We start from the raw sequence: 42,400 nt of genomic DNA, 5'->3' as shown, positions 1-42,400 counted from the left end.
CTGGAAAAGCTGGCCGATTTTTTCCGGCGGAATACCGATGCCCGTGTCTCGCACGGAGAAATGCAGCAGTGTCTTGTCCCCCTGCGGCGTCTGGCGTGAAACCTGGCGCACCAGGATCAGGATCTCACCCTTCTCGGTGAACTTGATGGCGTTGCCCACAAGGTTGACGAGGATTTGTTTGATGCGCTGGAAGTCGCCCAGCACCTTGCGCGGCAGAGCGGCGTCAATGTGGACATTGAGCTCGATGTTCTTTTCCGCAGCCTTGTGGGAGAAGACGTCCGTCGTTTCGCCAAGCAGCTTCTCGATGTCCACCGGGAATTTTTCCATGTCCATCTTCGCGGACTCCAGCTTGGAGAAGTCGAGGATGTCATTGATCACGTGAAGGAGCGATTCACCGCTGGAGCGGATCATGCGGATCAGCTCCTCCTGCTCGGGATCCAGCCCCATCTCAATGAGAAGGCTTGTGGTGCCAATGATCCCATTCATCGGCGTGCGAATCTCATGGCTCATGTTCGCTAGGAAGCTGCCCTTCGCGGCGGTTGCGGTTTCCGCCTGACGCTTGGCCGCTTCATATTCGACGAGCAGCGTGTGCTTGCGCTGGTCATCCTCCTGCACATGGGAGATCATCGTGTTGAACTCCTCCTGCACGAGGTCTAGGTCATCATTGCCATTGGCGGGGACGCGGACATTGAGATTCCCCGCACGCATCGCACGGAAGGCGTCCACGAGCGCATGGGTCTTCTTCGTGATGCGCCTGCCGATGATGTAGAAGCTAAACACCGCCAGGGCCAGACCGGCGCAAGCGCCGAGAATGGGCACGGTAAGGCGCTGGGCATTGAAAAGATGACGCAGTTGCACCACCGGCTGGCGTGCCAGGAACGCACCCGCCACATGACCGCTGCGTGAGTACAAAGGCGCGGCGCTGATCAGCCAGTGATCACCCCCGTTGATTTCCAGATCACGACTGTCGCTGGTGTCATCCATCACCAGCGAGCTCCCCGCCATCACCCGGTAGATGAGGTTGTTCACGTGGGCCGCAGCCGGCTCATCAATGAAACAATTCTGGCAGCCCGGCAGGATGACGATGGGCGGAGACTTCGCCACCGGCGGAGCACCGGTGCCCTCAGACTGGCGTGGCGCCACCACCTCGACCTGGAGACCCAGATTCTGCAAGGCTGGCGGGATGTCCACCGTCTGCAGGCGCATCCGCATGCGTGTTTCATTCTCCCAGTTCAGCGGGGCCACTCCGGCCATCTCGCTCTCAGTGAGCGCCTGACGGTTCAGTTCCATCTGGCCCGCCAATGCCACCGCACCGAGGTAGGAGCTCTGCACGAAACGCAGAGTGATAAACTCCTGCCAGATGAAGCCCGTGGCAGTCGCCCCCGCACCCACCAGCACGGCAAACATGCCGAGCAGTGTAAAGCGGTTGGCGATCTGAAAGTGAAACCTCATGAAGCATAACCAGGTTTGAAGGCCGAGAAACCTGACTCCGTCACTTCCGAATCCTGAACCATGGCACGACGCACCGCCAGACACAGGCTTTCTAGATTGAAGGGCTTGTGCAGCACATCCACAAAACCAATCGCCTGGCAAAGATCCTTCACATCCTCCTGAAAGTACCCGCTGCAGGCGATGATGGGCAGCCGTGGATCACACGCACGCAGCCATTCGAGCACCTCAAAGCCAGAGGCACCGCCAGGCATCGTGAGATCCAGAATGGCGGCGGTGAAACGCTGCCCCGCTTCCATGCCCACGCGCACGAGTTCCAGCGCCTCTTCACCACTGCGGGAGGTGACGGCCTCAAAACCGTGGGCCTCCAGCACGGCCTTTCCCACAGCCAGCACATGGGGTTCATCATCGATGATCAACACGCGCGCAATGGCACGCGAAGCAAATTCACGAGGCAGAAGCTGGGTGGTCTGGGGCATGGCGTTCAAGAGTTGGATGGTTGAAAAAATTCTTCTCTTTTACATGGCGGTGTAACTGAGACATTTGATCTCGTCGAGTGAGGTGTGCCCGCCGATGACCTGCTGCAGGCCTTCTTGGTAGAGCGAGCGGAAGCCATTTTTGAAGGCGGCGGCGCGCATCGCGCTCAGCGGAGCTCCTTCCTCCACGAGGTCGCGCAATTCATTGTTCACCTCGCACAGTTCCATCAGCGCCACGCGTCCGGCATAGCCTGTGCCATGGCACTCATCACACCCGCGGGCATTGTAGATGGGTGTGGTGATCGGCTGGGTGATGACGGCCTGCTTGGCCATCAGATCTTGAATATCCTGGGGGGCCTGCATCGGCTGCTTGCAGTAGGTGCACAGGCGGCGCGCCAGACGCTGCGCCTGGCTGAGGGCCAGTGAATCTGCCAGCAGATATTTCTCCACCCCCATCGACAGCAGTCGTGACACCGCGCGCAGAGAGTCATTCGCATGCAGAGTGGTCAGCACCAGATGCCCCGTGAGCGAGGCATTCACCGCCGCGCCCGCCGTTTCCGCATCGCGTGACTCACCGATCAGGATGATGTCAGGGTCGGCACGCAGCAGAGAGCGCAGGCCGTTCGCGAAGTCGAGTCCGCGCGCATTGTTCGTCTGCGTCTGATTGATCCCTTCAATTTCGTATTCGATCGGGTCTTCAATCGTCTGAATGTTCACGCTCTCATCATTCACGCTGTTGAGCAGCGCATAGAGCGTGGTCGTTTTACCAGAGCCGGTCGGACCCGTCACCAGCACCAGCCCCTGGTCGCGCTGCATGGTGCGTGTCAGGATGTCGATCTGGCGCTGCGAGAGATTGAAATCCGAAAGGCGCTTCACCCCGTCCTGCTTGTCCAGGAAACGCATGATGACCTTCTGGAACTCACGCCGCGTCGGCACCGCAGCCACACGAACATCCACCCGGCGCCGGCCGATCGAGAGCGCCATGCGTCCATCCTGGCACTCCTGCCGGTTCTGGCTCATGCCCGCGTAGTTTTTCAGCAGCGCCACGTAGCGGTTGAGCTGGCTCTCCGGCGCGGTCATGATCGTTTTCATGGTGCCGTCCATGCGCGCACGGAAGCGCGTGAAGCTGTAGAATTTCTCCAGATGCAAGTCGGAGGCGCGGCAGCGGATCGCGGTGAACAGCGCCCACTGCACCAGCTGCTCAGGCTCATGGTTCGGATTCTGCGGATTGATCCGCGCCATGTCTTCCGGGGAAATCTCCACCACGCTGGCATCATCGGCCACCGAGAGTGTCGTCCCGTCCATCGAAGCCACCGCGCCGGGGTCAAAGGTGGCGCCCGCGCGGTTGATCGCCTCACGGATGCTCGCCAGATCCGCCAGCACCGGCACGATCTTCACCGACGGATTGCCCATCGACAGCCACTCGTCCTCGAAAGCATAGCAGTCAGCGCTCTCACTCAGCAAAAAGACGACCTGTTTGCCGATGTAGAGCGGGTAAACATTGTGCCGCTCCAGCAGCGGGATCGGGAAGAAAGTCTGCCGCTGCGCCTCAGTAGCGCTGTACACCAGCGTTCGGCAGCCGCTGACGAGGTGCTGCAGGGCGATGCCCATGTTGCGCTGCACCACATTGAAATGCGTGACTCCCAGCGTCTCCGTCTTGCCTTTCTGCGCCTCGTAGAAACCTTTCAGCTTCGTGATTTCAGCCGGCTCATAGGGATAACGTTCCAGCAGCCATTGGAAGGTGCCTTCCAGCCCCAGGTCGGAAAACACCGGCGGCTGCAGCTGCTCCATCGCGTTGGACTGCGAGATCGGCATCTGCCCAAAGCGCTGCACCAGATCCTTCCGCGTGTTTTGGTACTGATCCGGCGTGACAAGCACCCGGATCGTGAGGAAGTGCGGAACGCCCCACAAATCTCCCGCCCGCGGATTGTGATGCGCCATCACCAGCAGCGGTCCGATGGTGCTCACCGGCAGCCAGGGATCCGCCACATATGGCACCCGGCCCAGCTTGCGGATCAGCCGCTCCGCATCCGGCGAGCAGCTCTCACGCAGCAGCGTCACCGGCAGCATGCCATGCTGCAGCGCCAGGCCCTCAATCGATTGAATGGCAAGGATCGCCGTCTGCCTCGCCTCAACTATCGTGTTTGGCGGATTACTCGCAGCACCAAAGGATTTTGGCGCGAGCGGGTTCGTCGGGATCTGGAGGGTGGCAGACATGAGTGTAGCGTGGCTGGATCAGCGTCCCGCCGTTTGGAAGTTCGGCGGAAAATCAAATGCCGTGGTGAAGTCCGTACCATCGAAATTCATCAGCATGCCGGTGCCGCTCTGCCCAGGTTTCAGCAGTTCAAACATCTTCCCCGACCAGCGCAGACGATGTACGGAGATGTCACTGGAGGAGGTCGGATTATACCGTGGGTCCACATAGGGGGAGCCCGGCTGCGCACGTTTGCTGTTCGGATCACGATATTGCAGCGTGCGCAAAATGAGCATCTCATCCGAAACGGACCCGCTCCTGGAGTCAAACAGCAGTTCGTAGTTCTGCTGCGCAAAACGTGACAGCGCCTGGTTCAGCGTCTCCTGCCGTGACTCGGCCAGTGCATCTTTGGAACCACCTAAAAATTGGCTGAACGACTGCACCGCGATGCCCGCCAGCACTGACAGAATGCAGATCACCATGACCATCTCCGACATGGAAAACCCACGCTCACTGCCGGCTGGCAGGAAGGTGGTTCGCTTTCCTCGATGTAGGGGAAGGGTCATGCCGTGGTGCGTCAGTAATTGATGACTCCGGTCGGGCTGGTGAGAGAGACCTTGGTCATGGATGTGATCGTTGGGGGGAATGCCACCGTGTACCCGGACGGCAGGTAGAGGCTGAGCGTGGGCTCCGCGAAGCTCAGGTAGTTGCGCAGAAGGAGGTACTTCGAATCAGGCGTCGAGGCTGCGACCCATTCCAGCGCAGCCTGGGTCCGGCCTCGCACCTGGATGTAGCTCGCCTGCGCCAGATTCAGGGACTCCGCACGCGCGATGGCCAGATTGCGTTCACTGTCACCCCGCATGCGGGTGACGGACGGGATCGCCATGAAGGCGATGATGCCAATGATCGACACACAGGCCATCATCTCCACCAGCGAGAAACCGCGGCTGAACAAGTGAGATTTGGAAGAGGGGGTGTGCATGATGAAGTTGAGCGGGAGACCGGTTTATTGATTGACCAGGTCCACACGGGGAAAATCGCCCTGCTGCCAGTCTGGCAGCGTCAGGTACTGCTGTGCATTGTACAAGGCGGAGGTTTGCAGTTGATTGGAATTGCTCGTGTAATCGGCAAAATGATCTGCGGTCGTTTGATCGAGGAAGCCTGCCCGCAGATTCGGATCCGCCGATGTCGGGTCCGGGATCAGCAGCTTGAATCGCAGCTGGCTGTTGCCCACCGAGTTATAAGCAGAACGCACGCTCTCAAGACTGCGATACTGGGCCGTGTTGCCCACGCGCATCTGCGCCATCACCCACGCCGTCAGCGCGCCCTGCACCGCTGCCTGCTGCTGCCGTGCCATGACACGATGCGCATCACGTGAGGCATTCGAAATCGCCGCCACCACAATCGAAGACATGATGCCGATGATGGCAATCGTGAAGATGGCCTCAACAAAGCTGAATCCTTCCCTTCTCTGTTTGCGAATTGTCATGTTCATAACCAGCGCCGCCTCGTTCCCTTTTGCAAAAAAAACGCCGGGGAGTCACCTCCCCGGCGGACGTGAATCGTCCGAAACTGAGTTCAAACCCCAGTGCCGGGCGCGTCAGCACCAATATTAGTAAGTGCCTGGATCATACTTGACCTGCTTGTTGGTGTCGTCCCATGTCAGGTAGGCCTTGACGGCAGCTTCTTCGGTGTCGTTGATCGGACCGGAGGTGAAGGTCTTGCCGGAGAAGGCACCCGTGCCAGGGCTGACGCCGGTCTGTGCCTTGTCGAGGAGGTTGGCAGTGGTCCAGCCAGTGGTGTCAACGCCAGCTGCGATAGCGGCGTTAAGCACGGAGGAGACGGTCTGAGCATTGCGCTTGGCGGCAGCACTCTTCGCGCTGTCGTTCAGGTTGCCGATGTTCGGGATCGCGATAGCGGCGATGATGCCGATGATGGCGATGACGACGAGCATTTCCACGAGGCTGAAGCCAGCTTTGCGGGAGGTGTTGAGCTTGATGTTTTTCATAGTGTGTTGTGTGTGTTTGGCTGTTGGTTTTGCATTCGAGATGATCAGCTTGTGGAGTTGTTCAGCCTCGAATTATGAAAATTGTAATTTATGATGGTTATAACTTCAATAATTATTTTCATATTTTTTACAATTACAACGAAGCTACTCGTCTCTGTTTCAGTCTTTGCAGTCGTTTTACCCAGCTAAAGCCCTCCCTTAAGGACCTTTAATTCGGGTGCGTCTTTTTTCGAATGCGGGCAAAGTTTGAAGCTATTTCCCTTCGAAAAGCACCCCATTCCCCCCATGGTGCGCTCCAATTCCCACCAATCATGGATTTAATTGGCGATTTAATTCCTCTCATAATTCAGCCCTTCTCCTTCCCGCTGTAATTCTATGGATATTATTAATGATGCGTTAATTTTTGAACAAAGCCGATTATCGTGAATGGTATTTTCCATACCAACAATAATCCAATGCTTCATCTGAAACTCACAGTCCAAGACCACCTCTGCGACTTCCGCTCGCCAACCCGCCACATAGAGGCAAATTTCCATCATTCATGAATCACCTCCTCATGCCAGCACTCCTGCTCTTCGGGCTCTGTACGTCTGCCCTCGCAGCCGAGCCCCCCGCCAGCCCCGTGCTGCCACCCGCCGAGGTGGTTCCCCCGGAAGTTCACGAGATCGCCCCGGAGCAAGTCCTCCGCCAGCTCGTCGATCACCCGGACACGCTGATCATCGACGTCCGCACCGAAGACGAGCGCCACACCCGCGGCTACATCCTCAATTCGCTCAACTACGACTACTTCCACGGCCAGAAGACCCTCGATGCCCTCGCCAAGCTCGACAAAACCAAGCCCTGCATCGTCCACTGCGCCATCGGCGGCCGCGCCCAGTCCATAGCCGTCCAGATGCACCAGCTCGGCTTCAAAAACATCCTCCTCCTCAAAGGCGGCTTCAATGCCTGGTCCGCCAGCGGCCAGGCCATCGCCAAATGATGGAGGATAGGCCTCCGGCCTGTCAATGGATCGAGGCGTCTCGCCTTTTTTAGATCTGCAGGCTGGATGTTTCGGGCCTCTGACAGTCCTCTGGCCTTATTCCGCCTTCTTCATCTCCAGCCGCTCCCCACACCGCATCACACGGCACGGCTGCCCCAGCCTCTCGCACGCGCTCACAAATTCGTCCGTCGTCTCCGTGTTAAACTCAAACATGTCGTAGTGGCACGGCACCACCAGCCTTGCCTCGCCCACCTTGGCCAGCGCCGCCGCCTCTGTGCCATTCAGGTTTCCCGCCACCCGTCGCTCCGGCCGGTTCCCATTGATCGGCAGCAGCATTAGATCGCACGAAAACTGACGCGCCATGCTCACAATGTCATCGTGCCAGAGCGTGTCCCCGCTGTGGTAGATCGTAAACGGCCCGCACCTCACCAAAAAGCCCGTGCAGTGGCAGTTCTCATCCTCATCACGGATCACCTCATTGTGCTTGGCGATGACCCCGCGGATCTCCCATTTCCCCTCAAAATACTTGTCCCTGTCCCCCGTACCGCAGTACGTCACCGCGGCATCCCCCAGCCGCTTCTGCGCCTCGGGAATGACCGGATGCGGCAAATACAGCCGGAATCCCGGATTCGTCTCCGCCAGCGGCACCAGCGTCGCGCTATCCAGATGATCCGTATGCACATGGCTGGCCGTCACACGCCTGATGCCCGTCAGCCGGCGCGGGTCGATGCAGCGCTCCGTCATCCGCACATGCGGCTTGTCCGTGGCGGCATACTTCTCCGTCAGTGAATCGGAGAGGTAAGGGTCAAACAGCAGCCGCTCCCCGGCCCACTGCACCAAAAATCCGCTCTGCCCCAGCCACCACACATGCAGCGTGTCCTCGTCAAGCGAAGCTGCCGCTATGTCGGCCAGCAGCGCATCGTCTTTTTGTAACGCTGGGATCATGCGCCAAATTGGATCGCTGCGATTTTTTCCGCCATGTCATGGCTGGCGCAAAACACCAGCTCCGCCGCCGCCGCGCGCGACATCCGCGCATGCAGCGCCACCACTCGCCCCATGCTGAGACCATCCACATACGCCTGCACCGGACGGTGCTTCGGATCGATGTTTCGGATCTCCACCGTCGTGTCGGGAGAAAGCAGCGCACTGCGCCAGTGCGCCGGTTGCAGCACATTCGAGCCCACAAGTAACCATGCCGGCGTATCCGCCAGCAGCGGCGCCGCCCCCATGCTCCGTGCATATGCAGTCGATCCGGCCGCCGTCGCCACCAGCGCCCCGTCGCACACCAGTTTGGGAATTCGGCGCACGTTATTCACAGTGATTTCCAGCCACGCCGACTGGCTGGTCGCACGCTCCAGCCAGGAATCATTGAACCCATGCGCCGGATGCCTGCGGCCCTCTTCATCCTCAAATTCAAGGAAGAGCATGGGCATCTGGCGGAAAATCACATCACTCGGCGGAAACGAATTCGCCGTTACTTGTTCCAGCCCGTTCAGCAAAAACCCCAGGTGCCCCGCATTGACTCCAAAGAACGGCAGTCTCTTCCGCCAGTGTTCGCGGATGCTCCGCAGCATCGCCCCGTCCCCGCCGATCACATTGATGAAATCCGCCTCTCCCGCAGCCACATCCCCGCCATCCAGCAGCTGGCTCAGCTCACGCACCCTCGGGTTGTCCACATCCGCCTGCAGGAAAAACTTCGCGTCTTCCAGCGTGCCGCGCGCCCAGTTCCCCGGCACCGGCGCACGGTACAGGCCGTAGCGCGCCAGGTAGGCCTCCGCCCGAGGCGGCACCAGATCGCGCACACATTTCCCATGGCTCAAATGCTCGCGGATCTCCGTGCTGGATCCCTCCACCAGGTGCTCGATCACCCGCGCATGCGGTGGCAGGTCGTCATCACTCATCGTGTAGCCCGGCCGCTTCAGCACCGCAAAATTCGCCTGCTCCCACAACTCCAGACCCTGCGCCCACGTCCGCTGGATCAGCGACTCTCCTTTCGCCCCGCCCGTCACCAGATCCGCCCCCACCACATGCCACAGCTCCCCTTCCGCCTCAATGCGCCGCTGCAGCTCATGATTCCGCGTGAAGGTCTCCTGCTCGAAATCCGAAAGATCCACCGTCACCTTCGGCAGCCCACCAAACACAATGTCCGCCAGCGCCGCACGATACACCGAAGGCACGCTGTCCGTCACCGGCTTGTCCGGCCTTGGTCCGCAGGGGATCACCCTCACCTCGTCAAAATCCTGCGCCAACCGCACGGCGATGGCCGCATGGTGATTTCCCGGGGGATTGAAGCTGCCTCCAAAAATAGCGATCCGCTTTGGCATGCCCCACCGTGCCAGTGGTCCCTACGAGTGCAAGCAGCCAGAAGCCGTCCCGCAAAGTCAGCCCAACACATGAGGTAAATCTTTATTCCTCTGCAGTTTTCCTGACGCAGCAGAACCGCTGCATGATACTGTGTCTCCCCTGCCCCGTCCGCCCGCATCAGGCAGCTTACCCTTTGATATTCAACGACTCACCATGAGACTTTCCCTCCCTTCCCTGCTCCTCTTCACCGCCTTCGCTTCCTGCCTGCAGGCAAAGGTCACCTTGGACCCCTGGTCCTACACCGAGCAAGATCTTTACCCCAGCGCCCTCATCTCCACCGCCACCGTCGATTGGAACGGCGACGACCAGGACGCCGAGGACAAGAAGACCGCCGACGATCCCAAGCCCAAGAAAAAAGACATCCCCCTCTATGGCGATGAAAACGGCTGGCTCGCCGTGGATCTCACCGGCCTGCCCAAAAACGCCGCCGTCGAAGTCACCATTTCCATCGACGGCTTCCTCAAGCCCTCCACCTGGAAAGGCAAAGTCAGCCGCATCACCAAAGCAGGAGAGGCACGCATCTTCCCCAAAGCCATCTGGGACTACGATGCCCTGCTGAAAGTGCGCCAGCAGCGCCCCGTGAATGTCACCTTCAAAGCCACCGTCAACGGCGTCGCCATCCCTGAAGCCAATGAAACCTACGTCATGCGCTCCATCAATGACTGCATGTTCTACGTCCTCTGGGACGAAGACGGCGAGGACTTCGACGACTTCTCCTGGCTCTTCGCCGCCTACGTGAACGAAAACCACCCCGAGGTGGACATGATCCTCAAGGAAGCCCTCAAAAGCGGCATCGTCTCCGACTTCTCCGGCTACCAGTCCGAAGAGCCCAAAGACGTCATGATGCAGGTCTTCGCCATCTGGAACGCCCTCCAGCGCCGCGGCATCAAATACAGCGACGTCTCCCACACCCTCCCCAGCAAATTCGTCGTCAGCCAGACCGTGCGCTTCCTCGACGACTCCGTCCAGGCCACCCAGGCCAACTGCGTGGACGGCTCCGTCCTCATGGCCTCTGTCCTCAGCAAAATCGGCATCACCTCCTACCTCGTCATGATCCCCGGCCACTGCTTCCTCGCCTTCGACCTCGGGGATGGCGAAGACGCCAAACGCATCGGCCTCGAAACCACCATGCTCGGCAACGACGAAATCAAGTCCGTCGAAGAAATCGCGAATCTCACCGAGAAAGCCAAACTCACCGAGTTCAAAGCCTCCTACAAGACCTTCACCAGCGCCGTCAAAATCGGCAACGCCAGCCTCAAGAAGTACAAGACCGAGCTGGCCGACGACTCCGAAGAGGCAGACCCCGAAATCCAGCTCATCTCCATCCCCGACGCCCGCGATCTCGGCATCATGCCCATCGCCACGTCCAAAGATTCCAGATAGCAAAACGCCCTCTCAAACCTCCGCAGGTGAAATAAAGTAATCCTACTTGCCCGGTGGGCGTAGCACTTTCATAAGTATTACCATGCGACTGACCAAACGTGGAGAATATGCATTGCGCACCCTGATACGCCTTGGCATTGCCGAACGTCAGAAAGAGGGCGTGATTTCAGTCTCCTCATTGGCCGAGCAGGAGCATCTGCCTTTTAAATTTCTCGAAGCCATTTTGTTTGAGCTGCGCACAGCCGGCTACGTGGAAAGCATGCGGGGCAAATATGGCGGCACGCGGCTGGCCAAGCCGATGAAATCGATCAAAATGGGCGAAATCGTCCGCCTGATTGATGGCAAGCTGGCCCCGATTGGTTGCGCCAGCGAGACCGAGTATGAGAAGTGCAGCTGCCCGGACGAGACGCATTGCGGGCTGCGCATGCTCATGATTGATGTCCGTAACGCGATCGCGAACATTCTGGACCGTTACACGTTGGAAAACGTGGTGGAAGTCACCCTGCGCAAACAGGCGCAGTGTGCCACAGTACCCAAAAAAGCGGCCAGGAAAAAAGCCAGTGCCCGGCATGCCGATCCATCAGATGGCTTCCTGGCCGTGCTGCTTGACTCCGTGGCGTAACACCACCGCAGTACTTCCTCACGCTACAAAGCATCCAACAGTCAGGATGCATTTGCCCGGAACCTTTTCCGTGGGCGAAGGCACGCCATACACCGTCACCTCTGAGATGGTTCCGGAATATGCATGATCTCAATTTCTCTTCGCGTTGATCATCCCACGATGAAAACTTGAAGCAGTACAAGGCGTCGATCCTTACACCTGATCCACTGTGCAGCAGTTCGAGCTAAGCAGCCATGGGAGGTGGCGCTCCCAGTCGATGGGCATGAAAGCGGATGCATCCGCCCGCCGCGATCTCAAAGCCCACGCTACGCAGCCTGTCACAAAAAAGCACACAAAACATACTTGACCAGTATGTTTTGAGGCAGCATTTAAACCCACACTGTTTTAGTGTGCATTAACACGCGGCCTTGCTGCCCGTGAGATGGGCTGATCCGCCGCAGCGGAAGGCCGTAGGCCGAAATCCCTGCACCGCGTGACCGCCAAAAAGGAGCGCCGGAAGCCCCTCCCCGCTCAACGCAATGCCCCTTCCATTCCGCAGGCAGCCATGGCTGTCACTGGCTCTCATTCTTCATTTTTCCACCACCGCGCAAGCAGCCACTCTCACCTGGCTGGGTGACGTCAGCTCAAGCTGGAGTTCCGGCGCTTCCGGAACCAACACCAACTGGCTCAGCAACACCCTGCCCGCCAACGGCGACAGCCTTGTTTTCGATCTCACCACCGCAGGCTTGGCGAATCTCTCCAGCACAAACGACCTCACCGGCCTCACGCTCGGCGGCACGAACGCGCTCACCTTCACCAATGATGGCGGCACCGGCACTGGATTTACCCTGACAGGGAATGCGACCACGCTCGGGGGGAACATCACCTCCAGCGGCACCACGGGGACCCACACGCATACTTTAAGCCTGGGGCTGATCCTCAGCGGCACACGCACCCTGACGGCGGCGACGGGCACCACCTTTGTGATCGACGGCACTCTCAGTGAAAGCGGCGGCTCGTTTGGCTTCATCAAAGCAGGCCAGGGTTCCGCCACGCTCTCTGGGAGCAATTCCTTCACCGGAGCCATTTCCGTGAATCAGGGAGTCCTGACCATCGGCAGCATCGCGGACAGCGGGACGAACAGCGCCATCGGTGCTGGCAGCGTGATCAACCTGGGCAGCGGTACCACGACGGCGGGCACACTGACCTACACCGGAACGGGCGGCTCGACGAACCGCTCGGTGAATCTGGCGGCTACCACCACCGGCGCGGCCACGATCAACAGCAGCGGCTCGGCGGCGCTGATCTTCACCGGAACCTTTGCCAACGCCGGGACGGGCGCGAAGACGCTGACTCTGGGCGGCAGCAACACGAACAACAACGAAATCCCGAGTGTGCTGGGCAATGGCAGCGGCACACTTTCTCTGGCCAAGAGCAACGGAGGCACGTGGGTGCTCTCCGCCCTGAACACCTACACCGGGATCACCACGATCAACCAGGGCACGCTAGTGATCAACAGCATCGCAGACAGCGGATTGAACAGCGCGATCGGTAGGGGAAGCGTGATCAACATCGGCAGCGGCACCACGACAGGCGGCGTCCTCACCTATCTGGGAACAGCGGGTGGCACGACCAACCGCACAGTGAACCTCGCGGCCACCACCACCGGAGGGGCCACGATCAACAACAACAACGTGAATGGCACCGGGGCTCTGATCTTCACCGGAACCTTCACCAATGCAGGATTGAGCGGAGCGAAGACGCTGACGCTGGGTGGCACCAACACGGACACCAATGAGATCCAGAGCGCCCTCGGCGATGGTGGAAATGGTGGAACCCTCGCGGTGACGAAGTCGGCTGCCGGAACCTGGGTGCTGTCGGGGCTGAACTCGTACACCGGGAGCACGACGATCAATCAGGGCATCCTTTCGATCAACAGCATCGCGGACGGCGGAACCAGCAGCGCGATCGGTGCGGGCAGCGTGATCAATTTCGGCAGCGGCGCGCAGACAGGCACGCTGTTTTATTCGGGCGCGGCTGCCAGCACAAACCGCAGGCTCAATCTGGCTTCCGCCGGCGCAGGCGGGGCCACCATCTATGCCAGCGGCACAGGCGCGCTGATCTTCACCGGGAGTGTGACCAATGTGGCCACGACAAGCACGAAGACGCTCACACTGAACGGCACGGCCACGGGCAATGATTTTCAAGGTGTGATCTCAGATGGCGGCCTGGGCGGTGTGGTGGCAGTGACAAAGGCCGACACAGGCACATGGCTGCTCTCCGGACTGAACACCTTCACGGGAGCCGTTTCAATCAATCGCGCCTCGCTCACGATCAACACCATCGCCGACAGCGGCACGGAGAGCGCGCTGGGTGCCGGAACCACGCTGAATCTGGGCAGCGTTGCACAGACAGGCACGCTCATCTACACGGGCACGGGTGGCTCCACGAATCGTGCGATTGTGCTCGCATCCACAAGCACAGGCGGTGGCACGATCACTAACAATGGCAGTGGCGCGCTGCTGTTCACGGGCACATTTTCCAACATAGGCACGGCCGCGAAGACCTTCACCCTGAACGGCACGAACACCGGGGCGAATGAATTCCAAGGCGCCCTGGTTGACAGCAGCGGTGGCGTGCTGTCGTTTGTCAAAACAGGGCTGGGTGCCTGGACGCTTTCAGGCACCAGCAGCTTTACCGGAGCCCTTTCGGTGAACCAAGGCACGCTGACCATCACCTCGCTCGGCGCTGCGGGAGTGAGCAGTGCCGCAGGTGCAGGCAGTGCGGTCAATCTCGGCAGCGGCACCAACGTCGCGGGCACTCTGATCTACACCGGCGGCGCGGTGACGACGGACCGCACGATCAACCTCGCGGCCACCACGACGGGAGCTGCTACAATCAACAGCAGCGGCAGCGGCGCGCTAATCTTCTCAGGCGTCATTTCCAATACGGGCACCGGCACGAAGACACTCACACTCGGTGGCAGCTACACCGGCGAGAATGAGGTGCAAAGCGCGATCACGAATGGCAGCGGCACTCTGGCGCTTGCCAAAGCTGATGCAGGAACGTGGATTCTCTCCGGAGCAACCAGCTACACCGGCATCACCACGGTGAATGGCGGGACGTTGAAACTCACCGGGAGCGGCAGCATCGCCACGTCATCGACATTGACGATCAACGCGGGCACCTTCGATGTGGGCGGCTCGGCGGCAACGGTGGGCGGAGCGCTCACCCTGGGCAATGCGAACACCACCGTGGCCGGACAAACTGCAAGCCTCATCAGCAGCACCAGCGGCGGCAGTTTCACCCTCGGAGGCAATGTGACCTACAACGCGGGCTCGGCAGGTTTTGAAAACGGGCAGGCCATCATCTCGGCCAATCTCGTGCTGAATGCAGACCGCAGCATCGTCGTGAATGACAGCCCCAATGCGGCGGTGGATGTGCTGGTGTCCGGCGTCATCAGCGGCGGCTTTGGCCTGGCCAAGGGCAACGGCGGCACGCTGCGCCTGAGCGGCACCAACTCCTTCACAGGACAGGCGCAGCTCAACAACGGCGTCACGGAGATCTATGCGCTGGGAAACATCGGCGTGGTCGGAGCACTGGGCACGGCGGACAAGGACACAACGTCCGGCATCATCCGTTTTGGCAGCACCACCAACACCGGCGCGCTGAGCTACCTCGGCACCGGAGACAGCACGAACCGCCGCGTGCAGGTGGGCAGCGGCACCGGCGCAACGGCCACCGGTGGCGCAACCATTCTCAGCAACGGCAGCGGCGCACTCGTCTTCACCGCCATCACACTGAATAGCGCGGTGACAGTCGGCGCGGCGGGAGGCAGCACGCCACGCGTACTCACCCTCGGCGGCAGCAACACCAGCGCGAACACCATTCAGGGCGCGATCATCAACAACACCGGCGCGGGCACCAGCGGCACGAATGCCGTGGCACTGGTGAAGCAGGACGCAGGCATGTGGATTCTCGCCGGAGCCAGCACCTACAGTGGCGGTACCACGGTGAGTGGCGGCACCTTGGTGGTGAGCAATGTGACGGGCTCAGCCACAGGAACTGGATCGCTCACCATTGCCAACGGCGGACGCCTCGGTGGCAGTGGCACCGCAGGATCGCTCACAGCGGGCGTGACTCTGACTCAGCAGACTGGTGGAGTGATCTTCGCGGGACAGAACGGAGTTCAGGATGCGCAAACCCTCACGCTGCAGGCCGCTGCGGGCTTCATGATCAGCGGCAGCATCGAGCTCGACATCATCGGCGGTGCTGCGAGCGGCACGCTGAATGCGCCGGGCGGCAGCAATGATCTCCTGGTCTTGAGCGGTGGTGCCGTGACGCTCAGCGGAGCCACGCTTAGCATCCACAGCACACTCCCGCTGGCTGACGGCGCATGGGTGCAAGGATCTTCGTGGAATCTCATCGACTGGTCCTCTGTCTCCGGCACTTTCGACACTGTCACCGGCCTGCCCGATCTCAGCGCACTCGGTCTCGCCTGGGACTGGAGCCAGTTTTACTCCAGCGGCACGCTCAGCATCATCGCCGTCCCCGAGCCTTCACACGCTCTTCTGGCCCTGTCCGGCCTCTTCTGGCTGCTGTTTCGTCGCAGGCGTTACCTGGCATGACCCGGGCCGGACATGCGCCCTGCAGCATGGCATGAAAAAGTTTTAATTCATACTTGATCTATGTAGTTAGTAGGAATATACAGTCGTCACATGGCCGAAGGAGCCCCTCACGGATTCCCCGCCTTTCCAATGACTGACCGGTCCGCCGGAGGTGTTCGAGGCAACGTCGCATTCCATCTCTTTGTTGTGCGACTCTCCATTCGGGCTCCTTCGGCTTCAGATCAGTTCTCATAGAAACACCGGCTCCAAACCTTATACCGTCTCTGCCCATGTCCCCTCTTAAAACTTCCAAAGCATCCCTGCTGGGCCTGCTTGCAATCATTGCCTCTCTCGCAAACGGCGCGGATGAAGGCTCCAAACATATCACCCGCGGCACCTATTATCAAAACCCGCTCAGCTACAGCACGACGCGTGATCCAGATCCGCCAAAGTATGTGCGCAACGCAAGCGAGCTGGGCGTCGACTCTCTGCTGAACGTCAAATGGCTCGATGTGGGCCTGGACTACCGCTTCCGCTACGAGTACCGCGACAACGACCTGCGGCGTGCGCAGAAGGGAGTGGACCAGCCCCTGCCCCACCGCACCCGTGCCTACATCGGCATCAAGGACATCCTCGACCCCTTTCGCTTTGCGTTTGAGATGCAGGACTCACGCCGCGAAAACGGCAGGTATGCGCGTGACAACCGTGACGTGAATGAGTTTGAAGTCATCCGCGCCTACGTGGAGCTCTATTTCAAAGACCTCTTCGGACATGACGCCATCGGCAACGCCCGGCCCCTCAGCATCCGCTACGGGATTCACAACTTCGAATTCCTCGACCGCCGCCTCATCGGCAACAACCAGTGGCGCAACACCGCTAACGCCTTTCAGGGCTTCCACGCCAGCCTTGGCCAGGAAAGCAGCGACTGGCAGCTCGACCTCCTCGCCGTGCAGCCGCTGAACCGCCTGCTGTATCAGATGGACCGTCCGGTGGAGCAGCAATGGTTGTATGCCGCCATCGGCCATCTGCGCCAGTGGTCTGACATCATCACCTTGGAGCCTTATTACCTCGCGCTGCATCAGTCCGCCTATCGGGGCGTGGCAGAGCGCATGGTGCATAACCCCGGCCTGCGTGGCTACGGCATCATCGGCGCCACGGGCTTCGACTACGACGCCAGCATGAACTACCAGTTTGGCCAGAATGGCACCAGCAAAGTACGTGCCTATGCCGGCACGGTGGAGGTGGGTTACACTCTCAGCTCCAATCCGTGGAAGCCGCGCGTCAGCCTGTTCTACGGCTACGCCAGCGGCGACCGCAATCCGAACGACACCACGGACAACCGCTTCGAGCGCTTCTTCGGCTTCGGCCGTCCATGGTCGGCGAACGACTACATCGTCTTTGAAAACATCAGCACGCCCAAAGTTCGGGTGGAGCTCAAGCCGCGTCACAATCTGCGCGTGGACTTTGGCTACAGCTACTACTGGCTCGCCAGCGGCACGGACCGCTTCAACGCCGCCAACAACGCCCGAGATCGCACGGGCCGCAGCGGCAGCTTCCTCGGCCAGGAGTTTGACATCCGCGCCCGCTATACCTTGGACGCAAAAACAGAGCTCACCGTGGGCTACGCCTACTTTGCCGCAGGCGGCTTTGTGGAGCGCCAGCTGCAGCGCCCCAGCACCAACTTCGCCTACTTCGAATTCAGCCATCGCTTCTTTTGAAGTGTGAAAGGGCAAACTTCTTCATTTCAAATTCTTCCCTCAAATACCATGAAAACACGCCTCAGCCTCCTCTCCGCCGTCCTCCTCGGCCTGACCGCAAACGCAGCCGACTTTGAGCTGCTCAACGTCTCCTACGACCCCACCCGCGAACTCTACTCGGAGTTCAACAAAGCCTTCGCCAAGCACTACAAGGAAACCACCGGCAAAAAAGTCAGCATCGACCAGTCGCACGGCGGCTCCGGCAAGCAGGCCCGCGCTGTCATTGACGGCCTTGAAGCAGATGTGGTGACGCTGGCACTCGCAGGAGACATCGACGTGATCGGCCAGCAGGCCGGCTTGATCGCGAAAGACTGGCAGAAGCGCCTGCCCAACAGCAGCGCGCCTTACACCAGCACCATTGTGTTTGTGGTTCGCAAGGGGAACCCGAAGAACATCCAGGACTGGGACGACCTCGTGAAAGAAGGCGTGAACGTCATCACTCCGAATCCGAAAACCTCCGGCGGTGCCCGCTGGAATTACCTCGCCGCCTGGGCTTACGCCCTGAAGAAAACTGGCAGCGAAGCCAAGGCGAAGGAGTTCATCGCCGCCCTCTACAAAAACGTGCCGGTGCTGGACACCGGTGCGCGTGCCTCCACCACCACCTTCGCCCAGCGCGGCATCGGCGATGTGTTCCTCTCCTGGGAAAACGAAGCATGGCTCATCCAGCGCGAGTTCCCCGGCCAGACCAAGATCATTGTGCCCTCCATCAGCATCCTCGCCGAGCCGACCGTGGCCGTGGTGGACAAGAACGCCGAGAAAAAGGGCACCGCTGAAGTCGCCAAAGCCTACCTCGAATACCTCTACTCCCCCGAGGCGCAGGACATCATCGGCAAAAACTACTACCGCCCGCGTGACGCCGCAGCCGCCGCGAAATACAGCACGCGCTTTCCAAAACTGAACCTCGTCACCATCGACGGCGACTTCGGTGGCTGGGGCAAGGCGCAGAAAAAGCACTTCGACGAAGGCGGCATCTTTGACCAGATTTATCAAGGCAAGTAAGCCCACCGCCCGGCCCTGTGAATGCGCTTCTCATCGGTGAAGCGCATTCACATTGCACCACACGCTCATTGATAACCAGCCTGCTTCATTCCCCTTGTCACGACCACGCCATATCCTTCCCGGCTTCAGGCTCTCGCTCGGTTTCACCATCACCTACTTGAGTCTGATCGTGCTCTTCCCGCTCTCCATGCTTGTGTGGAAGGCCACCAGCGGCGGCTGGGAGCACATGCTTGCCACACTGACGCAGGCGCGAGTGATCTCATCGCTCAAGCTCAGCTTTGGCACGGCCTTCGCCGCCGCGCTGGTGAATGCCGTCTTCGGCCTGATCACCGCGTGGGCGCTGGAGCGCTACTCTTTCCCCGGCCGCCGCCTGCTGGATGCCATGGTGGATCTCCCCTTCGCACTGCCCACCGCCGTCGCGGGCATCGCCCTCGTCACACTCTATGCACCCAATGGCTGGATCGGCGCATGCCTCGCGCAGCATGACATCAAGGCCGCCTACGCACCGCTCGGCATCACCATCGCGCTCACCTTCGTGGGGTTTCCCTTTGTGGTACGCACCTTGCAGCCCGTCATCGCCGATCTCTCCATGGATGTCGAGGAAGCCGCCGCCTGCCTCGGCGCGAACCGCTGGCAGACGCTCACACGCATCGTGTTTCCCGCACTGCTGCCCTCCACCCTTGCCGGCATGACCCTCGCCTTTGGCCGCGCCGTCGGTGAATACGGCAGCGTCGTCTTCATCTCCGGTAATCTGCCCTTCAAAACCGAGATCGCCCCTCTGCTCATCACCATGCGTCTGGAGGAATACGACTACTCCGGCGCCGCCACCATCGGCGTCGTCATGCTCGCGGCATCATTCACCATTCTTGTGCTGTCCAATTTTCTCTCGAACTGGAGCCGCAAGCGTACGGGGATGAAATGACGAAGCACACTCACCCTCGTCCCACGTATTGATCCCCCATTCCTCATTTTAAAGCATGGCCGCCATCATCGACATCCATCCACCGCGTAGCGTCAGGCCCCGTAAAGCGACATCCGACTCACTCGCGGCGCGCTGCCTGATCATCGGCACCGCCGTGGGCTTCATGGGGCTCATGTTTGTGCTGCCGCTCATCGTCATCTTTCAGGAAGCCTTCCGCAAAGGCTGGGAAGGCTTCATCGAGGCCTTTGATGATGGGGCCACTATGCACGCCATCTGGCTCACACTGAAAGTCGCCGCCATCACCGTGCCACTGAACACGCTCTTTGGCCTCGCCGCCGCCTGGTGCGTCTCGCGCTTCCAGTTTCGCGGCAAACGCTTCCTCACCTCGCTCATCGAGCTGCCGCTGTGGGTCTCCCCCGTCATCGCTGGCATGGTCTATGTGCTGCTCTTTGGCGCGCAGGGTTTGTTTGGCCCCACGCTGAAAGAGCACGGCATCAAGATCATCTTCGCTTTGCCGGGCATCGTGCTCAGCACCATCTTCGTCACCTTCACCTTCGTCGCCCGCATCCTCGCGCCCCAGATGGAGGCGCAGGGCCAGGCCGAAGAAGAAGCCGCCATGACCCTCGGCGCGAACGGCTTCCAGATGTTCTGGCGTGTCACCCTGCCCAAGATCAAATGGGGACTGCTCTACGGCATCATTCTTTGCAACGCCCGCAGCATGGGCGAGTTCGGTGCCGTGTCCGTGGTCAGCGGCCACATCCGCAACAAGACCAACACCGTGCCGCTGCACATCGAAGTTTTGTACAACGAATACCAGTTCGTTCCCGCCTTTGCCGTCGCCTCCATGCTGGCCTTGCTGGCGCTGGTGACCCTGATTTTGAAAACTCTGACGACCACCCGCCGAGGAGCAGCATGAGCATCCACATCCACCACATCTCCAAATCCTTCGGCAGCTTCCAGGCGCTGAAAAACGTCGACCTCGAAGTCAAAACCGGCGAACTCGTCGCCCTCCTCGGCCCCAGCGGCAGCGGCAAGACCACTCTTCTGCGTATCATCGCCGGACTCGAATTTGCCGACGCCGGAGAGGGCAGCATCCAGTTCCACGGCACCGACGTCACCAACCACAGCGCCTATGAGCGCAAGGCCGGCTTCGTCTTCCAGAACTACGCCCTCTTCAATCACATGACCGTCGCGGAAAACATCGCCTTCGGTCTCCGCGTCATGCCAAGTGCCACGCGGCCCGACCGCGAAGAAATCGACAAAGCCGTCACGGGGCTTCTGCGCCGCATCGCTCTGGAAGGCTACGGAGATCGCTACCCTTCGCAGCTCAGCGGCGGTCAGAAGCAGCGCGTCGCACTCGCCCGCGCCCTCGCCGTCGGCCCGCAGGTTCTCCTGCTCGACGAACCCTTCGGTGCCCTCGATGCCAAAGTGCGCAAGACCCTGCGCAAATGGCTGCGCCAGTTTCACGACGAAACCAAAGTCACCACCTTGTTTGTCACCCACGATCAAGACGAAGCTTTTGAGCTGGCGGATCGCGTCGTCGTTCTGCACGAAGGGGACATCCAGCAAATCGGCTCACCGCAGCAGCTTCGCGAGAATCCGAAGAATGAGTTCGTCGCAGACTTCCTCGATTGCGTGATGATTTGAGGATGGCGGGGCAAGCAGTCGTGAGAAGTGCTCCGACATAGGTGCATCGAGTGTTCGTGGTCAACCATCTTCCAGCGTGCCATCGATGAAGGCTTCTGCGCCCGGAACCCCGTCAACCTCATCACCCGGGAAACCGGCAGCTCCAACAAGCGCGCCCCCTTCACCCTGGAACAGATGGACCAGGTGCTCGATCACCTCCGCAAGACCAAGCAGCAAGACTGGCAAAACCCTGCGCATTCCCCTCGTCGAGCCCCTCGCCTCACACCTCACCGCCTTGATGGCCAAGCCAGCCTCCAGTCTCTTTCTAGCCATCACCGGCCACGCCGATCTCGCCACCAAGGGCAAGTCCTCACCAAGGCCTTCAAGCGCAGCTCGCCGAAAAGCCGTATCCGATCAAGTGAGATAAAATTTGTCCGAAAAAGTCACATGAGGCTGTCGACTCCGGAGGCTGCTTGGAGTGCCGCAGGCCATGTGATTAAGCAAGGTCTCAAGATGTTTGCCGTCTTTAGCCAGATACATGCTAGCGGTTCAGGGGACAGCTTTAATCAAACGCTCGGGGTCGGAATCCCGCCCCGGCTGCCGGGGATGCATTCCAATTATTTAGCATCGCGTTCGAGAGAGATGATGGGCTATGATTCCGAAATTCTGAACCAATTTCTAATAAAACAGGCTGCCGATTGTTAAGTTTCCGTACGCCTCCAACCTTCATGCGCTTTCGATATTTATGGGTCTCCTTGGCAGCGCTCCTCTTCGCTGCGCTCTATTTCTGTTGTTTGAAGGAGCCTGCAAACAAGGCGGCTCCGCTCATGCCGGGAGGGGCCAGGCCACAGGCGGCAAGAGCAAGTACGCGCGACCGGCTGCCTGAGGGGGAGGCAGCCACGCCTGCGCAGGAGGCGCTGAAGATTTCTGAAAAGATTCTGGGGAAGATTCCGGCAGAGGGGGAGGTGACGGCGTTTGCGTCGTGGTGCCAGAGCTACCTGGAGGCGGCACCGGAGGAGCGTCGGGCGCTGGTGGAGAAAGGCGTGAAGCTGGCAGAGGCACGCCGACCGGTCTTTAAGCAGATGATTAAAGACGACCCCAGGCAGGCCCTGGCGCGTGCGGTGCCCATGGTGGTGCGGCAGAAGCTGCCGGTGGAAGTGCTGCAGCAGCTGGAGAAGCGGGTGAACGACGTCGGCGTGCTGCGCGTGCTGCAGGTGACGCCGATGGAGGGCGAGCCGCTGCCCGCGGGGTCGCTGACTTTTCGGGAGGTGGAGCTGCAAAGCGGCAAGACCTACCGCGCCTACGTTTATGGAGCGCGGCTACCCGTCGTCACCTGGACGGCCAATGCCTCCCTCAATGGCGTGGCGGTGGACGCCGACTTTGCCGTCAATGAACAGCCCTCCCGCACGCTGGAGGTGGGGGAGATTCCTCCGGCGGACAAACCGGCCGTGGTGGACTGCCCGGTGTCGGGGAAGCAGGTGTTTGAAAATGCCGACGCCATCACAGATCTCATCACGGCGGCCACGCCTGCGGTGGAGACGGCCACGGAGACGATGTACTTTTGCAACACGATGCACATCGACGTGCTGAATCAGACCCTGATCATGGGGGAGGGCAGCACGGGCGGCACTTTTGGCTTCACCGGCATCCTGCCTGCCGCGCCCACACCGGCGCTGGGAAATGTGAAGGTGCTGGTCATTCCCATGACATATGCGGATCAGAACGCCGTGCCCTCCACCGAGGCGGCGCTGTACTCCACCCTGCGGGATGTGGCGGACCATTACTCCAAGTCCTCCTACGGCCGTCTTTCTCTGGCGGGCGTGGTCACCCCGCCGGTGAAGCTGAAGCACAATGAGTCCTATTACATCAACCGGGACACCAGCAACGGCGGAGACATCAGCGGCACCAGCGTGGAAATGCAGGAGTCGAGGGATGAGGCGCGGAAGCTGGGCTTTGACTGGAATGACTACGACTGCACCGTGCTGCGCCACAATGGCGGCCCTGGCAGCTACGGCGGCCTGGGCGGCGGCAGCACCGTCTGGGTGCGGGGAGACAGCGTAGGACTCTGGGCGCACGAGATCGGCCACTGCTTTGGCCTTTCGCATGCGAACTTCTGGACCACTGCCGGCACCAGCAGCATCGGCGCCGGGGTGAACGAGGAGTATGGCGACAGCTATGACATCATGGGAAGCAGCGGCAGCTTTCCCAACGGGCAGTACAACACCCAGGCCAAGAACCAGATCCGCTGGCTGCCCAGCAGCTTCCTGCAGCCCGTGACGCAGAGCGGCCTCTACCGCATCTATGCCTATGACCAGGGCACGCTGGACCCCAAGAGGCGCTATGCGCTGAACATCGTGAAGGACTCCCAGCGCGTTTACTGGGGGGAGGTCCACTCGCTGTTTGACACCAACCCCTGGATGAAAAACGGCATGGTCCTCGGGTGGCGCTTCCCCAATGGCGGCGCCAGCAACTTCCAGCTCATTGACACCACCAACGGCTCGCCTTTCCTCAAGGAGGACGCCGCCATCTCCGCAGGCAGCACCTTCTCAGACACAGAGGCCGGCATCCACATCACCACCGTGGCGGCCAATGACGTGCCGCGCTACATGGACGTGCAGGTGAACATGGGCAGCTTCCCGGGGAACCACCGCCCCACGCTGGCGCTCGCGGCCTCCGCCACGGTGGTGCCGCTGAATGCCACCGTCACCTTCACCGCCACCGCGAGCGATGCGGACGGCGACTCCCTAGCCTACTACTGGCAGCACTTTGGCAACTCCTCCACCAAGATCGCCTCTCCAAATGCGGCCGTCATCACTCGTCAGTTCACCGCAGCGGGCACCTACGTCGTCACCTGCACGGCCAGCGACATGCGGGGCGGCACCGCCACACGGAGCCTGCTCATCACCGTGGGCAACGTCACCACCTACACGATCAGCGGCCGCATCACCCTCCTCGGCGCGGGGCTGCCGGAGGTCGTCGTCACCGCCAATGGAGTTAACGGCGTCATCACCGACGAGGACGGCCGCTTTACCATCCCCAACCTGAGCGCGAACAACTACACGCTCACGCCCCTGCTGTATGGCTACACCTTTGGCGAGCTGTTCAACAACAGCATCACCGTGGCTCCCAGCTTTGCCGGCGCGGACTTCGAGGCCACCGCGCAGTCCGTCGTCACCCTCACCGCGCCAAACGCCACGGCCAATGAACTGGCCCCGGTGACGCCCGGCAGCTTCCGCCTCACCCGCACCGGAGACACCAGCCAGGATCTGCTGGTGAATGTGAACACCGCCTTGGGCAGCGCCACGAAGACCACGGATTACACCCTCTCCCCGGACTACGTCGCGGGTTCCAACGGCTTCAGCACATTCACCATTCCCGCCGGGTCGCAGACGCTGGACGTCACCCTCACCCCCGTGGTGGACGCGCTGGCGGAGGGGCCGGAAACCGCCACGCTGCAGCTCGGTTCTGGAAACGGCTACCTCGTCGCCCTGCCCTCGGTGGCGGCAGTGACCATCGCCGATGACGACTCGCTCCTGCAGAAGGTGTCCATCACCGCCACGGCCAATGCGGCGCTGGAGGGCATTGGAACGCCTGCCGTGCTCACCCTGGCGCGGACCGGGTCAGTCGCGGCGGATTTGATCGTCTCCTATGCCGTCGGTGGCACGGCGGTGAGCGGCACGGACTATACCGTGCTGCCTGGCAGCGTCACCATCCCGGCGGGTTCCGCCACCACCACGGTCAGCATCGCGCCGATCAATGACAACGTGTCCGAGCCGCTTAAAACGGTGGTCGTGACCCTGACCGGCACGGCCGCCTACCTGGTGGAATCCACCGCCGCCAGCGCCACCGCCAGCGTGTATGATGACGACACCCAGATCGTCACCGTGGCTGCCACGGACGCCGCGGCCACCGAGGTGGACCTGACCGTGCCTGGTGCTAAGGCGGACACCGGCACCTTCGTGGTCACCCGCAGCGGAGACACCACCGCGGCGCTCAGGGTTTATTATGCCTTTGCAGGTACGTACAATGCGGGCGTCATGGCCCTGCATGGCATCGATTATGAGGCCATGCCCGGCAGCGTGGTCATCCCCGCCGGGGAAAAGCAGGCCAGCATCACCATCGTCCCGCGCTTTGACTCGCTGGGAGAGGGGCCGGAGCAGGTGGTGCTCTACCTTGGGGGCAGTGCCACAAACTACATCATGGGAGACACGGGCACGGCGTTCCTCACGATCAATGACAACACGCCCGACCTCCCCTATGTGGACGTGGTGAACATGGGCAGCCCGACGGAGGGCGGCAGCACGACCGTCTTCCGCATCACCCTGCGCGGCGGCACCGGCACGGGCACGCTGGCGGTGAACTACGACTTCTCCGGGACCGCCTCCGCCGGGGACTTCAGCGTCAGCGGCACGGGGAACACCCTCACGGGCACCACCATCACCCTGAACAATGGCGCCACCGTGACCAAGGACGTGACCATCACCGCCACCAACGACATGGAGCTGGAGGACATGGAGACGCTCACCCTCACCCTGGCCGCCAGCACCGGTTACCAGACCTACGGTATGACCAACGCCGCCACCATGTGGATCAAGGACAACGACAACATCAACACCGTCTTTGTGGACACGCAGGTGGGCACCTCCGGCGGCATTAGCTTTACTGAAGGGGCCGCCACCACGCCGGTGAAGTTTTACGTGTCCCGCACCGGCAGCACCACCGCCGCACTCACGGTGAACTACACGCTGGGCGGCACCGCCACCAGCGGCAGTGACTACACCGCGCTGCCCGGCAGCATTGTCATCCCCGCAGGCGCGTCGGGGGTGGACGTGCCGGTCTCCGTCATCAATGACACCACCTTTGAGGGCACCGAGACCCTCACCTTTGACTTCGCGCCGGGTGGCTACTCCCGCAGCAGCCCCGGCAGGGTGATGTACATCGCGGACAACGACACCGCCACGGCCACGGTGGCCTTTGGCTCCCCTGGCTCCGCCGGGCTGGAGAGTGTGACCTCCGTGAACATCCCCGTCACCCTCTCCCCGGCGCAGGCCACGCCTGTGACCGTGGAGTATGCTGTGAACGGCTCCAACATCAACAGCAGCATCTCCGGCCTCCTGCGCGGGCTGCCCTTCTGGGTGCGCGTGGTCAAGTCAGGCAACACCCTCACCCATTTCGAGTCCAATGACGGCACGGTGTGGACGCAGCGCGGCGGCAGCTTCACCGTCAGCGGGCTGGGCAGCACGAGCTATCTCGCGGGCCTGGCCGTGGCGGCGGGTTCCACCACCGCCACCTCCGCCGTCATCGACAACTACTCCATCACCGGCCTTTCAGCCGGGGCGTCCGTCGGCACGGAAACGCGGTCCGTGGTAGGTACGGCTGCGGGCGCCACGCACAGCGTTTCGGCTGGTGTGTACACCTTCAGCACGCCCGGCACGGGCATCTTCTCCGGCTCGAGCTCGGACAACTTCTGCTATGTGAACTCCACCGTCACCAATTCGGCGGACTGCATCATCAGCGCCCGAGTGGTCTCCATGGGGACCACCAGCAGCAGTGCGCGCATCGGCGTCATGCTGCGCTCCTCCACGGCAGCGGGTTCGGTCTATGCCGCCAGCCTGGCCACCCCGGCCTCCACCAGCTCCTACTACACGCTGAACCGCACCACCCTGAACGCCGTCTCGAACTCCCCCACCACCTACACCGCGCCGGTGCTGCCACAGTGGTTCCGCTTGGTGCGTGCGGGGGATGTCTTCACCGTTTCCAACTCGAAGGACGGCGTCACTTGGGCCCTCCCCAGCGGCGGCACCGCCCAGACCATCCCCGTGGGGACCACGGTGCTGGCGGGACTCGGCGTCTCTGCGGCGACGGATGGCCTCATCGCCACGGCCACCTTTGACAACGTCACGCTCAATGGTGCCGCCGTGCCCGGCACCGATCTGCAGGGCCGCACGGTGGGCTTTGTGAATGAGCAGGGAAGCGAGAGCTACGCCGGCGGCGTGTGGACGCTCAATGGCAGCGGCACCAACCTGAACGACGAGGGGCACTTCGCGGCCACCTCCGTGTCCGGAGATTTCACCCTCATCGCCCGCGTCACCTCACTCACGGGTGGCGACACAGCCTCTCAGGCGGGCATCATGATGCGCAAGACGCGCGACAGCTACTCCAAGGCCATGATCGGCCGCTGGATCAAGAGCGCCGGCATCGGCCAGGGGCAGCGCGTCCAGAGCCACACCACCGCCTTTGGCACCGGCATTGACTTCACCCTGCCTCCCGGTGTGCTGACCTTTGCCCCCGGCGAGACCGCGAAGAACATCCTGCTCAGCGTGGTCAATGACACCGTGGACGAGCCGGACAATCTGGTGACCCTGCTGCTCTCCAATGCCAACGGGGCCACCGTCAGCAGCACGGCCAACTTCTACGGCTACACCATCATGGATGACGACGTGCCGCCCGCCAGCACCTACGTGGGCTTTTCCGCCGCCGCCAGCACCGTGCCGGAAAGCGCGGGTACGGTGGACCTGACCGTCAGCCTGGCCACGCCAGCCACAGTGTCCAGCACGGTGGATTACTCGGTCACCAGCGGCACCGCCACGGGCGGCGGCACGGATTACACCCTGGACGCCGGTACGCTGACCTTTGCCCCCGGGGACACGGTGCAGACCATCACCGTCTCCATCGTGGATGATGCTGTGCTGGACGCGGGAGAGACCGTCATCATCTCCCTGGCCAATCCCCAGGGTCTCCAGCTCGGCAGCATCACCTCGAACACCCTCACCATCACCGATGACGATCTGCCGGTGGTCAGCATCACGGCCAATGATGCCACCGCCTCCGAGGCGGGGCTGGACCCCGGCCAGTTCACGATCTCCCGCACCGGCAGCAACGCCGCGTCTCTGACGGTGAATCTCACCCGCACGGGCACCGCCACCAGCGGCACGGATTACAGCACCATCGCCACCACGCAGACCATCCCCATCGGCGCCGCCAGCGTGGTGGTGAATGTGACCCCGCTGCAGGACACCACGAATGAGGGCACCGAGACCGCCATCCTCACCCTCGCCTCCGGCTCCTCCTACACCATCGGCACGCCCACCACCGCCACGGTGAACCTCCTGGATGACGACCGCAGCACGGTGACGCTGGTGGCCAGTGAAGCCAGCGCTTCGGAGACGGCGGGGAATCCCGGGCAGTTCACCTTTACCCGCACGGCGCCCACCACCGGCACGCTGGCCGTGGGCTTCACCATTGCTGGCACCGCCACCAACGGCACCGACTACACCACGGTGACCTCCTCCTTCACCTTCAGCGCCGGGCAGGCCACCCGCACCGTGGACATCCTGCCTGTGGACGATGCGATCACCGAAGGGGACGAGCAGGTGACGCTCTCCCTGAACACCGGCACCTACGACATCGGCGCGCAGTCCTTTGACAGTGTGACCATCGCAGACAACGACAGCCCGCCCACCCTCTTCATCAACAGCCCCGGCACCCAGGGTTCCCTCATCGCCAATGGCAACGGCGTCATCGTCAGCTCCACCATCGCCGACGACGGCGCGCCTGCAGCCGTGACGCAGCTGTGGACGCAGATCAGCGGCCCCGGCGTGGCCACCATTGAAAATCCCACCGCCAGCACCACGGCCGTCACCTTTTCCGCCCCCGGCAACTACATCCTCCGCATCACCGCCACGGACACCCAGTTCACTGTGAGCGATCAGGTGACCGTGGTCGTCGGCTCCGCGCTGGTGGCAGCGGACTGGATCACGCACGATCTCGGCCCCAGCTCCGCACGGCGCGGGCAGGGGGTGGAATTCGGCGGCCAGCACTCCGTCACGGGCACCGGCGCGGGCTATGCCGCCAGCAGCGATCAGGCGCATGTGATGATGCGGCAGATCAGCGGGGACGGTGCCGTCGTGGCGCGCCTCACCAGCCTCAGCTCCAGCACCGCGCTCTCCGGCGTCACCATCCGCGACTCCATGCTGCGCGCCGGCTGCCGGGCCGTGCTCGGTCTGGTGCCCGGCAGCGGCCTGCAGTTCCGCACCCGCCTCACGGTCAGCACTACGGACACTGTGAGCAGCATCGCCGCGCCCAGCCTGCCGCTTTGGCTCAAACTGGAGCGCAATGCCACCACCGGCGGCGTCACGGCCAGCTACGCGGCGGACAGCAGCGGCACGCCCGGCTCCTGGGTGCAGGTCGGCACCACCACCACCATCTCCATGGACGCCGCCGCGCACTACGGCCTCACCACCACCAACAACAGCACTGCCAGCACCGCCACGGGCATCTTTGACCACGTGGCCCTCACCCCGGCGCAAACCGGCCACGCCTTGCTCAGCGAAGACTCCACCGTGACCCCCGCCGCCCCCGGCAGCGGCAGCCTCAGCGGCGGCAGCTACACCATCGTGGGCAGCACCACCGGCTACTACCATGGCTGGCAGTATTATGGGGACATGGTCGTGACCACCCGTCTGGCCTCCTACGGCTCCAGCGCCGACAGCTCCAGCGGCGGCCTCCGTGTGGCGGAGAGCATGGAGAACGGCGGCCAGCTCCACATCGGCCGCATGCCCCAGGGCGCCTACAATGGCTACTACTGGACCTCCCTGGCCGGCGGTGCCAGCGGTGGCGTGCCCAGCGGCATCGCCTCCGGGAACTGGATCCGCTTCATCCGCAAAGGCAACGGCATCACCGCCTACCGCGCGCCAGACGTCTCCGGCAGCCCCGGCACCTGGGTGCAGATCGGCCAGCCGCAGACCATCATCATGACCACTCCGGTCTGGGTGGGCTTCTACGTCAACAACTCCACCGGCGTGGGCATGAACACCTGCACCTTCACCAATCTCACCATCGCCCCGCTGAACAGCGCCCCGGTCATCGGCATCGCCAATGCGGCCACCTACCCGCTCTCCCCGGTGCCGCTGGATGCCACCCTGACGGATGACAACTTCCCCGCCCCCGTCGCCCTCAGCAGCCTATGGACCCGGGTCAGCGGCCCTGGCGCCGTCACCTTTGGCAGCGCCACCACGCCGGACACCACCGCCGTGCTCGCGCAGCCCGGAGCCTACGTGCTGCGCCTCACCGCCAACGACAGCAGCGCGCAGACCTTCAAAGACCTCTCCTTCACCGGCTACGCCAAGGCCTACGAAGTCTGGCAGGCCCAAAACTGGACCGCCACCGGCGGCTACAGCGACCCCAATGCCGCGCAGTCCCTGGACCCCGACTTCGATGGCCAGGCGAACCTCCTGGAATACGCCTTCGGCACCGGCCCGCTGACTGTCGGCGCCTCCCCGCTGGTCTTCGACACCGCCACCGTCAGCACAGACAAATTCCTGCGCATCTCCGTGCCCAAGAGCGCCGCCGCCACGGATGTGACCTTCACCGTGGAAGCCACCAGCGACCTCAGTAATTCCGCCAGCTGGAGCAGCGCCGGCCTCGTCACCGAGCAGGACACCAGCACCCGCCTCATCGTGCGCGATTCCCAGCCCATGAGCAGCGGCGGCCCGCGGTTTATGCGCGTGAAGGTAGTGCGGCAGTAGGGCAGAGGGGGGAGGGAGTTGGCAATGGTTTACCGCAGCCCCAGAGGTGCGGTCGCGCGCTCAGGAGCACGCAGCAGTCCGCCACACCCAGCGCCCTATTCCAATCCCAGGCGCTGATATCAACCGCTCAGAGGAGGGCACGGCAATGCATTCAGGTTTTTTGCTAGGTAATGGGCAGTTTTTGCTCTACTCCGTCCAAAGTATCGTCACGGCCATGAACGATTTTGAGCCGCAAGTGTCAAAACGCCGACTGCGAAGAACTCATGGCACTGCTTCCAAAAAATAGGAGGGCTCAAAAACCGAGCTGCGAAGCCCGTCGAAGGAGGAACGCGTCCTGATTTCATGGTTCCAAATAGGCTGGTACGTCCCGCGCTCTTGGTTGGCTCGTGGGTTCATTTCAGGATTGCAGCTTTCCAAGGTCCCTATAGCATCTAGGTACTGTATCAGTCATTTGCGATAATGCCCCCTTGATGTCCCCCCGGACGGTAATTCTGCCCAAAAATCATCCGTGCGAAACATTCACCAATCCGCATGCATTATTAGAACTCAAAACCACATTTCGCAATTGGTGGCAAACCATCTTCAAAACCGCCGCACACCGACAAGCGCCGGCTCGGTCTTGCTGGCTGTGTTGTGCCTGGTGGCCATGCTTTCGTTTATAGTCATCATGGCAGTGTCCGTTTCACAGCAGCATGGCGAAATGCAGCAGGCACGATATGGCATGATACGTGCCCGCCAGCTTGCGGAAATGGGGGTGGCTGTGGCGGCCCACCCTCAACTCAAGGCGGGCGATCCACTGCTGCGGCGGAGTGTTTCCGGCGTGGAGCGCTTTGAAGTCAGACTCGGCACCGAAGAAAGCCGGTTGAATCTCAACGCATTACTAACGGACCAGCATCTTCCCGTGCTCGAGCGCATGTTGAAATCCTGGGGCATGTCAGCGGCCGATGCTCAGGGCATCGTGGCAACGCTGATGGACTGGACGGACGCCGATGATTTGAAGCGTCGGCCCGACAGTGCGGAAAAGCTGGATTACGATCATCTGGGATATTCAGACCGGCCGTTTAATCGGAAATTCAGCAGCCTCAATGAAGTGGATCTGGTGGCGCGGGCAGACGAAATCCAGGCGGCAAGACCCGACTGGCGTTCCTTTTTCACGCTCCGGGGCACCGGCCAGTTGGATGTGAACATGGCCTCGGCCGAAGTGCTGGCTGCGGCGACAGGAGCTTCACTGGAGAATGCCAGCCGGCTGGTGCAGCAGCGCAATGGTCTGGATGGTCTGCAGCAGACCGAGGATGACCAGCCGCTGCAAAGTCTGAACGAAGCACTCTCGCTGCTTGGCGTTGCCGGGCAGCAGGGCGCGGACATCACCCCCTTGCTCACGCTTCAGGGCGCGACACTGCGCATTGAAAGCATCGGCACCGCAGGAGATTCACGCTGCGGCATCGCGGTCATCATGAACAAGAATGGCGGCATGCCACACATCACCGAGTGGCGCGAATTTCCCGTGGAAGGAGCACAGCAGCTTTGAAATTTATGTCATTCCAACGCCCATCACAGCAGACACTCAGCTTTCCGGGAGAGGAATCTCGTGAAGCCTGGCTGTGCGGCGCCGATGGTGTTTGGATGCCTGTAGAGCAGGCAGGCAATGACGGTCTGATGGCGGTCGAGGCACTCGCCTTTGACAGCGCACCATTCTGGTCTCTGACTCAGGAGGCGCTCAATGAAACGGTGGATCTTCGCTGGGAAGCTCTTGGGATGAGAAACGAAAGCGGTTCTTGTCTGTGGCTGCACTGGCCGGTGATGCAAAAGGGCAGGCAGGCTCTGGTGGGCACTCTGGCGCTGGCTGAGAATTTTTCCGGCTGGGAGCAGTGCGTTCATGGTCGGTTTGAGCCCAGCGTCCGCATGCTCCCGCTGCCTGACAATGGCATCGCCTTGTGGAAGGAGCTGGGCCGCCATGTCGTCGCCTTCACCCATGAAGCAAAACTGCTGCATCTTGGAGTGCTGACTTCACGCAGCCTGGATGTGGACGCGGCCTTTGAAGTGCGTGACATGTGCGCCACGTTGCAAACACACGGCTTCATCAACTTTGCCCAGGTGGAAACCATCCACGTTTGGACGCACGGTGAAACCGATTTCGCCCCGCAGCTCGCCTGCCTGTTTGAAGCCGCCGCCGTGATCAAGGAGAAGCGCCCTGACCCGCGTCCTCCTGCGGAGTCCAGCGGCCTGCTGCCAGTACAGGTCGCGGTGCGTCGGCAGCACCAAAAGCGCCGCCAAAACAAGATGTTGATTCTAGCGGCAGCGGCGCTGCTGTATGTGTGTTTTTTTGGTGCCTGGTGGCTTCGGCTGCAATGGCGCACATCGCAGTTGAATCACGCGGATGTCGTCATGAGCGCCGCTCAGCCGGAGATCGATCTCGTGCACGAGGCGCAGAACCGCTGGCAGGAGATGGAGGCCGCGATCAATCCGGATTTGTATCCGGTGGAGCTGTTTCATCAGATCGTCTCGCTGCTGCCTGCGGAAGGCATCCGGCTGAAGGAATTTCAGATCGACGGCGACAAGCTCATCGTCAGTGGTGAGGCCACGACGGTGAATCAAGCGCTCGCCTTCAAAAGCCAGCTGGCCGCATGCATACCACTCCAGCGCTATGCCTGGAATTTCCCGGTGCCGGCCATTCGTGAAGACAACCGCGCGGAGTTTCGCGCCGAAGGAAGATTCAATGGAGGGCTTGTGAATGAAGGCCAGTGAACTCAGGCTGATCATGATTCTTGGCGTGCTGGCCGCACTTTGCGGTGGTGCTCTCCTGTCACAGCGTCTGCTGCGCCAGCAGCATGCGATTGAACGGCGTGAACAAACCCTCGAACTGCGGCAGATGGAAATGCAGTCGATGCTGACCGAGGTCGAAATGTGGAGGCAACGCCTCGATTGGCTGCAGGCGACTCAGCCAGCGATGACCAGTGAAAACCAGGCCAGTGAACAACTGCTCGAAACGCTGCTGGCCGCCGCCGCCAAAAACGGACTGACCGTGCAGAAGAAACAGCTGCATGAGCCGGTGACCGCAGCTTTTTACCGTGAAGTGGGAGTCACGCTTACCATCAGAGGTCCGCTGCCTTCCGTTTTCCGCTGGATGCATGGCCTGCTTGCTCCCGCAGCTTTCAGGGTGGTCCCCCAGTTGAAGATCACGCCTGATGCCGCCAATCCGGCAGACGTCGTTGCCATCATTCACATCAGCCAGCTTAATGCACCCGCCGTGGCGCAGGAACCATCCCCGGAGGCTGCTGGCTCATGAAACATGGCGGCCTTATAATCCTCCTGCTGCTGATGGCGGTCCGGGCATACGCGCAGCAGGAAGCCGTGATCTTTCAGCCGCCCGTCCCACATGACGTGCAGCGCTACGAGGCTGGCTGGAACAAGAATCCGTTCACCTTGAAAACAGTGGCTCCCGTCGTGGAGCAAGCCTCCTTCGCAGCGGATCTCACCATCGGCACCTACTTTGGCGACTCCGCCGATCCCACGATCATCATCGTCAATACGAAAACAAACGAACGCATCAGCCTCAAGCAGGGCCAGCCCGCTGCCAACGGCATGAAACTCAGCAGTGTCAAATTGGGCACAAGTCGCAAGGACATGGTGGCCCAAGTCACGCTCGGCACGGAAACAGCCGCCATCCGCTACAACGACAGCTACGTCAAACAGATGGCCGCCGCCGAGATGTCCAAGGCTCCTCCAATGCAGCAGCCCCATCAGCAGTCCCATCAGCAGCCCGGCACCCAGTTGAAAATTCCGACGCCCCAAAATCCCTCTCAGCCAGGCAGGGGCTCTGCTCCCGGTACCGCACCGTCCACCGCACCGTCCACCGCACAGGCTGCCCCCATCACACCAGGCCGGCCAGGCTTCGTTCCGCCTTCAGGCACACTCAATGCAGTAAATCCGCCCCCCTCCACACCGCTTGTGTCGCAATCGGCAGGTTTGCAAGGCGCTCCCCCAATGCCAGTGCGCCGCAGGCAGGTTGGCCCAGCTCCCAATCCCCCAGTCATTTCGCAGTAATCATCTATTTCCGCCCCCCATGAAATTGTTCTGCAAATTTGCTCTGCTTTGTTCTGCCTCGTTGGGCCTCGTTCCAGAATTCTTGGCGGCCCAGAATGCCCCCACCCTCCCGGCTCGAAACCGCCCGCTCTTGACTGCGCCTGTAAATCCTTCCGCGCCCACGCCCCCCCCATTTAACGTGCCTGCACCAGGTCGCTCATCAGTGCCAGCTCCCACCCCGCTTCCGCCTCCTGCCAGCCCCTCCCCCGCATCACCAGCGTCACCACCAACCTCCGGCAAAAACATCATCGGTTTCACCGCCACCCCGCTCTCTGAGGTCATTGGAGAGTATTTCCGGGTGACTGGACGCCGCGTTCTCAAAGACCGTGGTCTGGAAAACGCCACTGTCACGATTGAAGTCCCGGGTGAGTTCAGCGACGAAGAATACCGCACCATCATCGAGAAGGGGCTGCTCATGCACGGCTACGTGCTGGTTCCCAGCGGCGACAATCTGTTCAAACTCATCGCTGCCGAGCAAGGAACCAGCCCCTCCACCCAAGGCGTGCCGCTCGTGCTGCGCTCAGAAGATCTGCCGACAAACGACCAGGTGGTCTCCCATGTCATTCAACTCAACTACCTGGAGGCGGAGGAGGCCTCCACCGCCTTTCAGCAGCTCATCCCCCTGCATCCGTATGGAAAAATCCTGGCCGTGGCCAACGGCCAGTCGTTGATCATCACCGAGGCTTCGCAGACCATCCGCGCTTATCTGGAGCTGGCCCAGCAGGTGGATTCACCACCCATGGAAACCGTTCATAAAACGGTGCGGCTTGAGCGTGCGGAAGCTGCGCAAGTGGTGGAGCAGCTCAACAGCCTGCTTGGCTTGGGCGGTGGTTCCAGCAATCGTCCTGCCTCACCGAAAGCCGGCGGCACGGCCAGGCCCCCGGGCGCCCCAGGATCTGCTCCAAACGCTCCTGTGTCCGCCTCCATGGGCGGCGGAGCGGGAGTCACTCCGGAGGCATTTCAACCGGTCATCGAAGCCATTGAGCGAACCAACAGCCTCATCATCGTCGCTCGCCCCGTGGACATGCGGCGCATCGACAGCTTCATCACGGACTTGGACGCGGAATCACCCGCCTCGCGTTATTATTCACGTCGGCTCAAATATCTCGACCTCACCGTTTTCCTCAGCCTCGCCGAAAAGGCGTTGCAGCGGACTTCTCAAAACAACGTCTCCAGCGGCCTCCCCCAGCAGAACACACCCACCACCCCGACAAATCCAGTCAACAACAGCTTTGGTGGCAGTTCCGGCTCCAGCTCGGGATTCGGTGGCAGCTCATCATTCGGTGGCAGCTCGGGGATGGGCAGTGGCGGGCAATCTGCCAGCAACTCCTTTGGCACTGGCAACATCACGCCATTGGATGTCACCAAAAAAACCATCAGTATATTGATCGGCAGCACCTTCGTCATCGCCGACTCCGCCAGTTCCAAATTCATCGCCACCGGTCCGCCCGATCAAATCAAGGCACTGCAAGAACTCGCGGATGAAATGGATGTGCGTCCGCGTCAGATCCTTCTCTCCGCCATCATTGGCGAGTTCACGCTCGGAGATAACTTCAACTTCGGTCTCGATTGGATTCAGTCACTCAAAAAAGTCGGGGAAAATGGCTTGGTTGGCGGAGTGCTCAACACGCAGGGCACCGCCTTTGCCAACCCTGCCAATTTGAAGGACGTCGCCGGCTTTCTGGGGGCTGGCGGCCCCGCTGCACTCGGGGGGCTCACCGCCTACGGCCAGATCAACAAAAACCTCAACATCTTCCTGCAGACGCTCGAAAGCACAAATCGCTTCCATGTTCTGCAGCAGCCGACCATCACCGCGCTGAACCACCAGTCCGCCAGCATTTACATCGGCCAGCAGATCGCCATCGCTGGGCAGAGCTACACCAGCGGCGTGGTTGGCGGTGGGTTCACCTCCACCACCCAGTACATTCCCGTGCGTCTTCAACTCGACATCACGGCGCACATCTTCAACGACAACGAGATCATGCTCGAATTCAAGCAGCAGAACAACGATGTCTCCGGTTACACCACCATCAGCGGCAACCAGGTTCCCAACATTTCTGAGCAGGGCATGCACAACAGCTTGATCGTCCCCGATCAAGCCACCGCCATGCTCGGCGGCCTCATCACCGAGCGTGACACCAACAACAAAGGCGGCCTGCCGTTTCTCGTTCGCATCCCCGTTCTCAAGCACCTCTTCGGCAACACCAACATCAAAAAAGAGCGGCGTGAGATGATGATCTTTGTGCAGCCGCGTATTCTCTCCGACACAGCCGACCACATGCTGGAACAGGCGAAAATTGGCGACCACATGAGCACTTATACTCAAACCGAACAGTTCGCCAGCATGCCCGAAGATATCGTCCCACGCGCCATACCGGCTCGCGAAGGCAAGCCCAACGATCTCCTCCCGCCGCCGCCGAATGTCGCCGCAGAACCTAAACAGGGTCTCTTCGGTAAAATGAAGGGCTGGTTTCAAAAGCCGAAAAAGTGATGTTCGGTGTCGTCTTTCGCCACACTCGCGTCATCACTCCATCCTTCGTCTTTGTCGGTGATTTTTGAGAAGACCAGACTGATGGCTTGGTCAAGTTTTCCGGTGTTCGGGCCTCGGCACTGCGCCGCAGGGATTTGATCTTGCTCCACATCTTCTCGATGGGATTGCGGTCGGCTGCATAGTCGGGCAGGAAGTGAACCTCAGCTCCTGGCCTGCACCAGTCCATTTAAACGGCCTGATTTATAACGCCCACCCTATTTTGCCATTTTGCTTGTTGACGATCCGGGTGGCCTCGGAAGCTCTTAAAGCCTTCAAACTCAAAAAAAAGGTTTCATCCCCGAGCCAAAGACTCTTGGCGAACACCTTCGTAACCGAAGGTTAGTCCTGGGTTTGCGACAGGAAGACGTAGCAAGCCAATTCGGCACATTGCGCGAGGTTTACGACCGCTGGGAACGTGATGAACGACAGCCTGTCATCTCTGAGTGGCCGGGCATCCTTTCGTTCCTCGGTTACTACCCTTTCGGCCAAGAAACCACTGCCGATCTTGTGATGAAGGCACGGCGGTGCCAAGGTATGGATCAGAAGGAATTGGCCCAAGTAGTCGGCGTGATTCATCAACAACTCCGCCGATGGGAACATGGGGACGAAATCCCCATATCCGACAAGTTGGAAGTTCTTCACTCACTCGCATCCTGCTAAATCGTGGCGGGAAGGATCGCGGAATCTGCCAGCATTGAGGCTGAAATGACCATTTTGCTTCGCCGGATCGCCGCTGGTGCTTTTTTCAATGGGTCTGCGCGGAAGCCTGATGTCTCGCGATGAGCAGTGGCTCGATTTTGTGCAGATGGCTTAGAATCATGAGATGATCACCGCCTCGGATGAGGTGGGTGATCTTTTGTCGCGAGGCCGGGAAGAGAGGATCTTGATCGCCGTGGATTTGAATGATGTCAGGATGGCTGAAAGAGCACTTCCAAGTGGCGGCCTGGAGGCATGCCCAGCGGATGAATCTGGCATCTGCTCGGCGAAACATCTCGAGCGCACGGTGCCGCGAGGGATTCAGTAAAAAGGAGGGAAATGGCAGTTTTTGAATGATGCGCCAGGGGATGACATAGGCGAGATGCCGGAGAGGACGAATGGCGGGCAGCAGATGATCCGAATCCGTGCAGGAGGAAACCAGCGTTAGCTTGGAGACAGGGATCAGCCGTGCGATCTCGCACGAGAGCATACCGCCGAGGGACACCCCGATAAGGGAATCTCCCGACTGAATGCCGTTTTCGGTGATCAGTTGAGCGGCATAGTCCGAAGCACTCATGCCGGGCACCTGCGGCGCTTGATAGTCCACCGCACGGGTGGTGAATGGAAACGCGTAGTCAGCGTAGAGCTCAGAAGTGGCCCCGAGGCCAGGGAGAAGGAAGACGGTCACGTGGTGAGATACGCCTGATTCAGTTTTCCGATTGATGAATTGTTTAGTCTAAGAAGCTTCGAAACGCCGGAAAGCGTGACCACCTAGCCTGTGACACTTCGCCTTCCTCACTTTCCTGATCTCCCGCTCCAGCATCTCCTGCGTCACCATCCACTTCGCCGAATCCGAATCCGAATCCGCGCTCCCCGCGTGAATAGCGTTCAAGCAGATGTTTAAGATGTCCTCGCCACTGAGACCGCGTGAAAGCCCTGCGAGAACCGCCTCAATCCGCGAGTGATTGGGAAGGTGAATGGACTTCTGCGCACCGCGCCCGTCTTGGACGCGCAGCGGAGCCGTTTAAAAGCAAAAGCTCATCCCGAATTGGACAGGATGAGCTTTACTCTATTGGCAGTGTTTGTCTCAAATCATTTCGCCAGATCGAAGCGATCTAGGTTCATGACCTTGGTCCAGGCGGCAGCGAAGTCGGTGATGAACTTCTCTTTGGCATCAGCGCTGGCATAGACTTCGGCGGTGGCGCGGAGTTGGGAGTTGGAGCCGAAGACGAGATCGACGGAGGTGGCCATCCACTTCGCTGCGCCGGTTTCGCGATCGGTGCCTTCGTAGAAGTGCTCGCAGCGGGGCGAGACCTTCCATTCGTTTTCGATGCTGAGCAGGTTCACGAAGAAGTCGTTGGTGAGGGCACCGCGATTCTTGGTGAGCACGCCGAGGTCGGGATGACCGACGTTGGTGCCGAGCGCTCTCATGCCACCGATGAGCACGGTCATCTCAGGGACGGAGAGCGTGAGCAACTGAGCGCGATCCACGAGGTTCTCGGGCGCTGGGCGGTCGAGTTCGTGGCCGAGGTAGTTGCGGAAGCCGTCGTTCTTGGGTTCGAGCACGGCGAAGGATTCGACATCGGTCTGATCCTGCGTGGCGTCCACGCGGCCAGGAGCAAAGGCTACCTTCACATCGAGACCGGCCTTCTTCGCGGCGGCCTCAACAGCAGCGCTGCCACCGAGCACGATCAGATCCGCGAGCGAGACCTTTTTCTTGCCGGTGTTGAAGTCTGCTTGGATTTTTTCCAGCGCTGCCAGCACCTTGGCGAGTTGCGTCGGGTTGTTCACTTCCCAGTCCTTCTGCGGAGCGAGACGGATGCGGGCACCATTGGCACCGCCGCGCTTGTCGCTGCCACGGAAGGTGGAAGCGGAAGCCCAGGCGGTGGAGACGAGTTCGGAGGTGGTGAGGCCGGAGTCGAGAATCTTGGCTTTGAGCTGGGCGATGTCCTGCGCGTTAACCAATTCATAGTCCACAGCAGGAAGCGGGTCCTGCCAGATCAGCGCTTCCTTTGGCACTTCAGCGCCGAGGTAGCGAGCGAGGGGGCCCATGTCGCGGTGGGTGAGCTTGAACCAGGCTTTGGCGAAGGCGACCTCGAACTCCTTCGGGTTCTCAAGGAAACGCTTGGTGACCTTGCCGTAAGCGGGGTCCATTTTCAAAGCGATGTCGGTCGTGAACATGATCGGCGCATGACTCTTGCCTTTGACATGTGCGTCAGGCACGGTGCCCTTGCCTGCTCCGTCTTTGGGAATCCATTGCTGAGCGCCTGCGGGGCTCTTCGTCAGCTCCCAATCATAGGCGTAGAGGTTCGAGAGATACATGTGCGACCAGCGGGCAGGAGCACTAGTCCAGGCACCTTCGAGGCCGCTGGTGATGGTGTCCTCGGCGTTGCCTTTGCCAAACTTGTTCTTCCAACCAAAGCCCATTTCTTCCAGCGGCGCGGCTTCTGGCTCGGGGCCGACGTTCTTCGGATCTCCTGCACCGTGTGCTTTACCAAAGGTGTGACCACCGGCGATGAGGGCGACGGTTTCCTCGTCATTCATGGCCATGCGGCCAAAGGTTTCGCGGATGTCCTTGGCAGCGGCCAGCGGATCAGCTTTGCCATTGGGGCCTTCTGGGTTGACGTAGATCAAGCCCATCTGCACAGCGGCGAGCGGCTTTTCCAGCTGACGTTCATCCTTGTAGCGCTTGTCGCCCAGCCATGTGGTTTCAGGTCCCCAGAAGATGTCTTCCTGCGGCTCCCACACATCGGCACGACCACCGGCGAAGCCGAAGGTTTTGAAGCCCATGGACTCGAGAGCGACATTACCCGTGAGGATCATCAGATCGGCCCACGAGATTTTGTTGCCGTATTTTTGTTTGATGGGCCAGAGCAGGCGACGCGCCTTATCCAGGTTCCCATTGTCAGGCCAACTATTCAGCGGAGCGAAGCGCTGCGTGCCGTATCCGGCACCGCCACGACCATCGCTAGTGCGGTAAGTGCCCGCACTGTGCCAGGCCATGCGGATCATGAAGGGGCCGTAGTTGCCGTAGTCGGCTGGCCACCACTTCTGGGGCGTAGTCAGAAGTTCGGTGAGATCCTTCTTCAAAGCAGCGAGATCAAGATTCTTGAACTCCTCGGCGTAGTTGAAGCCCTCGCCCATCGGGTTTCCTTTGGGTGAGTTTTGGTGAAGGATTTTGAGGTTGAGCTGGTTGGGCCACCAATCGCTATTGGTCATGGCTCCGGCGGCGGTGTGACGGGCCGGGCTGGCCGCTGCGCCCATCACGGGGCATTTGCTGATGTCTTCCCTAGGTTTGTCTGATTTGGGTTTGGCTGAGTCGCCCTGAGCTAAAGCCAACGCGACCGGAGTCAGCGTCAGAGTGGTTAACAGAATCCTGAGCTTCGATGTTTTCATAGCATGTGAGGGTTGGGTCTCGTGTATCAAGCTGCGGAAGTGGGTTGTGCAGCAGACGAACGTTATTTCGGTCAATACGACAATGCATCCAATGCATTGTCTGAATGCTTGCGATGCGCTCAGCGCATCGCTAAATTGCCGGAATGAAGAGTGAACTCAATCTCCACCTGCTTGAACAATTCGTGGCCTTAGCGCGGACGAAGAACTTCACCCGAGCCGCCGAGGAACTGCATCTATCCCAGTCCGCACTGAGCCGCGCCATCCAAAAACTCGAAGAGCAACTCGGCCAACCGCTCTTTGAGCGCAAACCACGCGAGGCCGTGCTGACGGATCACGGAGAGCTCCTGCTCGAACGTGCCCAGCAGATCCTCAAACTCATGGAAGACATTTTCTCCGAGCTTTCAGAAGCCGGACGTCGCGGGCGCATCCGGCTCGGTGCCATTCCGACCATCGCGCCCTATTTGTTGCCCAGCCTGCTGAGCAGTTTCGCCAAAGCGCACCCGGACATCTCAGTCATCGTGCAGGAAGACACGACTGAGAATCTCATCAAACGCTGCAGCCACGGCGAGATCGACCTCGCCATCCTCGCCCTACCCATCATCGCCAAGTATCTCGAAGTCGAGCCGCTCTTTGACGAAGAACTGCTGCTCGTGGTGCCTCTTGGCCATCCGTTGGCCGCTGCGAAGACCGTCGCCATTGATGCCGTGGAAAGCTACCCCTTCGTCATGCTGAGTGAAGCGCACTGCCTGTCCGACAACATTGCCACCTTCTGTCGCCGGAAATCGGTGCAGCCCGTCACTGTC

At 60.8% G+C, this 42,400-nt stretch carries 27 protein-coding genes and 1 pseudogene; 16 read left to right on the top strand and 12 right to left on the bottom strand.

The genetic code is table 11. The features are described from left to right. The 7 genes from ACIREA_RS01425 to ACIREA_RS01395 form a co-directional block, all read right to left on the bottom strand. On the bottom strand, positions 1–1,452 hold a 1,452-nt coding region (locus tag ACIREA_RS01425; RefSeq protein ID WP_397379817.1), incomplete at its 3' end, for a histidine kinase dimerization/phospho-acceptor domain-containing protein. After that, complete coding sequence (locus ACIREA_RS01420) at positions 1,449–1,928, bottom strand: response regulator (protein WP_397379815.1); 480 nt, start codon at positions 1,926–1,928, stop codon at positions 1,449–1,451. The genes ACIREA_RS01425 and ACIREA_RS01420, both read right to left, overlap by 4 nt. A 39-nt stretch (positions 1,929–1,967) precedes the next feature. Continuing rightward, positions 1,968–4,142, bottom strand: a complete 2,175-nt coding sequence (locus ACIREA_RS01415) for a GspE/PulE family protein (RefSeq protein WP_397379813.1) — start codon at positions 4,140–4,142, stop codon at positions 1,968–1,970. A gap of 18 nt (positions 4,143–4,160) precedes the next feature. After that, positions 4,161–4,685 carry a type IV pilin protein gene (locus tag ACIREA_RS01410; protein ID WP_397379811.1) on the bottom strand — a complete coding sequence of 175 codons (525 nt, stop codon included), beginning with the start codon at positions 4,683–4,685 and terminating at the stop codon, positions 4,161–4,163. An 11-nt stretch (positions 4,686–4,696) separates the two neighbouring features. After that, entirely contained in the window at positions 4,697–5,101 is a 405-nt protein-coding gene (locus tag ACIREA_RS01405; protein ID WP_397379809.1) for a type II secretion system protein, read from the bottom strand. 24 nt (positions 5,102–5,125) lie between these two features. Further along, positions 5,126–5,614, bottom strand: coding sequence for a type II secretion system protein (locus ACIREA_RS01400; RefSeq protein ID WP_397379807.1), 489 nt, complete (start codon positions 5,612–5,614; stop codon positions 5,126–5,128). Positions 5,615–5,731: 117 nt separating this feature from the next. Further along, a complete protein-coding gene (locus ACIREA_RS01395; protein ID WP_397379806.1) occupies positions 5,732–6,127 on the bottom strand; it encodes a prepilin-type N-terminal cleavage/methylation domain-containing protein in 396 nt (131 codons plus the stop codon). Between the two features lie 541 nt (positions 6,128–6,668). On the opposite strand from ACIREA_RS01395, the gene ACIREA_RS01390 reads away from it, so the two are divergent. Continuing rightward, on the top strand, positions 6,669–7,106 hold the full coding sequence (locus ACIREA_RS01390) for a rhodanese-like domain-containing protein (RefSeq protein ID WP_397379804.1): 438 nt from the start codon (positions 6,669–6,671) through the stop codon (positions 7,104–7,106). 96 nt (positions 7,107–7,202) lie between these two features. Here ACIREA_RS01390 and ACIREA_RS01385 read toward each other — a convergent pair whose 3' ends face one another. Beyond that, positions 7,203–8,051 (bottom strand): MBL fold metallo-hydrolase, encoded by an 849-nt coding sequence (locus ACIREA_RS01385; RefSeq protein WP_397379802.1) that lies wholly within the window; start codon positions 8,049–8,051, stop codon positions 7,203–7,205. Then, positions 8,048–9,430 carry an NAD(+)/NADH kinase gene (locus tag ACIREA_RS01380; protein ID WP_397379800.1) on the bottom strand — a complete coding sequence of 461 codons (1,383 nt, stop codon included), beginning with the start codon at positions 9,428–9,430 and terminating at the stop codon, positions 8,048–8,050. Before ACIREA_RS01380 ends, ACIREA_RS01385 begins: the two co-directional genes overlap by 4 nt. Positions 9,431–9,623: 193 nt before the next feature. Between ACIREA_RS01380 and ACIREA_RS01375 the strand changes: the two genes are divergently transcribed. The 8 genes and pseudogenes from ACIREA_RS01375 to ACIREA_RS01340 form a co-directional block, all read left to right on the top strand. Then, a complete protein-coding gene (locus ACIREA_RS01375; protein ID WP_397379798.1) occupies positions 9,624–10,853 on the top strand; it encodes a hypothetical protein in 1,230 nt (409 codons plus the stop codon). An 82-nt stretch (positions 10,854–10,935) separates the two neighbouring features. Beyond that, positions 10,936–11,475 (top strand): RrF2 family transcriptional regulator, encoded by a 540-nt coding sequence (locus ACIREA_RS01370; protein ID WP_397379796.1) that lies wholly within the window; start codon positions 10,936–10,938, stop codon positions 11,473–11,475. Positions 11,476–11,993: 518 nt separating this feature from the next. Next, positions 11,994–16,082 (top strand): beta strand repeat-containing protein, encoded by a 4,089-nt coding sequence (locus ACIREA_RS01365; RefSeq protein WP_397379794.1) that lies wholly within the window; start codon positions 11,994–11,996, stop codon positions 16,080–16,082. 269 nt (positions 16,083–16,351) lie between these two features. Beyond that, positions 16,352–17,779, top strand: a complete 1,428-nt coding sequence (locus tag ACIREA_RS01360; protein ID WP_397379792.1) for an alginate export family protein — start codon at positions 16,352–16,354, stop codon at positions 17,777–17,779. Positions 17,780–17,827: 48 nt separating this feature from the next. Then, positions 17,828–18,817: a sulfate ABC transporter substrate-binding protein gene (locus ACIREA_RS01355; protein WP_397379790.1), complete on the top strand. Its 990-nt coding sequence runs from the start codon at positions 17,828–17,830 to the stop codon at positions 18,815–18,817. A gap of 94 nt (positions 18,818–18,911) precedes the next feature. Beyond that, the gene (gene cysT / locus ACIREA_RS01350) at positions 18,912–19,739 is read left to right on the top strand and encodes a sulfate ABC transporter permease subunit CysT (RefSeq protein ID WP_397379788.1); all 828 of its coding nucleotides are present in this window, start codon (positions 18,912–18,914) and stop codon (positions 19,737–19,739) included. Positions 19,740–19,794: 55 nt separating this feature from the next. Continuing rightward, positions 19,795–20,655, top strand: a complete 861-nt coding sequence (cysW, locus tag ACIREA_RS01345; RefSeq protein ID WP_397379786.1) for a sulfate ABC transporter permease subunit CysW — start codon at positions 19,795–19,797, stop codon at positions 20,653–20,655. After that, positions 20,652–21,368 (top strand): annotated as a pseudogene (locus tag ACIREA_RS01340) (sulfate/molybdate ABC transporter ATP-binding protein); the annotation flags it as partial. The gene cysW and the pseudogene ACIREA_RS01340, both read left to right, overlap by 4 nt. Before the next feature lie 78 nt (positions 21,369–21,446). On the opposite strand, the gene ACIREA_RS01335 reads toward ACIREA_RS01340, so the two are convergent. Further along, complete coding sequence (locus ACIREA_RS01335; protein ID WP_397379784.1) at positions 21,447–21,602, bottom strand: hypothetical protein; 156 nt, start codon at positions 21,600–21,602, stop codon at positions 21,447–21,449. 518 nt (positions 21,603–22,120) lie between these two features. Between ACIREA_RS01335 and ACIREA_RS01330 the strand changes: the two genes are divergently transcribed. From ACIREA_RS01330 to ACIREA_RS01305, 6 genes are all read left to right on the top strand, one after another. After that, positions 22,121–30,892, top strand: a complete 8,772-nt coding sequence (locus ACIREA_RS01330; protein WP_397379782.1) for a Calx-beta domain-containing protein — start codon at positions 22,121–22,123, stop codon at positions 30,890–30,892. Between the two features lie 646 nt (positions 30,893–31,538). Beyond that, the gene (locus tag ACIREA_RS01325) at positions 31,539–32,420 is read left to right on the top strand and encodes a general secretion pathway protein GspK (RefSeq protein WP_397379780.1); all 882 of its coding nucleotides are present in this window, start codon (positions 31,539–31,541) and stop codon (positions 32,418–32,420) included. 5 nt (positions 32,421–32,425) lie between these two features. After that, positions 32,426–33,637 (top strand): hypothetical protein, encoded by a 1,212-nt coding sequence (locus ACIREA_RS01320; RefSeq protein WP_397379778.1) that lies wholly within the window; start codon positions 32,426–32,428, stop codon positions 33,635–33,637. Continuing rightward, complete coding sequence (locus ACIREA_RS01315) at positions 33,624–34,178, top strand: GspMb/PilO family protein (protein WP_397379776.1); 555 nt, start codon at positions 33,624–33,626, stop codon at positions 34,176–34,178. The genes ACIREA_RS01320 and ACIREA_RS01315 overlap by 14 nt, the downstream gene beginning before the upstream one ends. After that, on the top strand, positions 34,175–34,936 hold the full coding sequence (locus ACIREA_RS01310; protein WP_397379774.1) for a hypothetical protein: 762 nt from the start codon (positions 34,175–34,177) through the stop codon (positions 34,934–34,936). Before ACIREA_RS01315 ends, ACIREA_RS01310 begins: the two co-directional genes overlap by 4 nt. A gap of 202 nt (positions 34,937–35,138) precedes the next feature. Further along, on the top strand, positions 35,139–37,466 hold the full coding sequence (locus ACIREA_RS01305) for a secretin N-terminal domain-containing protein (RefSeq protein ID WP_397379772.1): 2,328 nt from the start codon (positions 35,139–35,141) through the stop codon (positions 37,464–37,466). A 784-nt stretch (positions 37,467–38,250) separates the two neighbouring features. On the opposite strand, the gene ACIREA_RS01300 is transcribed toward ACIREA_RS01305, so the two are convergent. Continuing rightward, positions 38,251–38,889, bottom strand: coding sequence for an alpha/beta hydrolase (locus tag ACIREA_RS01300; protein WP_397379770.1), 639 nt, complete (start codon positions 38,887–38,889; stop codon positions 38,251–38,253). A gap of 404 nt (positions 38,890–39,293) precedes the next feature. Continuing rightward, positions 39,294–41,465 carry a catalase/peroxidase HPI gene (gene katG, locus ACIREA_RS01295; RefSeq protein ID WP_397379819.1) on the bottom strand — a complete coding sequence of 724 codons (2,172 nt, stop codon included), beginning with the start codon at positions 41,463–41,465 and terminating at the stop codon, positions 39,294–39,296. A gap of 275 nt (positions 41,466–41,740) precedes the next feature. On the opposite strand from katG, the gene ACIREA_RS01290 reads away from it, so the two are divergent. Next, positions 41,741–42,400 (top strand): LysR family transcriptional regulator (locus ACIREA_RS01290; protein WP_397379768.1); only part of this gene is annotated, 660 nt, incomplete at its 3' end.

The sequence above is a fragment of the Prosthecobacter sp. genome (genome assembly GCF_044373815.1).
Taxonomy (GTDB): domain Bacteria; phylum Verrucomicrobiota; class Verrucomicrobiia; order Verrucomicrobiales; family Verrucomicrobiaceae; genus Prosthecobacter.
This window is presented reverse-complemented; position numbering and strand designations above follow the sequence as displayed.

What these genes read in the sequence shown, in the direction of transcription:
- ACIREA_RS01420 (WP_397379815.1), bottom strand. Translation starts at nt 1,928, where the DNA reads ATGCCCCAGACCACCCAGCTTCTGCCTCGTGAATTTGCTTCGCGTGCC.
- ACIREA_RS01415 (WP_397379813.1), bottom strand. Translation starts at nt 4,142, where the DNA reads ATGTCTGCCACCCTCCAGATCCCGACGAACCCGCTCGCGCCAAAATCC.
- ACIREA_RS01410 (WP_397379811.1), bottom strand. Translation starts at nt 4,685, where the DNA reads ATGACCCTTCCCCTACATCGAGGAAAGCGAACCACCTTCCTGCCAGCC.
- ACIREA_RS01405 (WP_397379809.1), bottom strand. Translation starts at nt 5,101, where the DNA reads ATGCACACCCCCTCTTCCAAATCTCACTTGTTCAGCCGCGGTTTCTCG.
- ACIREA_RS01400 (WP_397379807.1), bottom strand. Translation starts at nt 5,614, where the DNA reads ATGAACATGACAATTCGCAAACAGAGAAGGGAAGGATTCAGCTTTGTT.
- ACIREA_RS01395 (WP_397379806.1), bottom strand. Translation starts at nt 6,127, where the DNA reads ATGAAAAACATCAAGCTCAACACCTCCCGCAAAGCTGGCTTCAGCCTC.
- ACIREA_RS01390 (WP_397379804.1), top strand. Translation starts at nt 6,669, where the DNA reads ATGAATCACCTCCTCATGCCAGCACTCCTGCTCTTCGGGCTCTGTACG.
- ACIREA_RS01385 (WP_397379802.1), bottom strand. Translation starts at nt 8,051, where the DNA reads ATGATCCCAGCGTTACAAAAAGACGATGCGCTGCTGGCCGACATAGCG.
- ACIREA_RS01380 (WP_397379800.1), bottom strand. Translation starts at nt 9,430, where the DNA reads ATGCCAAAGCGGATCGCTATTTTTGGAGGCAGCTTCAATCCCCCGGGA.
- ACIREA_RS01375 (WP_397379798.1), top strand. Translation starts at nt 9,624, where the DNA reads ATGAGACTTTCCCTCCCTTCCCTGCTCCTCTTCACCGCCTTCGCTTCC.
- ACIREA_RS01370 (WP_397379796.1), top strand. Translation starts at nt 10,936, where the DNA reads ATGCGACTGACCAAACGTGGAGAATATGCATTGCGCACCCTGATACGC.
- ACIREA_RS01365 (WP_397379794.1), top strand. Translation starts at nt 11,994, where the DNA reads ATGCCCCTTCCATTCCGCAGGCAGCCATGGCTGTCACTGGCTCTCATT.
- ACIREA_RS01360 (WP_397379792.1), top strand. Translation starts at nt 16,352, where the DNA reads ATGTCCCCTCTTAAAACTTCCAAAGCATCCCTGCTGGGCCTGCTTGCA.
- ACIREA_RS01355 (WP_397379790.1), top strand. Translation starts at nt 17,828, where the DNA reads ATGAAAACACGCCTCAGCCTCCTCTCCGCCGTCCTCCTCGGCCTGACC.
- cysW (WP_397379786.1), top strand. Translation starts at nt 19,795, where the DNA reads ATGGCCGCCATCATCGACATCCATCCACCGCGTAGCGTCAGGCCCCGT.
- ACIREA_RS01325 (WP_397379780.1), top strand. Translation starts at nt 31,539, where the DNA reads ATGCTTTCGTTTATAGTCATCATGGCAGTGTCCGTTTCACAGCAGCAT.
- ACIREA_RS01320 (WP_397379778.1), top strand. Translation starts at nt 32,426, where the DNA reads ATGTCATTCCAACGCCCATCACAGCAGACACTCAGCTTTCCGGGAGAG.
- ACIREA_RS01315 (WP_397379776.1), top strand. Translation starts at nt 33,624, where the DNA reads ATGAAGGCCAGTGAACTCAGGCTGATCATGATTCTTGGCGTGCTGGCC.
- ACIREA_RS01310 (WP_397379774.1), top strand. Translation starts at nt 34,175, where the DNA reads ATGAAACATGGCGGCCTTATAATCCTCCTGCTGCTGATGGCGGTCCGG.
- katG (WP_397379819.1), bottom strand. Translation starts at nt 41,465, where the DNA reads ATGGGCGCAGCGGCCAGCCCGGCCCGTCACACCGCCGCCGGAGCCATG.